At 70.7% G+C, this 57202-nt stretch carries 51 protein-coding genes and 1 pseudogene (2 of these 52 running past the window's edge); 29 read left to right on the top strand and 23 right to left on the bottom strand.

The window, feature by feature from the left end; genetic code table 11:
- Nucleotides 1-449: the 3' portion of a hypothetical protein gene (locus O5O46_RS28055; RefSeq protein ID WP_269858399.1), read on the top strand. It extends 229 nt beyond the left edge of the window; only the last 449 of its 678 coding nucleotides appear in the window; its start codon lies off the left edge, out of view; its stop codon occupies nucleotides 447-449.
- 84 nt (nucleotides 450-533) lie between these two features.
- Here the strand turns inward: O5O46_RS28055 and O5O46_RS28050 are convergent, their stop codons facing one another.
- Both O5O46_RS28050 and O5O46_RS28045 read right to left on the bottom strand, forming a co-directional pair.
- Entirely contained in the window at nucleotides 534-2117 is a 1584-nt protein-coding gene (locus tag O5O46_RS28050; RefSeq protein WP_269858398.1) for an LCP family protein, read from the bottom strand.
- Nucleotides 2110-2664 (bottom strand): DUF6542 domain-containing protein, encoded by a 555-nt coding sequence (locus tag O5O46_RS28045; RefSeq protein ID WP_269858397.1) that lies wholly within the window; start codon nucleotides 2662-2664, stop codon nucleotides 2110-2112. Before O5O46_RS28045 ends, O5O46_RS28050 begins: the two co-directional genes overlap by 8 nt.
- Before the next feature lie 268 nt (nucleotides 2665-2932).
- Here O5O46_RS28045 and O5O46_RS28040 point away from each other — a divergent pair, with 268 nt between their 5' ends.
- A complete protein-coding gene (locus tag O5O46_RS28040) occupies nucleotides 2933-3241 on the top strand; it encodes an ArsR/SmtB family transcription factor (protein ID WP_269858396.1) in 309 nt (102 codons plus the stop codon).
- Nucleotides 3242-3256: 15 nt separating this feature from the next.
- Here O5O46_RS28040 and O5O46_RS28035 read toward each other — a convergent pair whose 3' ends face one another.
- The gene (locus tag O5O46_RS28035) at nucleotides 3257-3778 is read right to left on the bottom strand and encodes an Lrp/AsnC family transcriptional regulator (RefSeq protein ID WP_443072642.1); all 522 of its coding nucleotides are present in this window, start codon (nucleotides 3776-3778) and stop codon (nucleotides 3257-3259) included.
- Between the two features lie 160 nt (nucleotides 3779-3938).
- Between O5O46_RS28035 and O5O46_RS28030 the strand changes: the two genes are divergently transcribed.
- Nucleotides 3939-6278 (top strand): transketolase-like TK C-terminal-containing protein, encoded by a 2340-nt coding sequence (locus O5O46_RS28030; protein ID WP_443072641.1) that lies wholly within the window; start codon nucleotides 3939-3941, stop codon nucleotides 6276-6278.
- A gap of 50 nt (nucleotides 6279-6328) precedes the next feature.
- On the opposite strand, the gene O5O46_RS28025 is transcribed toward O5O46_RS28030, so the two are convergent.
- The 5 genes from O5O46_RS28025 to O5O46_RS28005 all read right to left on the bottom strand — a co-directional run bounded on the left by O5O46_RS28025 (nucleotide 6329) and on the right by O5O46_RS28005 (nucleotide 13759).
- Nucleotides 6329-8224 carry an ABC transporter ATP-binding protein gene (locus tag O5O46_RS28025; protein WP_269858393.1) on the bottom strand — a complete coding sequence of 632 codons (1896 nt, stop codon included), beginning with the start codon at nucleotides 8222-8224 and terminating at the stop codon, nucleotides 6329-6331.
- Entirely contained in the window at nucleotides 8221-10407 is a 2187-nt protein-coding gene (locus O5O46_RS28020; RefSeq protein ID WP_269858392.1) for a hypothetical protein, read from the bottom strand. The genes O5O46_RS28025 and O5O46_RS28020 overlap by 4 nt, the downstream gene beginning before the upstream one ends.
- Nucleotides 10404-11300 carry an ATP-grasp domain-containing protein gene (locus O5O46_RS28015; protein WP_269858391.1) on the bottom strand — a complete coding sequence of 299 codons (897 nt, stop codon included), beginning with the start codon at nucleotides 11298-11300 and terminating at the stop codon, nucleotides 10404-10406. The genes O5O46_RS28020 and O5O46_RS28015 overlap by 4 nt, the downstream gene beginning before the upstream one ends.
- 587 nt (nucleotides 11301-11887) lie before the next feature.
- A complete protein-coding gene (locus O5O46_RS28010) occupies nucleotides 11888-12721 on the bottom strand; it encodes a hypothetical protein (protein WP_269858390.1) in 834 nt (277 codons plus the stop codon).
- A gap of 117 nt (nucleotides 12722-12838) precedes the next feature.
- On the bottom strand, nucleotides 12839-13759 hold the full coding sequence (locus O5O46_RS28005) for a LysR family transcriptional regulator (protein WP_269858389.1): 921 nt from the start codon (nucleotides 13757-13759) through the stop codon (nucleotides 12839-12841).
- A gap of 208 nt (nucleotides 13760-13967) precedes the next feature.
- Here O5O46_RS28005 and O5O46_RS28000 point away from each other — a divergent pair, with 208 nt between their 5' ends.
- The 4 genes and pseudogenes from O5O46_RS28000 to O5O46_RS27985 all read left to right on the top strand — a co-directional run.
- Nucleotides 13968-14573, top strand: coding sequence for an ArsR/SmtB family transcription factor (locus tag O5O46_RS28000; RefSeq protein WP_269858388.1), 606 nt, complete (start codon nucleotides 13968-13970; stop codon nucleotides 14571-14573).
- Nucleotides 14570-15871: an MFS transporter gene (locus O5O46_RS27995; RefSeq protein WP_269858387.1), complete on the top strand. Its 1302-nt coding sequence runs from the start codon at nucleotides 14570-14572 to the stop codon at nucleotides 15869-15871. The genes O5O46_RS28000 and O5O46_RS27995 overlap by 4 nt, the downstream gene beginning before the upstream one ends.
- A 170-nt stretch (nucleotides 15872-16041) precedes the next feature.
- Nucleotides 16042-16668: a DUF6230 family protein gene (locus tag O5O46_RS27990; RefSeq protein ID WP_269858386.1), complete on the top strand. Its 627-nt coding sequence runs from the start codon at nucleotides 16042-16044 to the stop codon at nucleotides 16666-16668.
- Nucleotides 16655-17095 (top strand): annotated as a pseudogene (locus O5O46_RS27985) (DUF6114 domain-containing protein); the annotation flags it as partial. The gene O5O46_RS27990 and the pseudogene O5O46_RS27985, both read left to right, overlap by 14 nt.
- A gap of 10 nt (nucleotides 17096-17105) precedes the next feature.
- Here O5O46_RS27985 and O5O46_RS27980 read toward each other — a convergent pair.
- Entirely contained in the window at nucleotides 17106-17579 is a 474-nt protein-coding gene (locus O5O46_RS27980; protein WP_269858385.1) for a MarR family winged helix-turn-helix transcriptional regulator, read from the bottom strand.
- A gap of 56 nt (nucleotides 17580-17635) precedes the next feature.
- On the opposite strand from O5O46_RS27980, the gene O5O46_RS27975 reads away from it, so the two are divergent.
- Both O5O46_RS27975 and O5O46_RS27970 read left to right on the top strand, forming a co-directional pair.
- Complete coding sequence (locus tag O5O46_RS27975; protein WP_269858384.1) at nucleotides 17636-18580, top strand: amidohydrolase family protein; 945 nt, start codon at nucleotides 17636-17638, stop codon at nucleotides 18578-18580.
- A 109-nt stretch (nucleotides 18581-18689) separates the two neighbouring features.
- Nucleotides 18690-19328, top strand: coding sequence for an endonuclease (locus O5O46_RS27970; RefSeq protein WP_269858383.1), 639 nt, complete (start codon nucleotides 18690-18692; stop codon nucleotides 19326-19328).
- Nucleotides 19329-19358: 30 nt separating this feature from the next.
- On the opposite strand, the gene O5O46_RS27965 is transcribed toward O5O46_RS27970, so the two are convergent.
- Nucleotides 19359-20189, bottom strand: coding sequence for an SDR family NAD(P)-dependent oxidoreductase (locus O5O46_RS27965; RefSeq protein ID WP_269858382.1), 831 nt, complete (start codon nucleotides 20187-20189; stop codon nucleotides 19359-19361).
- A gap of 118 nt (nucleotides 20190-20307) precedes the next feature.
- Entirely contained in the window at nucleotides 20308-21408 is a 1101-nt protein-coding gene (locus tag O5O46_RS27960) for an MGDG synthase family glycosyltransferase (protein ID WP_269858381.1), read from the bottom strand.
- Nucleotides 21409-21526: 118 nt separating this feature from the next.
- Between O5O46_RS27960 and O5O46_RS27955 the strand changes: the two genes are divergently transcribed.
- The 4 genes from O5O46_RS27955 to O5O46_RS27940 all read left to right on the top strand — a co-directional run bounded on the left by O5O46_RS27955 (nucleotide 21527) and on the right by O5O46_RS27940 (nucleotide 25655).
- A complete protein-coding gene (locus tag O5O46_RS27955; protein ID WP_269858380.1) occupies nucleotides 21527-22318 on the top strand; it encodes a polysaccharide deacetylase family protein in 792 nt (263 codons plus the stop codon).
- Nucleotides 22319-22323: 5 nt separating this feature from the next.
- Nucleotides 22324-23220 (top strand): DMT family transporter, encoded by an 897-nt coding sequence (locus tag O5O46_RS27950; protein ID WP_269858379.1) that lies wholly within the window; start codon nucleotides 22324-22326, stop codon nucleotides 23218-23220.
- A gap of 140 nt (nucleotides 23221-23360) precedes the next feature.
- Nucleotides 23361-23867: a DUF6624 domain-containing protein gene (locus tag O5O46_RS27945; RefSeq protein WP_269858378.1), complete on the top strand. Its 507-nt coding sequence runs from the start codon at nucleotides 23361-23363 to the stop codon at nucleotides 23865-23867.
- 117 nt (nucleotides 23868-23984) lie between these two features.
- On the top strand, nucleotides 23985-25655 hold the full coding sequence (locus tag O5O46_RS27940) for a SpoIIE family protein phosphatase (RefSeq protein WP_269858377.1): 1671 nt from the start codon (nucleotides 23985-23987) through the stop codon (nucleotides 25653-25655).
- A gap of 37 nt (nucleotides 25656-25692) precedes the next feature.
- Here the strand turns inward: O5O46_RS27940 and O5O46_RS27935 are convergent, their stop codons facing one another.
- Nucleotides 25693-26994, bottom strand: a complete 1302-nt coding sequence (locus O5O46_RS27935; protein WP_269858376.1) for a serine hydrolase domain-containing protein — start codon at nucleotides 26992-26994, stop codon at nucleotides 25693-25695.
- A 386-nt stretch (nucleotides 26995-27380) separates the two neighbouring features.
- On the opposite strand from O5O46_RS27935, the gene O5O46_RS27930 reads away from it, so the two are divergent.
- Nucleotides 27381-27980: a TetR/AcrR family transcriptional regulator gene (locus tag O5O46_RS27930; protein ID WP_269858375.1), complete on the top strand. Its 600-nt coding sequence runs from the start codon at nucleotides 27381-27383 to the stop codon at nucleotides 27978-27980.
- Between the two features lie 3 nt (nucleotides 27981-27983).
- Here O5O46_RS27930 and O5O46_RS27925 read toward each other — a convergent pair whose 3' ends face one another.
- The 3 genes from O5O46_RS27925 to O5O46_RS27915 form a co-directional block, all read right to left on the bottom strand.
- Complete coding sequence (locus tag O5O46_RS27925; RefSeq protein ID WP_269858374.1) at nucleotides 27984-29780, bottom strand: alkaline phosphatase family protein; 1797 nt, start codon at nucleotides 29778-29780, stop codon at nucleotides 27984-27986.
- Between the two features lie 239 nt (nucleotides 29781-30019).
- Nucleotides 30020-30856, bottom strand: coding sequence for a DUF4097 family beta strand repeat-containing protein (locus O5O46_RS27920; RefSeq protein ID WP_269858373.1), 837 nt, complete (start codon nucleotides 30854-30856; stop codon nucleotides 30020-30022).
- An 89-nt stretch (nucleotides 30857-30945) separates the two neighbouring features.
- A complete protein-coding gene (locus tag O5O46_RS27915) occupies nucleotides 30946-31470 on the bottom strand; it encodes a hypothetical protein (protein ID WP_269858372.1) in 525 nt (174 codons plus the stop codon).
- An 83-nt stretch (nucleotides 31471-31553) separates the two neighbouring features.
- On the opposite strand from O5O46_RS27915, the gene O5O46_RS27910 reads away from it, so the two are divergent.
- On the top strand, nucleotides 31554-31790 hold the full coding sequence (locus tag O5O46_RS27910) for a hypothetical protein (RefSeq protein ID WP_269858371.1): 237 nt from the start codon (nucleotides 31554-31556) through the stop codon (nucleotides 31788-31790).
- 106 nt (nucleotides 31791-31896) lie between these two features.
- On the opposite strand, the gene O5O46_RS27905 is transcribed toward O5O46_RS27910, so the two are convergent.
- Together O5O46_RS27905 and O5O46_RS27900 are read right to left on the bottom strand one after the other, a co-directional pair.
- Nucleotides 31897-32469 carry a GNAT family N-acetyltransferase gene (locus tag O5O46_RS27905; protein ID WP_269858370.1) on the bottom strand — a complete coding sequence of 191 codons (573 nt, stop codon included), beginning with the start codon at nucleotides 32467-32469 and terminating at the stop codon, nucleotides 31897-31899.
- Nucleotides 32470-32557: 88 nt separating this feature from the next.
- Nucleotides 32558-33973, bottom strand: coding sequence for an FAD-dependent oxidoreductase (locus tag O5O46_RS27900; RefSeq protein ID WP_269858369.1), 1416 nt, complete (start codon nucleotides 33971-33973; stop codon nucleotides 32558-32560).
- A 396-nt stretch (nucleotides 33974-34369) separates the two neighbouring features.
- Between O5O46_RS27900 and O5O46_RS27895 the strand changes: the two genes are divergently transcribed.
- On the top strand, nucleotides 34370-35122 hold the full coding sequence (locus O5O46_RS27895) for an SDR family NAD(P)-dependent oxidoreductase (protein WP_269858368.1): 753 nt from the start codon (nucleotides 34370-34372) through the stop codon (nucleotides 35120-35122).
- A 13-nt stretch (nucleotides 35123-35135) separates the two neighbouring features.
- Here the strand turns inward: O5O46_RS27895 and O5O46_RS27890 are convergent, their stop codons facing one another.
- A complete protein-coding gene (locus tag O5O46_RS27890; protein ID WP_269858367.1) occupies nucleotides 35136-36035 on the bottom strand; it encodes a LysR family transcriptional regulator in 900 nt (299 codons plus the stop codon).
- Between the two features lie 593 nt (nucleotides 36036-36628).
- On the opposite strand from O5O46_RS27890, the gene O5O46_RS27885 reads away from it, so the two are divergent.
- The 6 genes from O5O46_RS27885 (at nucleotide 36629) to O5O46_RS27860 (ending at nucleotide 41892) form a co-directional block, all read left to right on the top strand.
- Nucleotides 36629-37291: a LysM peptidoglycan-binding domain-containing protein gene (locus O5O46_RS27885; protein ID WP_269858366.1), complete on the top strand. Its 663-nt coding sequence runs from the start codon at nucleotides 36629-36631 to the stop codon at nucleotides 37289-37291.
- Between the two features lie 109 nt (nucleotides 37292-37400).
- Entirely contained in the window at nucleotides 37401-37787 is a 387-nt protein-coding gene (locus O5O46_RS27880; protein ID WP_269858365.1) for a hypothetical protein, read from the top strand.
- Nucleotides 37788-37870: 83 nt separating this feature from the next.
- Complete coding sequence (locus O5O46_RS27875) at nucleotides 37871-38266, top strand: hypothetical protein (protein ID WP_269858364.1); 396 nt, start codon at nucleotides 37871-37873, stop codon at nucleotides 38264-38266.
- A 116-nt stretch (nucleotides 38267-38382) separates the two neighbouring features.
- On the top strand, nucleotides 38383-39345 hold the full coding sequence (locus O5O46_RS27870; protein WP_269858363.1) for an alpha/beta hydrolase: 963 nt from the start codon (nucleotides 38383-38385) through the stop codon (nucleotides 39343-39345).
- Between the two features lie 136 nt (nucleotides 39346-39481).
- Nucleotides 39482-40264 (top strand): ABC transporter ATP-binding protein, encoded by a 783-nt coding sequence (locus O5O46_RS27865; protein WP_269858362.1) that lies wholly within the window; start codon nucleotides 39482-39484, stop codon nucleotides 40262-40264.
- On the top strand, nucleotides 40261-41892 hold the full coding sequence (locus O5O46_RS27860; protein WP_269858361.1) for a transporter: 1632 nt from the start codon (nucleotides 40261-40263) through the stop codon (nucleotides 41890-41892). The genes O5O46_RS27865 and O5O46_RS27860 overlap by 4 nt, the downstream gene beginning before the upstream one ends.
- A 142-nt stretch (nucleotides 41893-42034) precedes the next feature.
- On the opposite strand, the gene O5O46_RS27855 is transcribed toward O5O46_RS27860, so the two are convergent.
- The 5 genes from O5O46_RS27855 to O5O46_RS27835 all read right to left on the bottom strand — a co-directional run bounded on the left by O5O46_RS27855 (nucleotide 42035) and on the right by O5O46_RS27835 (nucleotide 47557).
- Nucleotides 42035-42310: an HPr family phosphocarrier protein gene (locus tag O5O46_RS27855; protein ID WP_269858360.1), complete on the bottom strand. Its 276-nt coding sequence runs from the start codon at nucleotides 42308-42310 to the stop codon at nucleotides 42035-42037.
- Nucleotides 42311-42372: 62 nt separating this feature from the next.
- Nucleotides 42373-44337 (bottom strand): PTS fructose transporter subunit IIABC, encoded by a 1965-nt coding sequence (locus O5O46_RS27850; protein WP_269858359.1) that lies wholly within the window; start codon nucleotides 44335-44337, stop codon nucleotides 42373-42375.
- Between the two features lie 118 nt (nucleotides 44338-44455).
- Nucleotides 44456-45403: a 1-phosphofructokinase gene (gene pfkB, locus O5O46_RS27845; RefSeq protein ID WP_269858358.1), complete on the bottom strand. Its 948-nt coding sequence runs from the start codon at nucleotides 45401-45403 to the stop codon at nucleotides 44456-44458.
- Nucleotides 45400-46161 (bottom strand): DeoR/GlpR family DNA-binding transcription regulator, encoded by a 762-nt coding sequence (locus tag O5O46_RS27840; protein WP_269858357.1) that lies wholly within the window; start codon nucleotides 46159-46161, stop codon nucleotides 45400-45402. Before O5O46_RS27840 ends, pfkB begins: the two co-directional genes overlap by 4 nt.
- A gap of 259 nt (nucleotides 46162-46420) precedes the next feature.
- Entirely contained in the window at nucleotides 46421-47557 is a 1137-nt protein-coding gene (locus tag O5O46_RS27835; RefSeq protein WP_269858356.1) for a vanadium-dependent haloperoxidase, read from the bottom strand.
- Between the two features lie 443 nt (nucleotides 47558-48000).
- On the opposite strand from O5O46_RS27835, the gene O5O46_RS27830 reads away from it, so the two are divergent.
- The 7 genes from O5O46_RS27830 to O5O46_RS27800 all read left to right on the top strand — a co-directional run.
- Complete coding sequence (locus O5O46_RS27830) at nucleotides 48001-48534, top strand: pyridoxamine 5'-phosphate oxidase family protein (RefSeq protein WP_269858355.1); 534 nt, start codon at nucleotides 48001-48003, stop codon at nucleotides 48532-48534.
- A gap of 26 nt (nucleotides 48535-48560) precedes the next feature.
- Nucleotides 48561-51584 (top strand): amino acid adenylation domain-containing protein, encoded by a 3024-nt coding sequence (locus O5O46_RS27825; protein WP_269858354.1) that lies wholly within the window; start codon nucleotides 48561-48563, stop codon nucleotides 51582-51584.
- A 41-nt stretch (nucleotides 51585-51625) separates the two neighbouring features.
- The gene (locus O5O46_RS27820; protein WP_269858353.1) at nucleotides 51626-52837 is read left to right on the top strand and encodes a cytochrome P450; all 1212 of its coding nucleotides are present in this window, start codon (nucleotides 51626-51628) and stop codon (nucleotides 52835-52837) included.
- 30 nt (nucleotides 52838-52867) lie between these two features.
- On the top strand, nucleotides 52868-54082 hold the full coding sequence (locus tag O5O46_RS27815) for a cytochrome P450 (protein WP_269858352.1): 1215 nt from the start codon (nucleotides 52868-52870) through the stop codon (nucleotides 54080-54082).
- A gap of 132 nt (nucleotides 54083-54214) precedes the next feature.
- Nucleotides 54215-54634, top strand: a complete 420-nt coding sequence (locus O5O46_RS27810; protein WP_269858351.1) for a tautomerase family protein — start codon at nucleotides 54215-54217, stop codon at nucleotides 54632-54634.
- Nucleotides 54635-55290: 656 nt separating this feature from the next.
- Nucleotides 55291-56913, top strand: a complete 1623-nt coding sequence (locus O5O46_RS27805; protein ID WP_269858350.1) for a serine/threonine-protein kinase — start codon at nucleotides 55291-55293, stop codon at nucleotides 56911-56913.
- Nucleotides 56914-57038: 125 nt separating this feature from the next.
- On the top strand, nucleotides 57039-57202 hold the start of the coding sequence (locus O5O46_RS27800) for a CaiB/BaiF CoA transferase family protein (RefSeq protein WP_269858349.1). It continues 1045 nt past the right edge of the window; only the first 164 of its 1209 coding nucleotides appear in the window; the start codon lies at nucleotides 57039-57041; its stop codon lies off the right edge, out of view.

Here is a 57202-nt window from a genome sequence, read left to right as displayed (position 1 = left end):
ACCAGGAGTACGTACGGGTCCGTGAGGCGGCCGTCCACCCGGACGGGGCACGCTCCGAGCGGGAGGGCAGCGTCGCTCCGGACTTGGGCGGACGCGGCCAGCTTGGGGCGGCGTTGGCCGTGCTCGTTCCGGTGCTGGGCGGCATTGCCTCCGCGGTCTTCCTGCTGCTCGGCTACGGTCTGCGGCTCTCCGCCGCCTGGCCGCAGTTCGCGGGAACGCTGATCGCCACGGGCTGGGCGGCGGCCGGAATCTCCGCGGTGGTCGCGCTGTCCGACGCGGTCGGACTGTTGGCCAGCGCGGCGCGCAACGGCGCCGAGGCGGACGCCGCGCACAGCCCGGAGGTCGAGCGTGCCCGCAGCAAGTGGCGAGTGGCGCTGCTGGAACGCGGTATGTTGCCCTATCTGCTGGGCCAGTTGCCGCAGAGGCGGCACGCCGGGGTCGAGGCGTAGGACGCCGCGTTGGCCGCGTTCCGTGAACGAAACCCCGGGGCCGGCCCGGCCCCGGGGTTTCGCCTATCGCCTCGCGCCGGGGCGTCAGTTGACGCAGGGGATGCCGCCCTCCTTCACGGAGTCGCCCGCGAAGGCGCTGTCCGGCGGCGTCGACGGGGAACTCGACGGGGCAGCGGACGGGGCCGTGCCGCTGGAACCGGTCGAGGTTGCCGGGGGCGCGGTGAAGTCCGTGCCGAGGGTGACCTGGACGTGACCGGCCGGGACCGACGCGCTGGAGACGGCCGCGGCGGTGCCGAGCTTGGAGGCGAGCTGCTGGGCCGCCTGTTGTGCGCCCGCGCCGTAGACGACCGTGGTCTTCAGCTGGGTCGCGGCGTTGGACGTCCGCCCGGCCGAGTAGCCGAGCGCCGTCAGTGCCTTGAGCTCGTCGGCCGCCGCGCCGGTCTTGCCCGAGCCGTTGAACACGTCCACCGTCGCGGGCGCGGGCTTGGCCGTGTCGGACGACTTGGCGCCACCGGAACTGGGGGAGGGGGACGGGTCGTGCCCGATGGTCGCCTGCACGATGGACCTGATCTGGTCCGGGTTGACCAGATTGACGTCCTCGTTGTTGCGCATCCCGAAACCGGCGATCGGCAGGGTGTGGAAGACCACGTTGCCGCCGGTGAGGTTGGTGGCCTGCTGGGCGAAGTCCAGCACGTCGAACTTGTTGTCGATGACCAGGTCCTTCTTCACCACGCCGAACAGTCCCTGGAGCTTGCCCAGGTCGTTGAAGACCCCCTGGGTCTTCAACTTGTGGGTGACCGAGGAGATGAACGCCTGCTGGCGGTGGGTACGGTCCAGGTCTCCGCCGTCCAGGCCGTGCCGCTGCCGTACGAACGCGAGCGCCTGCTTGGGGTTGAGGTTCTGCAACCCGGCCTGGAAGTTCGCGCCGGAGTACCAGTCGTGGACCGGGTGCTTGAGGCAGACCTGGATGGGCTGGAGGACCTGCGCGATGTCGTAGAAGCCCAGCAGGTTCACCTCGGCGAAGTGGTCGATCGGTACGCCCAGGAAGTTCTGCACCGTCGCCAGCGTCGCCTCACGACCGGCCTCTCGGCTCTGCGCCTCCAGGTCGGCGCCCTTGACGCCCTGCGCGGACAGCTTGTCGTGGGCGACCGTGTAGGCGTTGGCGTACGCCTCCTTGATCTTGTAGTGCCCCTGTGACGTGCCGTCTCCGTTGAAGGTCTGGACGTAGTCGTCGCGCGGGATGGAGAACGCGGTGACCTTGCCGCCGTCCGCGGGTATGTGCATCAGGATCAACGTGTTGGTGTTGTAGTACCCGATGTCACTGGATCCGGCGTGCAACTGGTCCTGTACGAACTCCTTCGGCAGGTCGTTGCCGTTCATGTCCTTGCGTGAATCCAGGCCGATCAGCAGGAGGTTCACCGAGTTGTCGAGGTGCTTGGGCGCGTGCTGGCCCACCTTGTCCAGCGCGTCGGAGGTGTTCAGACCGCTGGTGATCCAGTGGTACGCGGCCCAGGAGACCCCGCTGGCCGCCAGCACCGCCGCCGAGGACAGGCACACGGCGACCCGCCCGGCGACCACCAGCGGCGAGCGCCGGGGTGCCTTGCTGTTGCGGCGGGCGGCCCGGCCGCCCGCTCGCCCGGACGACTCGGCACCGACTTCGTCACGCACCGCTGCTCCTCCTGTTACGCCTGGCCCGGACAAGTCGCGCCGCCAGTACGGCGATCACCGTGATCTCGGCCGCCGCCATGGCCGGGAACGCGTCAACCGCCCAGTGCACGGCTGAGGTTGTCAGCTTGGCATGAGACGTGGACGTGTTCGCCAGTTGTTCGGCGGCGATGGTGATCGCGGCCAGCACGAGCGGCGGCGCCGACAGCACCAGCCAGGTGCCCTCGCGGGTACTGTTCATCGCGGTCAGCGCCGCCGCGAGCGCCGCCGTGATCGTGAAGGTCCAGCCCAGTGCCGAGCCCAGCAGCTCGTCCATCAGGGCACCCGCCACCGGCAGTGCCACCGCCAGCAGGATGATCCTGCCGAGCGGCGCCGCACCGGGTTTGTTCCGCTTGCTCCGTGCGGTGCGGCCGGGGGCCTGCCCCGCGCCCGCTCTACGGGAGCCGCCCGCCGCTCGGCCGCGCGGGCCCGGCACACGGCGGGACTGCCGTGCCGTCTCTCGCGGCAGGTACATCGACTCGCTGGGGGCTTCGGCGCTCTGGCCTGTCATTCGCCTTCCTCGTCCGGCCCGCCGACACGTCCGTCCGGCAGTGCATTGGTCCTGCTTGCGAAGGACGCAGGAACTGATGCTTCCGGTTCTAGGGACGACTCGCGTCGACTCCTGGTTGCATTGTTGCGCAATGTAGCAAGCATGGAGGCTAAGCTGTTCGGGCGCCCGGAAGCAATCCCGGGGCGGTGCCACGGAAGCAGGGGACGCGAACCAGGTCGGGGAAGGGGCCGCGGCGATGTCGGGAGGGGTGCGGCATGGGGATCCCCCTGTGCGGGCGTTCGGTCTCGCCGCCGAGGCGTTCGCACTGCTGGCCTCCCCCCTGCGACTGCACATCATCCTGGCGCTGACCGAGCGGGAGAGCGACGTGTCGCAACTCGCACTGCGTGTCGGCGCCACGCCGCAGGCCGTCAGCCAGCACCTGGCCAAGCTGAAACTCGCCGGAGCGGTGCGGGTCCGCAGCGAAGGCCGGTACCACGTTTACCAGGCGATCGACCCGCAGCTGGGCGTGGTGGCCAGGATGATGCTCGAAAGGGTCATGGGCGAGCCGCTGGACGACGCCGCAAGCCTGCCCGCCTGATAGTGAGCGCGCCCCTCAGCCGCGGGTGCGGCCGGGCGAGGGGCGGGCGGTCCGGGGTCCGTGCTCCGCGGCTCTGCTGAGGAGTTCCGTCAGCCGGTGCGGTACGAGTTCCCGCATCGCGAGAGCCGTGTTGGTGCGTTCGATGCCGGGGCAGTCGAGGATCTTCCCGGCGACCCGGTAGAGGTCCTCGGTGTTGGCGGCGACCACCCGCACCAGCAGGTCGGTCGGACCGCTGAGGCCGAAGACCTCCACGATCTCCGGAATGTCCTTGAGCCTTTCGGCCACCTCGGCCAGGTGGTGCTGGTCGGCCTGGGCGGTGACGAACGCGGTGAGCGGATAACCGAGCGCACCCGGGTCCACTCGGCGTTCGAACGAGCCCAGCGCGCCGTTCTCGTCCAGCTTGGCCAGCCGGGCCTGCACCGTGTTCCGGGACAGCCGCAGCCGTTCGGCCAGCGCCAGAACGGTGGCGCGTGGATCGTCGGCCAGCGCGAGCAGTATCCGGGCATCCGTGGCGTCGACGACCGGTCCGCTGTTCACACTGCTCACTCAAGCCCCCTTTCGTCTTGGGCAAGTGAGCACAATGCTCACCTGAATCGAGAGACGTTGTGCAGATGGTGAGTCGTGTGTCTACTTACGGAGCATAGAGCGGAATCAACCCGAGCGACGGTGCGAATGGCACCGGAGGTGGTGGAGCGTGATCACTAGTGCCGTGCCGGCCCAACCGCGGACCCCAGGCGGTGCCGGGCAGGACGAACTCGCCGCGCTCGGCGCGGTCGAGCGCCGCGTACTGTGGCTGTCGACGGCGATCATCGACCACGCCAACCGGGTGCGCCCCAACCCCTCCGGGCTGAAGGTCGGCGGCCACCAGGCCTCCAGCGCGTCGATGACCTCGATCATGACGGCGCTGTGGTTCCACGAACTCACCGCGCACGACCGGGTTTCGGTCAAGCCGCACGCGTCGCCCGTACTGCACGCGATCAACTACCTGTTGGGGGAGTTGGACGCGTCGTACCTCACCACTCTGCGGTCCTTCGGCGGGCTGCAGAGCTACCCCAGCCGCTCCAAGGACCCCGATCCGGTGGACTACTCCACCGGATCCGTGGGCATCGGCGCCACCGCTCCGGTCTGGGGCGCGATCGCCCGGCGCTATGTCGAGGGGCGGTTCGGCGGAGCGGGGCGTGGACGGCAGTACTCGCTGCTCGGTGACGCCGAACTGGATGAGGGCGCGATCTGGGAGGCCATCCAGGACCCCATGGTCCCCGACCTCGGCGAGATCGTGTGGATCGTGGACTTCAACCGGCAGTCGCTGGACCGCGTGGTGCCGGGGATCGCCGCCGGGCGGCTGCAGGGCATGTTCGCCTCCGCGGGCTGGCAGGTGATCACCGTCAAGTACGGGCAGTTGCTTGAGGAGTTGTTCGCCCGCCCCGGCGGTGAGACGTTGCGCAAGCGGCTGGACACCATGGGCAACCCGGAGTACCAGCGGCTGCTGCGCTGCACCCCGCAGCAGCTGCGCGAGCGCCTGCCGGGCGCCGGCTCGACGGCCGCGCCCATCGCCGAGCTGATCGCGGGACTGGACGACGACACGCTGCGCGCAGCCGTGCGCAACCTCGGCGGGCATGACCTCGGCGCGCTGCTGGAGGCGTACCGCCGTATCGACGACACCCGCCCGACGGTCATCTTCGGCTACACGGTGAAGGGTTACGGCCTGTCCAGCGAAGGCCACCCGCAGAACCACTCCTCTCTGCTGACGGAAGCTCAGATGCGCGAGCTGGCACGGCGTTTGGGGACAGACCTGGACGACCCGTGGGCGGGATTCGCCGACGGCAGCCCGGAGTCGCAGCTGTGCCGTGCGGCGTCCGACCGGCTGCGGCGCCCGCAGTTCCCGCGTGCCGCGCCTCCCGAGCTGCCCACCGACATCGGCCGCACCCCCTCGGGCACCGGCAACACCCAGCAGGCCCTGGGCCGACTGCTTCTCGACCTGACCCGGCAGGCACCGCAGGCCGCCGCCCGGATCGTCACCGTCAGCCCGGACGTCAGCTCCTCCACCAACCTCGGAGGCTGGCTCAACAAGGCCGGGGTCTGGTCGCACACCGAGCGCCCCGACTGGTTCGCCGACGACGCCGAGACCATTCTGCACTGGCGGGAGAAGCCGACCGGCCAGCATCTTGAACTGGGCATCGCGGAGACCAACCTGGTAGGGCTGCTCGGCGAGTTGGGCGCCACCTGGAGCCGCTGGGGCCAACCGCTGCTGCCGATCGGCGTGGTGTACGACCCGTTCGTCAACCGGGCGCTGGAACCGTGGTCGTTCGGAATGTACGCGGGAGGCCAGTCGATCCTGGTGGGCACTCCCTCGGGCGTCACCCTCGCACCGGAGGGCGGTGCGCACCAGTCGATCACCACACCGTCGCTGGGCATCGAACAGCCGGGCTGCGTCAGCTATGAGCCCGCCTTCGCGATCGACACCGAGTGGTGTCTGCTGGCGGCGCTGGCCAACCTGGGCAAGCCCGACGGCAGTTCGGCCTACCTGCGGCTGTCCACCCGCCCGGTGGACCAGACGCTCGCCGCGGTGCCCTCCGACCGGGCCGCCCGTGAGCGCCGCCGTCGCCAGGCCGTGGCCGGTGCCTACGTGTTGCGGCGGGCGGAGCAGCCCGCGGTGACCCTGGCGGTGATGGGCGCCATGGTCCCGGAGGCGCTGGCCGCCGCGGACCGGCTGGCGGAGCTGGGCTTCCCCGCGGATGTCATCTGCGTGACCAGCCCGGACCTTGTCTTCCGTGCCGTACAGGCCCGACGCGGGTTGCAGGAGGGTTCCGGTTGGCTGCTCGACCAGGTCTTCCCCGCTGAGCGGGCGGTCCCGATGGTCACCCTGCTCGACGGCCACCCGCACACGCTGGCCTTCCTCGCCACCATCAACAACGTGCCGGCGACCACCCTGGGCGTCAGCCGCTTCGGCCAGTCCGGAGCCATCGAGGACGTCTACCGCTACCACGGCATCGACACCGACAGCGTCGTTCGGGCGGCGCTGGATCTGGTGGACTGAACGGGAGTTGGCCGGGGTGCTGGCGGCGCCGCCAGCACCCCGACGCCGAATCACCCGACGGCGTCGTCGACCGGGGCGAGAGCCGGCGGCTCCGCCGCGTAGCGGTTCTGTTCCGCGAGCAGCCGGGCGAACGGTCCACCCCGCGCCCGTAGTTGCCGGTACGTACCGCGCTCCGCGATGCGGCCCGCCTGCAGGACGACGATCTCGTCCACCTGCCCCAGAGTGCTCAGCCGGTGCGAGATGACGATCACGGTACGGCCGCGGGTGAGGTGTTCGAGGGCGCGCATCACCTCCGCCTCGGCCTCCACGTCCAGGTGCGAGGTCGGCTCGTCCAGGATCAGGATCGGGGCGTCGCGCAGCAGGGCGCGGGCGATGGCGATGCGCTGCCGCTGGCCGCGGGAGAAGTTCTTGCCCAACTCGCGTACCTGGGCCTCGTATCCGTCGGGCAACGCGGTGATCGTGTCGTGGATGTGTGCCTGCCGGGCGGCGGCGATCACCTCTTCGTCGGTCGCGCCCGGCCGGCCGATGGCGATGTTGTCGCGGACGGTCCCCTCGAACAGGATCGAGTCCTCCGGCACCACGGCGATGTTGTCGCGCAGTGTCTCCAGCGGGTAGTCGCGGACGTCGAGGCCGTCGACCGTGACGGTGCCCTGCCAGGACTCGTAGAAGCGCGGCAGCAGCCGGGTGAGGGTGGTCTTGCCGCTGCCGGACAGACCGACGAGGGCGAGCCGGGTGCCGGGTCGGATCTCCAGGTCCACGCCGCGCAGCACCGGTCGGTTCCGGTCGTAGCCGAACACCACGCCGTGGTAGGCGATGTCACCGCGCAGGCGCGAGGGGCCGGTGTAGCGGCGGGCGACGGAGCGTTCCTCCAGGGGCTGGTCGAGGATCTCCTGGATGCGTCCGGCCGCGGCTGAGGCGGTGGACGCCAGCAGCGTGAGCTTCGACAGGTCGCGCATCGGCTGGTAGAGCTGCTTGGAGTAGGCGAGGAAGACGGTCAGGGTGCCGACGGTGAGGCTGGCGGCCGGAACGGTGAGGAATCCCAGCGAGTAGCGGTGGGCGTGACCGGCGGCGATCCAGGCGCCGAAAGTGATGATCACGACGTCGCTCACCGTGATGAAGACGATCACCAGCGGGTTGAACTCGGCCTGCCGACGCCCTGCTCGCAGCCCGAAGCGCCGCTGCTGGTCGACATGGCCCGCGAAGGCCCGGGCCGCCCAGCGCTCCAGGGTGAACGCCTTCAACTCCACGATCGCGGTGATGGACGCGTTGGCCACCCGGGCGACCTGCCCGGCCGCACGGGCCGCCTCCTTCGAGGCCCGTTTGACCCAGCGGGTGTAGAGCAGGACGGTCACGAACAGCAGCGGGGCGATGCACATCGCCAGTACGGTGAACTGCCAGTTGATGACCAGCATCACGGTGAGGATCCCGGCGAGGGTGAGCACTCCGGACAGCAGGTCGACCAGTCCGTCGGTGACCAGCTTCTCGATGTCGGTGATGTTGCCGCTCACCCGTTGGACGACCTCGCCGACCTGCTGGCGGACATGCCAGTCCAGGCCCAGGTGCTCGATGTGGGTGAACAGCCGCTTGCGCAGCCTCGCTCCCAGGTCCTGGCCGACGTAGGCCGCCACGGAGAGCTGGACGAACGCCACCACCGCACTGATCAGCCCGAGGGCGAGGAACATCAGCCCTGCGAAGAGCAGCACCCCGAGTTGGGTGTGCGCCTCCGTGAGGTGCGCTCCGCTGCGGTCGCCGAAGCGGTCGAAGTAGCCGAGTAGCCAGCCGGTGCCGGGAATGTTTGGATCCCGGTGGTCGACGATCTTGTCCAGGATGATCTTGAAGGGGAAGGCCGCCAGTACATCACTGGTCACCGCGACGAAGGTCAACGCGACCGCGACGCACACCAGCAGCCGACGGCCGCGCAGTTGCCGATAGAGGAAGCGGATCATCCGTCCTGCCCTCCGCCGAACCGTTCCAGACACCGCTCGATCTCCGCCGCGACCCAGCGCAGTTCCGCTGGCCGAGGGCTGCCGAGCCGGCGAACCCGGCGCGAAGCGATCTTCAGCAGCAGCGCGGCGTCGAACAGGGCGGCGCGCTGCCGTACCGCAGCAAGACGCGCCGGGTCTGCGCCCTGGTGGGCCCGCGCGGCCAGATAGGCGTCGAGGAAGGCATCTGCGGCCGACTCGTACCAGGCATGGTTGCCGTGTTGGGCGCGTTCCAGACGCCGTGGCCGCAGATACGCGAGGAAGTACCCCACGTCCAGCGCCGGATCGCCCTGGCCCGTGCCGTCCAGATCGGTGATGACCGGATGGCCGGGCGGGCAGAAGACGAGCTGGCTCGGCTTGAACGCGCCGTGCACCAGGGCGGGTTGAGTGCTCTTAGCCCGGCGCAGCGCCTCGGCGAGAGGCTCGACCACACCGGCCAGCTCGCCCACCGTACCGGTCAGGGTCTGCGCCCAGGCCTGGACCCGGGTCGCGTAGTGGTGCCCGTCCGGCGCGCTCCGGCCGGAAACCACCGGGCTGGTGTGCAGCCAGGCCAGCGCCGCCGCGCTGGCGGCGAGCGCCTCCCACGGCGGACGCACACCGTCGCGCGCCCGCCGCGGCGGGCGCAGTAGCGCCGTACCGGGCAACTGGCCGCCGGCGTGGGCACCGCCCGCGGTCTCGGTGAGCACCAGGCCCAACTCCTCGACCAGGCCCAACGGCCTTGGCACGACCGCCGGTCGGGCCGAGTGTTCGGCCGCCGCCCACAACCGCTCGCCGAGTTGATGGGCGGCCGTCGCGTCGGCGGGGTCACGGTAGAGCTTGCCGAAGAAGACCAGTTCGTCCCCGCCGGACAGCCGCACGTGGTAGCGCAGTACGCAACGAGTCGCGGGCTTGTACCGGACCGGATGTACCCGCACCGCGCTGACCCGGGCCCGTGGATCCGCCAGGACCGTTCTGGCCGCGGCCGTCAGGGCGGTGGCCAGCCTGCCGTCCGGGGGGTCGGTGGCGCACGCGACGGGCAGAGCGGGCAACTCGGCGTCATGCGGGAAGGACTGCAGCGTCAGGCCGATCCGCGGACAGTGCAGTACGCCGGGCCAGCGGCCGTGGAAGTCGGCCGGGTCGACGGATGAAAGCGGCGCCCCGGCAACGGAGTTGGCCAGCGCCGACTCGGCCAGCCGCACGGTCACCAAAGGCCCGGCGGCGCTGCGGTAGCTCGCGGTCAGCCCCCGTCCGGGCTTGCGGCGCACCGAGGCCACCCGCAGCGCACCGGCGTCACGGTCGAGCGCCCCGACCAGGTCGCGTACCGTCCCGTGGAGCACCGCCACCGGCGATGCCACGGCCTGCCGCAGCGGTGGGCCGCCCCGGGGCACCGCCTGCCGTACCAAAGCGGCGAGCGCCAGGGGCGCGCCCGGGGCGCCACGGCATCCGGGGAACGGATTGACGTCGACCACCATCGGCCCGGCGCCGGTGTCGAGGATGTCGACGCCGTAGATCCGCAGGTCGAACACCTCGCCCACGGCCCGGGCCAGGTCGAGCCACCCCGGCGGCAGCCGCAGCGGATCGAGCGACCGGGTGGCCTTCCGTGCGGCGCCGTCCAACGGGCTGCCCCGAAGCCCGACGAAGACCCGCTCGCCGACCACCCAGAGCTTGTGGTCCAGGCCGTCGTTGGCGATGAACTCCTGGACGACCACGGGCTCATCGGCCCAGTCACCCTGCAACGTCCCCAGCCGCTCCGGCCGGTCGAGGCGCGCCACGAGATCCCCGCGGCGACTGGTGCGGCTCTTGACGATGAGCGGGAAGCCCGGTGCCGTCGCGTCCACGAGGTCCGAAAGCCGGGCGAGATGACGGGTGTCGGGGAACGGCAGCCCCGACCGCCGGGCGAGGTCGGCCATGTGGACCCGGTCCAGGCAGCGCTCGGTCGCGTCGGCGCCGTTCACCACATGGCCGCCCAGACGCTCCAGCCGGCGGGCGAGCGCCACGGCGCGCGGTGAGTGGGCCTTGAGCAGGTACAGGTCCGCGGTCGGACCGAGGTCCCCGGCAGTCGGGTCGTCGGCGTCGAACACCGTGACGCGGTGCCGCCCACCCAGCAGATCGGGCAGCGGGGCCAGCAGCGGATGGTCCGGGTGGCCGGTCAGTAGGCAGACTCTCATGGCAGCCCCGCCCCCATGGGCTCGTCGGCCGTTGGAACACCGGGGCTCCTACCCGCCAACGCGCCGCCCCTGTCGTCCTCTGCCAGCCGGGTGCTCAACAGCGCCGCCCGCTCCTCGCGTTCCGTACGGCCGACGGCGGCCAGCCGAAGGATCCTGCGGGCCACCCGTTCGACCGCGTCGGGGACGCAACGGAAGCTGGGGAAGTCGTTGACGTCCACCACCACCCAACCGTCCGGCCCCTCCACCAGGTCCACCCCGTACAGGTCGAGACCGAACACCTCACCCACGGCCGTGGTCACCCGCGCCAACTCGGCCGTCAGCGCGGTTTGGTGGCCGCGCACCGGAACGCCCGGGTGCAGCGGTGAGCGGTGGATGGTGGCGTGCATATCCCCGCCGATGTTGTAGACCTTGACGTCCACGCCGGAGTTGACGACGTACGGCTGGGCCAGCAGGAAGCCCTCACCGGCCAGCGATTCGGCGATGTCGCTCAGTTCGGCGGGCCTGGTCACCAGATGCACGGCGCGGCCCGAGTTGCCGCCGGTCGGTTTGACGACCAGCGGATAGTGCTCGTCCGGTATCTGGTTCAGCAGCGTCGGCGCGGCCGCGAAGTACGTCAGGGGGAAGGACAGTCCGGCCCGGCGGGCAATGGCCGCCGCCACCGCCTTGTCGCGTACGAGTCGGATGGCCCGGGCGTCGTTTATCGTGGTCAGCCCACTGGCCGCGACCGCCTCCAGCACGCTCAACCCGGGTCCGCCGGAGACGGTCTTGAGTACCCAGGCGTCGTGCGGGGCTTGGCGCGCCAGATCCGAGACCCTGGCTATGGACCGTCCCGGCTCGAACACATCGATGTGATGGTTCCACTCCGCCAGTCGGCGGGCCACGGACAGGGGCATGCTGTCGCGACGGTAGCAATCCTCGACGATGAAACACAGCCTCATCGGACCGCACCCTCTCCTCGTCGGCATAACACCGCGGAGCTTTGTTATGCCGGGGCCTGAACGGCGGTATGCCGGCTAGCTTCCGAGGCAACCAGTCGGACGAGCCAGCCGCCCGCTCAAGTAGGCCATTCGGTTAACGGGTGGCGAGTTTGGTGAATCCATCACATAACGTGGAAGTGAACTAGTGCCCCTCCAGGGCGCCGGTCCCCGGCCGAGTGAGCCGACCGGGGACCGGCTGCGGGTGCGTCATGCACGGTCGTACGCGAATTCCCCCGAATGGCGTAGTCGTCACGTGGCGCCATACCCGTTGCCGTCGGGCTGGGCCCGGATGGGAGTCGAACCTCCCGTGCTCGGCGAGCATGCTGATCGCCGCTCAACGGGCCGAGCGGTCTGCGGTCTCGCCGTACGTTGAATGTGCGGCGGGGTTCGTCCCGCGAGCGTTCACGGAGCGGTTGAGTTCCGCAGGCAGCTGGGAGGGAAGCGCTGCAGCACTTCGTTCGCCCTGGAGGGGCTCCGCCGGTCGCCGTGGTCGGACGAGCAGGTCACTGGCTACCGTCGAGCCGTGCCCGCCACCGGGTGAATTCCGCGGCGAGATCGGGATTGACCGGGGTGAGGCTGGTGAGTTGGCGGTCTATGTAGTGCAGATACAGCGGAACCAGATGGGCGTTGAGCAGTGCGGTCGCCTGTTCCCGGTCGAAGGGATGGCCATGCCGCCACCGCATGGTGGTGCGCACGAGTTCGGCGGCGACGGGTTTCCGCTCCGCCAGATAACGGTCCGCCGCCTCGTCGGTGGAGCCGACCCGCCCGGTCGCCGAGGTGTACAGGAATCGCACCGGAAGCAGCACGATCTTGGTGAGCCGGACGAACTCGTCCAGCAGTACGGCGGGTTGGTGGAAGGCGTCGACGGCGAGGTCGGTGGCGAATACGGACAGCGCGAAACGGGCGCTGTCCTCAAGGAGCCGGGCGCGATCGGGGTGTGGTAGTCCGGCCTTCACGTCCCTGCCGTACAGCACTCTGCCGTGCTCCACGAGGTCCAGTCGGTCGATCGCTGGGAACCGGCCGTCGGCGCGGTCTTCGCGTAACGCGGCCAGCGAACTCCAGAACACCGACAGCCGCTGGTGCAACGGGCTGCCGCTCGCGCGTAGCTCCTGCCAGGTCCCGTCAATCGTGGCCTGATCGCCGGGGAGGTGGTTGTCGAGGATCAGGGCGAGGTCCACATCGCTGACCGCGGAGGCGAATCCGCCGTGCGCCAGGCTGCCCAACGCGTAGGCACTCACCAGTCGTTCGCCCAGGGCCTGTCGATACACGGCGGTGGCCGCGTCCAGCACGGTCTGGCCGCGCTCGTCGGCTGTGACATCGGAGGTTGCGTAGGTCATGGCGGCACACTTCCGTCACCGCGGCGCCCGGCGCAAGAGGGGCGATCAAGCGGTCCACGCGCTTCGCGCAAGTGGGCGGACGCCGACAGGCTGCCGACTCGTTCCTGACGAAGACGTTCAGCCCACCGGAAGGTGTTCCGCCGCCTCACGCAGGCAGTCAGCCAACTCGGCCACCGCGTCGGTCTGCGCCCCCGGAGGCCGCGCGAGCAGCACGCGGCGGGAGACCGGCGCACCCTCGCGGACGCGCACCACCCGCACGTTGTCGGGCAGCAGTCCGACAAGGTATGGCGGCAGCGTGGTAACCCCACATCCCGCGGCGACCAGGGCGAACTTCGAGAGCCAGTCCTGCGCCTGATGCCCGACCACCGGCCGTTGCGGGAGCGCGGGCCAGACCCCCAACTCCGGCTCGCCGCGTGCCGCTTGCGTGCTGGAGATCCATGTCACGTCCCGCAACTCGGCCAGCGTCACCGACCCGTCGCGCCCGAGCTCCCCGCGTGCCGGGACTGCTACCAGCAGATCGCCTTCGAGAAGGACATCCAGCCGTAGTGGCGGGCTCTGGTCGTCGGGAGCCGGGTGAGGAGGCCGGGACGAGATCACCGCGAGGTCCAGCGTGGTGGCGCGCAGACCGCGCACCAGGGAGGGGGTCGAGCCCTCCCTGGTCACCACCTGGACGTCCGGACGGCGCCCTCGCATCAATGCCAGAGTCTCCGGGACGATCGCCGCGCCCACGCTCTTGAAGACGCCGAGGCGCACCGATCCGCCGCCCGGCTCGGCCCCGTGCATGATGCGTTCGGCCCGGTCGACCTCGTCAAGCGCGGCCGAGGCGTGCCATAGCAAGGTCACTCCCGCCGCGGTGAGCCGGACCCCGGCTCCGCCGGGCCGCCGTTCGAAGAGGCGCGCGTCCGCGGCGCGTTCCAACGCGGCCATCTGCCGTGACACGGCGGACTGCGAGTAACCGAGCGCCGCCGCGGCCGCGGTGAAGGACCCGCGCTCGGCGATCGCGCGCAACACCCGCAGCGCGGTCGAGGACCACTCCATGACGAAACAACATATCCCACGGTCCCAGCCCGGCGCCTTCGGCATGGGCTGGCCAGGAGAACCACGCCCCACCAGGCGCGAGCGACGCCGACCGGTTCGGTCGACAGCCACGTAGTCGCCGGTAAGTGGCCGCCCGGGAGCGGAAGTTGCCGATGAGTGTCTGCAGAGGACTCTTTGCAGAGAGTTCTCTGCAAGATACGCTGTCCGCATGCCAGGGGAAGTCGAGCGCACACCACGACCCAGCAGGCCCACCCGGCGCATAGACGCGCGCAGTCTGCGGGGGCTGGCGCATCCGCTGCGGATGCGGATCTTCGAGTTGCTCAGTCTTGACGGTCCCGCCACCGCCACCAGGCTCTCCGAACGGCTCGGGGAGAACACCGGAACCGTCAGCTGGCATCTGCGTCAGCTCGCCGAGCACGGTTTCATCGAGGAGGAGACGGGGCGGGGTACCAGGCGCGAGCGCTGGTGGCGGAGGGTCGCCGTCCCGAACGAGCTGAACACCGCTGACTTCCGCGACGATCCGGACAGCCGGGGCGCGCTCTCGGTCTACCTCCACGAACTGGTCCAGCTGCACTTCAACCGGGTCATCACCTACGTCAACGAGGACTGGGAAGACGCGTGGCGGGCTGCGGGCACCCTTGCCGACTGGAGCGACCTGCGGCTGACGGCACCCCAACTGGCAGCGCTCAACGCCGAGTTGGCGGCCGTCATCGCCCGCCACACTCCCGCCCCGGACGCCGAGCCCGCCCCTGACGCGCTGCCGGTGGTCGTACAGCTGCAGTCGTTCCCCCGCGGCCAGCGGGGCGGGGCATGAGCCAACTGCTGCGGCGCCACCGTGACTTCCGGCTGCTGTGGTGCGGCGAGATCGCAGGCAAGTTCGGCGCGTCCGTCACCGGGGTGGCGATGCCGCTGATCGCCGTGTCCGAGTTGCGGGCCAGCACGTTCGACGTCGGCCTGCTGACCGCCGCCGCCTGGGCTCCGTGGCTGCTCATCGGGCTTCCGGTCGGTGCCTGGGTGGACCGGCTGCCGCGTAGGCCGATCATGCTGACCGCCGCCGCGGTCTCGCTCGTGGTGTTCGCCTGCGTCCCGGTCGCCGCCTCGTGCGGTTGGCTGAGCACCGGCCTGCTGCTGGCCGCCGCGCTCCTCACCGGCACCGCGGCGGTGTTCTTCCAGACCGCCTACAGCGCCTATCTGCCCAGCGTCGTGGCGCCCGCCGACCAGGCCGAAGGCAACGCCAAGCTCCAGGGCAGCGCGTCCGCGGCACAGATCGCCGGGCAGGGATCCGGCGGTCTCATCGCGCAGTTGGCGGGCGCGGTGAACGGCATGTACGTCAACGCCGCCACGTTCCTGCTCAGTCTGCTCTGTCTGGCGGGCATCCGGTACCGCGAGCCGCCCACCGCCAGGGCCGTACGCCGCCCCAACGCACTGCTCGGCGAGGTCGGCGAAGGGCTGCGACTGATCGGCGCCGACCCCTGGTTCCGTACGCTGGCGCTGTTCGCGGCGGCCTCCAACCTCGCCCTGATGGGGTACCAGTCGATCCGGGTGGTCTTCCTGGTCCGGAGCGTGGGTCTGGCCTCCGGGGTGGTCGGCGCGCTCATCGCGGCGGCCAGCACAGGGGGCGTCGCCGGGGCGTTCGTCGCCCGTCGGGTCGCCGATCGGATCGGTACGGCTCGGGCGACGCTGCTGTTCGAACTCGGGCTCACCACCTTCGCCCTGCTCATCCCACTGACCTTCGGCGGCGCCGGAACCGTTGCCTTCGTGGTCGGCGGCTTCTGCGTCTCCGCGGGCGTCGTGGCCGGAAACGTGATCAAGGCGGGCTTCCAGCAGTGCTACTGCCCGCCTGAGCTGCTGGGCCGCCTCACCGCGAGCACGGCGTTCCTCAGCTACGGCACGATCCCGCTCGGAGCGCTTCTCGGCGGTGCGCTCGGCACCGGGGTCGGTCTGCGCGCGGCGATGTGGATCACCACGGCGGGGATCCCACTCGCCGCACTGGTGCTGTTCTTCTCTCCCGTCCGGCGCGTGCGGGACCTGCCGAGTTCCCGCCCGGACCGAGGCGGACCAGCGCGGTGCGAACCCGTGGCCACCGGACGGGAATCCGCCGGAGCGGACTAACCGCCTCACTCGTCTGCCCGGGCCGGCGTGCCGAAAGCCGCCGTGCCGAACAGGCTGTAGTACGTCACCGGCCGCGGAGGGCCGTCCTGACCGGACCCTCCGCGACGGTGAAGTCTGCTTTCCCGGGCGCGTGGCGCGCTGCGGCAGGCTGTTCCGGAGGGAGGAAGGGTATGTCGCGCAGCCTCGGCAGAACGCGCTGGAAGCGCTTCGCCGTCATCATGGTGCCGGGCCTGATGGTGGCCACGGCCCTCGGCGTCGGCATGGCACAAGGCGCGCTGGCCGCGTCGTTCTTCGTCTCCGGACGGCGGTTCCAGCTCTCCGTCGACTCCCTGGTCGGACACGGCATGAGCGCCTACAGCACGATCGACGTGACCAGGACCGGTGCGCGCATTCCGGTGGAGGTGACCGGGCTGCGGTCCGCGGTGATCCGCGGGCTGTGCGAGTCGGTGGTGACTCCGATTCCCTTCCTCGGCCCGTACACCCTGCGGCTCACCGGGGCGGACCGGGTGCGCCGGGCCGAGGCCCGGGACATCTTCATCGACGCGACGTCCATCATGGTCCGGCAACAGACCAACCACGGCCTGAACATCGGTGTGGCGGCCGGTGCCTTGACCAAGGGACCGGTCAATCCAGGCGACCGGCACTCACGGTTCTTCGACCCCAACGGCGTTGCCCAGCAGTCCTCGACCGTCTTCCTGGCCGACGCACGCTGGGAGGCGGTCGCGGTCACGGCGGTCACCCTCGATGTGCCCGATGTCAGGGTGCGGCTCAGGGCGGGACACCATGAGTGCTTCTGACCTCGCCGAGTGCGGTGCCGGTGAGCGGCTCAAGGGGGCAGGGCCACGCGCCGCGATCGGCAACGTCCGTCTGGCATTCCGGCGTTGGCGCGGTACCCGGCCCTTCTGGGCCGGACTGTTCACCATGTCGGCGGGCGTGCCGGTCATCTACTTCCCGTACGCCAGCCTCAGCCTGGGCGGGATCCCTCTCGCGCTGTCGACCACCGCCGGGGCCGGATCGCTGGTGATCGGGGTCCTGCTCATCGTCCTGGGGTTCACCCTGTGGTTCCAGCAGCAGGCGCGGATCTTCGCGGGGGTCGCGGCCATGCTGCTCGCGCTGGTCTCGCTGCCGCTGGCCAACTTCGGCGGCTTCCTGCTCGGGCTGTGTGGCAGCCTCGTCGGCGGCGCGCTGGCATGCTCCTGGGCGCCGCCGAGCGGGAACGAGCCCTGATCCGCGGTCAGTTGTGGCCGTCGATGATCTCGGCGAGGCGGTGGAGTTGTGCCGCGAGTTCCGTCCGTTCGGCGGGGGTGAACGAGGCATATCCGCGGCGCTGGGCCTCACGGCGCTCGTCGCGCAGCCGGGTGAGCTGATCGGCACCTGCCTGGGTGAGGCGGACGAGGACGCGGCGTTCGTCGTCGGGGCAGCGGCGCCGGAGCACCACACCCCTGCCTTCGAGTTGCTGGAGCATGCGGGTGGCGGTGGGCACGCTGACCCCCGCGGTGGTCGCGAGCCGGCTCACGGGCAGCTCGTCGCCCGAGGCCAGCGGATCGAGCAGCGCCAACTGGGACAGCGACAGGCCCCCCGCGGCGGCGGCCCGGCCGCGGGCCTTGCGCATGGCCAGGAACAGGGCGTCGGCGGCCTGCGCGAGTTCCTCCACGGCGGTGTCCGTTCCTGACTGCGGGCTTGTCGAGTCCTTGCGGTCGTGCTGCATGGCTGTTAGCTTACTCAACATTCACTTAGCGAGCTAAAGATTGGGGAGCTAAGGAAATGGCATCCGCCGCACGCGTCGACGTACACGAGCATGTGCTCCCGCCCGCCTACCGGCGGCTGCTGGTCGAGCGAGGTCTGGACGCCGGGGGCTGGGCGCTTCCGGAGTGGGACAAGGACAGCGCGATCGCGATGATGGACACCCAGGGCATCGCCACCGGTGTGGTCTCGGTCAGCGCGCCCGGCGTGCACCTCGGCGACGACCGCGAAGCTCGTACGCTGGCGCGCTCGGTCAACGAGTACGTTGCCGAGTTGGTCAAGGACCGCCCCGACCGGTTCGGCCAGTTCGCAAGCATCCCGCTGCCGGACGTGGACGGCTCGGTCGCCGAGGCCGTCCACGCGCTGGACGAGCTGCGCGCCGACGGGGTGGTGCTGATGTCCAACGCGGGCGGTCGCTATCTGGGCGACCCCGCCTTCGAACCGCTGTGGGCGGAGCTCAACGCCCGCGCGGCGGTGGTCTTCGTCCACCCCACCGAGGTGCCCGCCCCGACGCTGCCCGGCGTCCCCGCGCCCGTCATCGACTTCCCCTTCGACACCACCCGTACCGCGGTGCAGTTGACGCTGAACGGCGTGATGAGCCGCTACCCCGACGTGAAGGTGATCCTCTCGCACGCGGGCGGCTTCCTGCCCTACGTCGCCCACCGGGTCGCCGTCGCCAGCACGATCGTCAACCCGGAACTGACCGTCGACGGCATCCTGGCCGATCTTCGCCGCTTCTACTTCGACACGGCGCTGTCCGGCAGCCCCACCGCGCTGCCGTCACTGCTGGCCTTCGCCGCGCCCGGCCATGTCCTGTACGGCAGCGACTGGCCGTTCGCGCCGGTTGCCGCCGGCGCCTACTTCAACGGGCACCTGGACGGTTACCAGGACTGGCAGCCTGGTCAACTGCGCGCCGTTCAGCGGGGCAATGCGGAAGCGCTCTTTCCGCGCCTTGCCCGCGACTGACGGGGCCCCTTCGCACGCTGGACCCGTTCGACGTGCTGCGGATCGCGGTGATCCGCGGGATAGTCGGGATGAGTGGATCGATCGGACACCCACGTGTAGGTGATCACTCATGGGCTCGAAGAACGAAGCCGTCGTACGGGCGCTGCTTGAGCGGCAGAAGAAGACCTACGCCGCGGAGGCGGGCATCACGGTGAGGAACGCCCCCGCCGCGCTGTACCAGATGCTGGTGCTCTCGATGTTGCTCAGCGCCCGCATCAAGGCGGACATCGCGGTGGCGTCGGCGCGTGCGCTGTTCGACGCGGGAATGCGCGACGCCCGCAAGATGGCGGACGCCACCTGGCAGCAGCGCGTGGACGCGCTGGGTAAGGGCGGTTACCGGCGTTACGACGAGCGGACCTCCACCCAACTCGGCCGAGCCGCCGAGCTGGTGCTCGACCGCTACGCCGGTGACCTGCGCCGACTGCGTGAGGAGGCGGACCCCAAGAAGGCGTTACGCGACATCCCCGGCATCGGGCCGGTGGGCGTCGACATCTTCCTGCGGGAAGTCCAGGCGGTCTGGCCCGAGTTCGCACCGTATGTGGACCGCAAGGCCATGGAAGGCGCCGAGCGGCTCGGACTGCCCACCTCCGCCGAGAAGTTGGCCGGACTCGTCAAGAAGTCCGAGGTGCCTCGGCTGACGGACGGCCTGGTGCACGCCGCGATCGACAAGCACCTGGCCCAGGAGGTACGGGAAGCGGCCACCGTCTGAACTCCCCCTCCGCGCGGACGGGTTGACGGGTCAGCCGAACCGGGCCGCCAGCTGCCGGAACAGTGACGGCGCCGCGCCGTTGAGGCGGGCGGGGAAGCGCAGCCAGCCGGGAACGAACGCCTCGCTGCGGTCGTGCGCCACGGCGTCCCAGACCGCGTCGGCGACCCGCCCGGGGGTGACGGGCCGGGGCCGGGACCGCTGGTACAGGGCGCCGCGGCGGGCGAAGAACGGGGTCTGCACGACGCCGGGCAGCACGGTGGAGATCCGCACCCGGCTGCCCAGTAGCTCGTACCGCAGACTGTCGGCGAACGTGGTCAACGCGGCCTTGGCGGCCGAGTACACCGCCTCCTGCCGTACCCCGACCGCCCCCGCGATGGACCCCACCAGCACCAGGTGCCCGGCGTCCCGCCGCAGCATCTGCGGCAGCACCAGACGGACCAGGTGCACCACGGCGGCCAGGTCGACGGCGAGCACCTCGTCGATCGCGGCGGCGGGCATGTCGGTGAACGGTCCCGCCCAGCCGATGCCCGCCGCGGCGACCAGCAGGTCCACCCGGCCGCCCAGTTCGACCGCGCTCTCCACCAGCCGCCGGCATCCGTCGCGGTCACCGAGGTCACCGGGTACCGCGATGCCACCGGTGGCCGTGGCCACCTGGTCCAGCCGGGTGCGGTCCCGTCCGTTGAGCACCACGCGCCACGCCCCGCCCTCGGCGAACCGGGCGGCGACCGCCGCGCCGATACCCGACGACGCGCCGGTGATCAGGGCCACCGGGGCATCGGTGGGGACGGCCGGGGTCCGGCGGGCCACCACGTGTCCACCGTGCGGCAGCGGACTGCCCGCAGACGCTCGCGCGGCTTCCATCAGGAGCCCTCCTCCGGTGGCGCATCACGGTCATTCTTCCCCAGTCATCCCATAACGGATAGTTGAACCAGCCGTCAGCGCTCGGCCGTTGACACCCGCCTGGCGCAGTACGGGCGGCTCAGCGCGGCGCCCCCGTGCGGGCCGCGGTGGCCAGGACGTCGGCGGCGTCGGCGGTGAACAGCGCCCGGCCCGCGTCGATCCGCGCCTGCCGAACCGGCCCGTCGAAGGCCAGCTCACGCAACGTCCGCAGCAGGTCCTGCGGGGAACGCGCGGGAACGCACAGCCCGGACTCGGCCATACGGCGGACGCTGTGCACGCCGTGCCCCGCGATCGGCCGGTAACCGACCACCGGTACCCCGGCCGCCAGGGCCTGCGCCGCGGTCTGCCCGGCGGCGTTCATCACCAGCACGTCCACCGCCGCCATCAGCGCCGGTACATCGTCCACCCAGCCCAGCGCGACCGTGCCCGGCACCCGGTCCAGCCGCCACCGCAGCGCCCGACGCCGCCCGCACAGCACGACCGGCAGCCAGCCGTCCCCGCTGAGCAGGGCGGCCGTCTCCGCCAGCTGCGACCCCACCCCCCACGCGCCCGTCGACAGCAGCACCGGGCGACCCGGGGCGGCCCGCGCGAACGCGTCGACACCTGCCGGGTCCGCCGAGTCGTGGAAGGCGTCCGCCACGACCGGTCCGACCGCCAGCGCGCCTTGGCCGCCCATCCGCCGGACGTCCTGTGCGGTCTGCGGGGTCGGGCACAGATGCAGGTCATTGCCGGGATGGACCCACTGCCGGTGCACCGCGAAGTCGGTGATCACCACGGCGCTGGGCACCCGCAGCACCCCCTCCTCGCGCAGCCGCCCGCAGATCTGCGCGCCCAGGTGGAACGTGGACACCACCGCGTCCGGCGGATCGGCCGCCAGCCGCCGTCGCAGCGCCCGGGCCGCGGGCAGCACGATCGGCGTGGTGTCCCTGACCTGGCGGTTCCCGTCCGGCGGCGGGACGAAGTACGCCCGGTAGATCGCGTCGTAGACGACCGGAACGTGCCGGATCACCGTGGCGTAGAAGGCGCGCAGCGCGACGCCCAGTCGGGCCGGCAGCAGGTCGAGAACGTCGATGGTCTCCGTACGGTGCCCGCGCCGGGCCAGCCGCCGGGCCAACTCGGCGGCCACCGTGTCATGTCCCGCCCCCATGCGGGCGCTCAGGATGACGAACCGTAGGGCCACACCAAGACCTTTCACGCCCCGGCCGACTTCCGCCAGCGCTGCGCCGTTCCGCCGGTCGGGTGACGTGTCCCCGCCGCTCCGGTCGCAGGCCGCCGAGGGAGCGCGGGAGACTGGCCACGTGCGTGCCGTTCGCCCACCAAGCGCGCCCCCGGTATGGCGCGCGCTGTCGGTGTGCGCGCTCGCCGGGGCGGCGGCGCACATCGGCCCGGCCGGTACCTGGCTGCCGCCGGTGCGCCGGTCGCTGTTCCCGGCCCTGGACGGCCGAGGCCGCCCGTGGCACATCGCGCTCACCTTCGACGACGGGCCCGCCCGGCACAGCACGCCGTACTTCCTGGACACCCTGGACCGGCTCGCGGTGCGGGCCACGTTCTTCGTGCTCGGCCGCGCCCTGCTGGAGGCGCCCGAGACCGGCCGGGAACTGGTCGCGCGAGGGCACGAGGTCGCCGTACACGGCTGGGACCACCGCCGTCCGTGGTGGCCCACGCCGCTGCGCGACCTGAGTGAACTGCGGCGCACCGTGGCGGCCGTCGGCGCCGTCTGCGGCGTCCGCCCCCGGTGGTACCGGCCGCCGTACGGCGTGCTCACCGGCGGCCGGTGGGCCGCGGCGCGCCGGGTGGGGCTGCGCCCGGTGCTGTGGTCCGCGTGGGGGCGGGAGTGGGTTTCGGGCGCCACCGCGCGGAGCGTCGCCGACCGCGTGGGCCGCGGGCTGCACGGTGGCGGCACGGTCCTGCTGCATGACACCGATCGGGCGTCCGGCGCCGACTCCTGGCGCGTCGCCCTCCAGGCGCTTCCCGAACTGGTGGAATGCTGCCGTCGACAGGGCTTCACGATCGGGCCGCTACGCGATCACGGCATCGGCGTGGAGAACGCCCGCCCCGGCGGGCAGGAGCAAACGGGACGCTTGTGCTGACATATGTGTTGGCCGTACTCGCTGCCTGCGCCAACGCGGCATCGTCGGTACTCCAGCGTCGCGCCAACCTCGGCCTGCCCGCCGAGGACAGCCTCAGTCTGCGGCTCATCAGGGCGTTGCTGCGGCGCCCTGTGTGGTACGCGGGGGTGCTCGGCATCACGGTGGGCTTTCTGCTCCAGGCCACGGCGCTCTCGGTGGGCGAGCTGTCGGTCGTGGAGCCGATCCTGGTGTTCGAGCTTCCGCTGACCCTGATCCTCGCCTCGCGGGTGTTCCACGCCCGGCTGCACCGCCGTGAATGGCTCTCGGTCGTGGGAATGACCGTGGGCCTGGCGGTGATGCTGTTCTGCCTGGCGCCGTCCGGGGGCAACGCGCAGGCGGTGGACGGGATGGTCTGGCCGATCGGCATCGGCCTGAACCTGGCGGTGGTGGCGGCCGCGGTGCTGTGGGGCCGTACCGCGAAGGTGGCGGAGCGGCCGGAGCTCGGCGGGCGGCGCGCGGCGTGCCTTGGAGTGGCGGCGGGCTGCCAGTTCGGGCTGACGGCCGCGTTGATGAAGGGAGCGGTGTCGCAAGGCGGTCAGGGCGTCGCCGCCGTCTGTACGGCCTGGCAGCTGTATGCCATGGTCGCCTCCGGCGTCACGGGGATGTTCTTCCTCCAGTCGGCGATGCACGCGGGGCGGCTGCTCGCCGCACAGCCCGGCCTGACGCTGTCCGACCCGCTGGTCTCCGTGCTGTGGGGCGTGGTCGCCTTCCACGAACAGGTGCGGCAGGGATGGTGGCTGCTGCCGGCGATCGCCGGTGCCGCCGCCATCACCATCTGCGTTGCCGTACTGGCCCGTTCACCCCTGCTCGGCACGGAGGAGCGGCGCCCGGTGCGCGCTCGACACTCCATCGTCCGGCGCTGAACCACCCGGGGGTAGATCCAGTATCCCCGCTCGGAGCCGCTCCTGTCACCGTGCTTGGGGACGATCTGGGCGGTGATCGGCGCGTCTACCGTTACGGGTGACCGGACAACGCACCCCAACCGCCCCCTGGAGCAGGAACAATGGCGTACGACACCGCGGCACTGGCGGCGGAACTGATCAGCATGGCGAAGGCCGACCACGAGACCTCGCCGAGCGCCAACAGCGAGGATCCCGCTGACCAGTTGACCTGGCGGCGACTGACCGCACAGCACGGTGACCGGCTCAACGAGATCATGGACGAGTACGGTTGGCCGACGGCCGAACTCGTCGGTGAGGATGCCGCGCGCGCCGCATGGCTGATCGCCCAGCACGCCGACCGGCAACTCGATGTGCAACGGCGCGCGCTGCGGCTGCTGGAACAGGCGGTGGCCGAAGGCGCGGCCAGCCGTCGCGAGCTGGCGTTCCTCCGCGACCGGGTGCTGGTCAACGACGGGCGGGAGCAGATCTACGGCACACAGATCGCCGGGATCAGGGAAGGCTCGCCCGTCCCCTGGCCCTGCCAGGACCCCGAGCGGATGGACGCCCTGCGGGCGGACGTGGGCATCGAGCCGTTCGCGCAGTACGTCGCCAAGTTCCCAGCGGCCTGAGCCTCACGGCCTCGCACACGCAAGGCGCGTACAGGGCGAACGGTAGAATATGGGGCAACGTGCGGGGAGCCCCCCGGCGTCCAGCGCTTCGCGCCCGCGGCTGTGGCGGTGACCGACATGAAACGGCACAGCATCTCGTACCGGGGTGAGGGCCGGACCGTGCCGCGCACCGCCACGCCGGCGAACGTCCAGTCCACCCTCGCCCTGAACGGCATGGGCAGCTTCCTGTGGGACGTGGAGGCCGGCAGCTTCTTTCTGGACGCCGGAGGACTCGCCGTGATGGGACTGCGTGCCGGTGAGTACGACGGGCGCGCCCGCACCCTCGGGCGCCGGATCGTCCCCGACGACCTGCCGGGCCTGCAGGTCGTCGTGGCGCGGGCGCTGGCGTCCCACCCGAGTTACGGCGCCTACTTCCGGGTACGCCACCCGGACGGCAGCGTCCGCTGGACCCACATCCAGGGACGGGTGCTGCGCGATGCCACCGGCCGGGCCCGGCGGGTGGTGGGCATCGTCCGTGACGCCAGCGACGAACTCCAGCACTTCGCGGAGCAGACCGCCCTCAAGGTCGACCGGCAGCGGCAGACGGACGTCGTACAGGCGCTCACCTACGCGCTGTCCCAGGCGCTCAGCGTCGAGGATGTCACCACGGCCGTGACCAGCGAGGAGACCCGAAAGCGCATCGGCGCCACGGCCGTCGCCCTCGGCCTCGTGGAACAGGGCCACACCCGGCTGGTCGGGGCGGCGGGGCTGCCCGAGGGGCTGATCCGCGACCTGTCGGTCTCCCGGGTGAGCGCCGCGATGCCCTTCGCCGAGGCGGTCCGCACCGGTACCCCGCGGTTCCTCAGCCGCCATGAGCTGCGCGACCGCTATCCCAGAATGTGGCCCTATCTAAAGGCGACCGCCTTCACCAGGGCCGCCATCCTGCCGCTGGTCGCACAGGCACAGCCGATCGGCGCCCTGGCGATCGCCTTCCAGGATCGGCCGGGATTCACCTCCGGCGAACGCAACCTGCTGCTCGCACTGGGCTCCACCATCGCCCAGTCCCTCCAGCGTTCGGTGCTCTACGACCACGAACACGAACTCGCCGTCGGCCTTCAGCACGCCATGCTGCCGTCCCGCATCCCGGACTGTCTGGGCGCCCGGATCGCCGTACGGTACCGGCCATCACAGGGTGGCCGGGAGATCGGCGGTGACTGGTACGACGTCATCTCGCTGCCACTCGGCCGGATCGGCATCGTGGTCGGCGATGTCGAAGGCCATGACGTCCACGCGGCCGCGATCATGGGCCAGTTGCGGATCGCCCTGCGCGCCTACGCCGCCGAGGGGCACTCGCCGTCCACCGTGATCACCCGTGCGTCGGAGTTCCTGCGCGACCTGGACACCGAGCGCTTCGCCACCTGCATCTACGCGGACCTCGATCCCACCACCGGCCGTGCCGGCGTCGTACGGGCCGGGCACCTGGGGCCGCTGGTCAGACGCTCGGACGGCAGCTGCAGCCGCCCGAGCGTGCCCGGCGGGCCGCCGCTCGGCCTGCTCGACAGGGCGGACGCGTCCCCGTACCCGGCCGCGCCACTCCAACTGCACGCCGCCGACACGCTGTTGATGTGCACCGACGGCCTGGTGGAGTTCCACGGCATGGACCTGGACGAGGGCATGAGCCAGCTCGAAACCGTGATGATCGACGGTCCGGCGCCGCTGGAGGACCTCGCCGACCACATCATCGACACCATCGAGGCCCGCTCAGAGCTGTTGGACGACGCCGCCCTGCTGCTCGCCACGCTCGGTTGAGGTCCGGGCCGAGCCCGGACCTCAACCGGCCTTCACATCACTGGTTGGCCAGCAGGTCCGACGTTCCGGAGGTCCGGGCGCGCGCGCTGGGCATCTCCTGTTGCGCTATGCGCTGGGTGTCCACGGTCTGGCTGCGCTGCTGGGCGGTGGGGGCGGGCTTGCCGCAGAACACCGGGTCCAGGGCGCGCCGTTCGGCGGCGAAGACATCGGAGTTGTTGGAGGCGTTCGCGGAGATGGTGACCTGCCGCGAGCCGTCCTTGGTGGTGTAGGTGTAGGTCTGGTAGCCCTCGATGATGCCGTCGTGGCCGATGACCTTGGTGCCGCAGGACAGGTCGTACTGGCGAAGGCCGAGGCCGTACTGGGAGGTCGGCGTCACCGCCTCCATGGTTTCCATTTCCGCCAGTTGTGCGCGCGGCAGCAGATGTCCGGTCGTCAGCGCCTGCAGGAAGCGGTTGAGGTCCGAGGTGCTGGAGATCAGGGCACCGGCGGACCAGAGCCATGAGGCGGTCTGGTTGGTCGCGTCGAACAACGGCTTGGTGCGGTCGTCCTGGGTGAGGTAGCCGATCGCGTGCGGCCCGTCGATCGTGGTGCGGGGCACCACGAACTCGGTGTGGGTCAGCTTGAGCGGTGCGAGGATGCGCTGCGTGAGCACCTGCGCGTACGGCTTGCCGGTGATGTGCTCGACCAACATGCCCAGCACGACGAAGTTGGTGTTTGAGTAGCTGTACTGGCTGCCCGGCTTGAACTGCTGGCCGTGCTTGAGGGCGTCGGCGACCAGGGCCTGCGGCTGGTAGGTCTTGTAGCGGAACTTCTGGTAGCCGGTGACGGTGTCTCCGGTCAGCAGGTCGTTGGTGTAGTCGTACAGACCGCTGGTGTGGTTCAGCAGCTGGCGTACCGTGATGGTGGAGTCGGCGGGCAGTACGCCGTGCGGCAGGTAGTGGGTGGCCGCGGTGTCCAGGCCGACCTTGTGCTGTGCGACCAGTTGCAGGACCAGCACCGAGGTGAAGGTCTTGGTGACGCTGCCGACGCGGAAGTCCCCGCTGGGGTTGACCGGCGAGTGCGTGGCGATGTCGCCGGTGCCCACGCTGACCGTGCCGGAGTGTCCGCTGGTGTCGTTCACCCGGGCGAAGACACCAGGCGCCCCCGCGGTGACGACTCCCTGCAGTGCCTGCTTCAGGGCAGCCATGTCGGGGGCGGGGCTGGTCTGCTGGGCCGCCGCGGCGGCTCTATTGGGAGCGGCGCTGGCCGGCATCGCGGCGGCCAGCATCGAGCCCAGCGTTCCCACGACCACGGCGCCGGTCACGGCGCGCCGGGTGGAGCGGGCGAGGAATCGAGTCATGAAGTCTTCGATGTCCTTTTCTGTTGTGCACTGCCCGTGTCGTCGACGGTGCGCGGTCGATACCGCGGTGATGCCAACGTGCGGGCGGTGGAACGGCGATGGGGCACCGGTGCACCCATGACGTGGGACACGCGTGCTGCCCGGATAATTGTGCTCGTACGGGTACACACGGAGCCGACGATGGTTCTACCACAGTGCCCAACGGCCGCCAATGACACGGGCGGTGGCCCGGCGCGCGGCGGGACTTCCTGGGCGCACGGGCGGCCACGATGGCGGCGCGGATGACGGCCATGGTCTGTGCTCGGCGCCTCCGGAGAGCACACTCGGTTAGAAAGTGCAACGAGTGAACATTCGAATCGGGGCAATCAAACGTTAGGGTGGTGTCCATGAGCGAGACGATGGGGCGCCGGGAACGCAAGAAGGCCGCCACCCGCCAGGCGCTGGCGGACGCGGCTCTGAGGCTGTTCCTTGAACGCGGTTACGACCAGGTCAGCATCAAGGACGTGGCCGACGCCGCAGATGTGTCCACCACGACACTGTTCAAGCACTTCCCGGGCAAGGAGGCCCTTGTCTTCGACGAGGACGCCGATCTGGAGGCCGCGCTGGTCGCAGCGGTACGCGAACGCCCGCAGGGCCAGTCCATCCCGGCCGCCCTACGCGCACACGTCATCCACGCGAAGCTGGGCTCCGCGACCCCCGACCCGGGGTTCGCCCGGTTCGTCCAACTCACTGAGGAGACACCCGCGTTGCGGGAGTACGCCCACCGCATGTGGATGCGCCATGAAACCGCTCTGGCGCGCGCCATCGCCGAGGACATCGGCGCCCCCGAGGACGACATCGCCTGCGCGGCGCTGGCCCACTTCGCCCTGGAGGCGGCCAGCCTGGCCCGCGGCCGGGCCAATCCGCGGCAGGCGGTGGAGCGCGCCTTCGACCTGCTCGAACACGGTTGGCAGGCGGCTGCCCGATCCGGTGCCCCCAAGGGGTAGCCGTCAGCTGACGGTCAGGGTGAGCGGGCCCGCCAGTGCCGTGTAGCCGTTGTTGTAGAGGTACCAGACGTCGTAGTCGCCCGGTCCTGGCAGACCACTGGTGCCGAACGTCAGACTGCCGCCGCCGTTCGGTGCGTACTGCCAGCTCAGCGAGTTCTGCCGGCCGGGTGCCACGCCCTGCGGATAGATGCCGATCCAGTTGGTGGAGCTGGTGGTGGCCGGGGGTGTGGAGTAGCGGAAGGTGACGCTTGCCCCGCTGGCGACGCTCGGGGTGTCGGTGGTCAGCGTACTGCTGGGCGCCGGGCTGGAGTTGGGCGTGAAGGCGTCGTTCAGCGGTGTCGCATAGGTGTCGTTGGCGGTGATGCCGGGCAGGCCCAGCGCGGCCTCGATGGTGCGGGCGGTGCTGTAGTGGTCGTAGCGGGTGGCGCTGGTGGTGCCCGCCGGGACGGTGCCCTGGGAGCCGTCCACGATCGCGGCTACGTGGTTGTCCGGGTCGCTGCCGTCCTCGTCCCAGGTGACGATCAGCAGGGACTTCTGGGTGGTCCAGGCGGGTGACTGCATGATCGGCGCCAGCGTCTGCCGCAGCCAACCATCCTGTGCCTTCAGGCTGGTGGAGTTGCCGTTGCCGGAGGCTTCGCCGTCGTAGTAGTCATCGGCCGCGATCCAGGAGAAGCCGGGGGTGGTGGCCGCGCTTGCCAGATCGGTGGTCAGCTGGCTGGTGTCGAAGAGGTGGGCGGCGCAGCGGCTCTGGTTGCCGCTGATGTCGGTGTAGTTGATGAACGGCGCGTCATCCGGCTCGTAGTACGAGTCGTGCCCGTTGGTGGTGTTGCAGGGGGTGCCCATGCCCTGCTCGTATGCCTTCCATGACCTGCCCGCGGCATCGAGTTCGTCGCCCAGGTTGGTGTGTGGATCGTTGATGTTCGGCCAGTAGGTCGCGCCCTTGACGTAGGTGTCGCCGCCCGCGACGGCCAGGTAGTTCTCGTCGCTGGGGTGGTAGACCGCGTGGTAGTCGGCCATCGTCGCACCCTGTGTCATCAGGCTGTGCAGGTACGGGGTGTCCGTCGGGTCACCCATCACCGCCGAGTAGTCGGTGTTCTCCATCATGACCATGAAGACGTGGTCGAAGCCGGGCACCGTGGACGCCGGGGGAGTGAGCGTGGCCGCGTGGACCGGGGTGGACAGTGTCAGCGACAGGTTGTCCAGATAGCCGGACTCGCCGGAGGACTGCAGGAACGCCACCTCGACCAGGATCGAGCGGGTACCCGCCGGAACCGTGCCACCGCTGCTGCGGGCCAGGAACGAAGTGGTGTCGGCGCGGTCGGCGGCCGACACGGTGGGCAGGTCGACGGTGGAACCCAGCGGCTGGCCAGAGCCGTCCTGGAACCGCAGCGAGACCTGTACGTACCCCGCGTAGTTGGTCCAACCCCCAAGCCACCCGGCCAGGTTGTAGCTGACCCCGCCACCGTCGATCGCCGTCGCCGCCGAGGACACATCAACCGTCTGCCGCATCGTGCCGTCGCCCTGGTCGCCGGGGGCGAAGAAGGCACTGCCCGGCGCGGGACTCGCGGGGTGGCCGAAGCTCCCCGCCGAGTAGCAGATGACATCCGGGCTGCCCGACACCACCGTCCAGCCCGGGATGGTGGTCGCCGCGGTCCAGTCGGTGGTGCAGTAACCGGCCTCCGCGTCCCCGTTCACGATCAGGTTGGCGCTGGTGGTGGCCGCGTGCGCGGGTACCACCGCCACCAGCAGCGCGCCCAGCAGGGTGAGGACGCCGCCGAGCGCTCGCCACAGAAGTCTCATGTCCGGTACCTCGCCGCATGGGGAACAACAGCCGGTGAACGGCACATTGGTAGCGACCCCGGCTGTCGGTACCGGTAACTCCGGGTCAACTAGTCATGTACGCAGCAAGGCTGCGGCGGGGGCCCGGGTCAGCCGATGTCGAGCAGCTCCTCGTGGAAGCCGCCGAACCCCCGCTCGCGTGAGTCGCTGATGTCTCGCGTGCGGCGGCCGTGCTTCCGGCGGTGTGCAGCCGTGGGTGGTCAGGCGCGGCGGATGATGATGTCGCCAAGCCCGGTGCGGGCGCGCACCTCGACGGTCGCGTCGGATGTCTCGGGGCCTTCGGCCGGACCGAGCGAGTTGCGTACGCTGCCGAAGCGGGAGTTCAGATCGAGCCAGGCCGCGGTGGACTCGCGGATGCCGACTTCCAGATCACCGGTGGCGGTCTGGAGGGAGACCGAGCCGTGCGCCACCTCGCCGACCCGGATGCCGCCGTAGGCGGACCTGGCATCGACCCCGGCGTGTGCGGTGCCGATGGAGATACGGCCGTTGGACGAGTTCGCCCGCACGTCGCCGGTCACCTTGCCGATGGTGATCTCGCCGTTGGCGTTCTTGACGGTCGCCTCGCCCGCGATCTCGCCGATGTCGATCCGGCCCGCTCCGGTGACCTCGGCGTTCCCCGCCGCCCGGTGCACAACGATGTCGCCATGGCTGGTCTTGAGGTTCACGGTGCCCGCCTCGGCGATCTGGATGTCGCCCGCCGAGGTCTTGAACCGGCAGTCACCGAGGCGGCCTTCGCAGATGAAGTCGGCCATGGGCGAGTCGGCGTGCACCTGCGAACCGCTCGGCAACTCGATGCTGATGTCCAGCGAACCGGCAGTACCGAACAGCGACCGCTTCTTGGGCCCCTTCACCAGCAACTCGCCGTTGGAGTAGCTGACTTTGGTCTGTGCGGCGGCGCGTACGTCGTTGTCGTCGGCACCGTTGCCGGGCAGCACCTCGACCACCGTGTCGGTGCGCTCGCTCGCGGTGATCCGGGCGGTGCCGATGTCGAATTGGAGAGAGACGGAGACCGGCTCTGGGGTGGCGAAATCAGGCATGGCTGTACCGTCCTCCTGGCTTGGGTCTGCGGTCCCGCTGGTGCAGCGGTGTCGATGGAGAAGTGGTGCGGTGCGCGGCGCGGGAAGGTCTAGCGGACCCAGCCGGTGTAACTCTGGCCGCCGCGCTGGCGGCTGCGGCCCGACGTCCGGCCGCGCTCGCCCGGTTCCAGTGCGATGGCGACGGCCCGTACCAGCCAGGCGTTGACCGAAAGTCCCTCCTGCCCGGCGGCGTCCTCCACCCGGGCCTTGAGGTGGGCGGGCAACCGGAAGTTGATCCGTGCCGTGCCGCCCTCGTCGCCGTCCGACGCGAGCGGCGGCACGGGCACGGGGGCGGCGCCGGTGGTGCGGTCGTCCTCGTACGTCTCCTGGCCCGGTGGCGCCGTCACCACGAACTCCGGGTCGAGCCCGCGCAGCCGGACGTCGACCGAGCCCGGCGCCATGTCCCGGGTGACCTCGTCCATGGCGGCGGACAGCGCGTTCAGCAGGGTGAGCCGGGCGGCCGACTCCAGGGGCGCGGTGAGGCGTTCGGCCAGGCTGCGGGCTTCGTCTCCGCCCGCCTGCGCGGCGACCGCGAGCTCGCGGCGGAGGTTGTCGACGTAGGGCGTGAGGTCCATGACGCCAGTATGGCGCCGATGTGGTGCCATTGCAAAGCCATGTGATGCCACAATCTGGTGATGGCGTCAGACCGCATAGGACCGTGGCAGCCGCCGCGGTCCTGCGCTGTGGTGTGGCGCATGCGGGGCAGAAGGACTGGGAGCGCCAACGGGCCAGCCCTGCCCCCGCGAACCCCGGCCACTCCGCCGAAGTTCACAACGTCGCGGTGCGTTCACCCGCCGAGATCGGCACACTCAGCAGTCCGGTGGTGCGCCACGAGGCGGCCGCGTTGCCTGATGCCGAAGCGCTCCAGTTCGGGCAGCCATGTCAGACCGGCTGACGCACGCCGAACGGGGCGGTGCTGTTCCGAGTCTCTCGCGACTCCGCCTCGCCGTACCGCTGGAGCGCACCACGCAGGGCGAGCCGAGAGGCGGGCGCATGGTCACCTATGCATGATGCCTGGGCAGTTGTTCGGTGGCCCGCCACTCCGGTGCCAGCACCGACCAGATCTCGATGTCGTGTCGCTTCCCCCGGTACAGGTAGCTCTCCCGCAGCACGCCGTCCTTCGTCATGCCGAGCCGCCGGGCCACCGCGATGCTGGCCTCGTTCGCCGCTGCGGCGCGCCACTCCACGCGGTGGATGCCCAACTCCTCGACGGCCCAATCGATGATCACGCGGGCGGCCCTGGTGACCAGGCCCTTGCCCACCGCCGAAGGTTCCAGCCAGCAGCCCGCCTCGGCGGTGCCCTGCTCGACGTCCATCGTCCGGAAGAGGACTCCGCCGACCAGCTTGCCGCCGGTCCAAATGCCGTAGATCCGCCCGGCGTTGGCCGCTGCCTTCTCCGCGTACGCCATGAGGTACGCCCGGCTGGACTCCAGGTCCGTGACCACGTCCGGCAGTGCTATGTAGCGCCCGACGAACTCCCGTCCCCGGTCGATGTTGGCCAGGAGCTCCTCCGCCCGCGATGGTTCGAGCGGGCGCAGTTCGGCGCCGTCGTCACCCAGGGATATCGGGTACATCACTGCCTTTCGCGGTCCGAACCGGTGCACGGTGAGGAGATCCTCGCACGGGCGCGTCGCGCGCTACAAAGTTGTATGCCTTCGTCGGTCACGCCCGAGCGGCCTGCGGCTCGTCGGCGCGCACGATGGTGGCGAGCACGTCGTTGAAGGCCTCGGTCGAGGTGGGGTGGGTGTAGACGGCATCGCGGAGTTCGGACGCCTTGATGCCGTACCGCATGGCGAGGGCGACGGTGTTGATGAGTTCCTGCGCGTCGACGCTCAGCAGCGCGGCGCCGAGGATCTCGTCGGTGTCCGTGTCGATCACGAACTTCATGACTCCGCGGGTGTCCTCGACGATGTACGCACGCGGCATCGCGACGATCTCGGCGACGGGCTGGCTCGCGATCTTCACCCGGTGACCGGCCGCACGCGCCTCCTCCTCGGTGAGCCCCACGGTGGCCAGCGGCGGAGTGATGAACAGGGTGTGCGGGATCGCCACCCGGTCCGCCGCCGAGCGCTTGCCCTCGCCGACCAACTGGTCGAGGACGATGCGGCTGTCGTCCAGCGAGATGTAGGTGAACTGCGGGCCGCCGTTGACGTCACCGAGGGCGTAGATGTGCGGCTGGCTCGTCCGTAGGAACTCGTCCACCTCGACCGCCCCCCGCTCGGTGGTACGCACGCCCGCGGCGTCCAGCGCCAGGCCGCGGGTCACCGGTGCGCGGCCGGTGGCGGCCAGGATGGCGTCGGCTTCCAGGGTGTGCCGCCCGCCGTCCTTGTCGTAGGTGATGGACGCGCCGTTCTCACCGTCGCGGACCTCCGTGACGTGGGCGCCCGCGATGATCTCGATGCCTTCGTCGGCCAGGATGCCTTCCGCGACGGCGGCGACGTCGTCGTCCAGCCGCCCCAGGATCTTCGGCGCGGTCTCCAGTACGGTCACCTGCGAGCCGAACTGGCGGTAGATGGACGCGAATTCAAGCCCGAGGTACCCACCGCCGATGATCGCGAGCCGTTGCGGCAGGACCGTTGACTCGATCAGATCGGTACTGGTCATGGTGTACTGACTGGTGCGTAGGCCGGGGATATCAAGGATGATCGGTTCCGAGCCCGTGTTGATCAGGACGGTCTCGGCGGTGACCGTCAGATGGCCGTCGCCGGTCTTGACGTCCACGGTGTGCGGGTCGGTGAAGGCGGCCTCGCCCGTGATGACGGTGACGGTGTCCATGCTGTTCAGCCCGTCGTAGTTGTCGCCGCGGAACAGCTTGGTGAGTGCCTGCACCTCTTCGACGGACCGCTCGTACCAGTCCTGCGCCGGGTCCTCCGGCCGGCGCTTGCGCGAGTGGTGGACGAGCGCCTTCGTCGGCACGCAGCCCACGTTGGGGCAGGTTCCCCCGTACATCCGGTCTGACCGCTCGACCAGCACCACCTGCTTGCCCAGCTTGCCCATCGTCGCGGCCACCGTCTTGCCGCCCTTGCCGAAGCCGATGACCAGGACGTCGGCCTGGAGACCGTCACTCGTGGTGCCCATGTTCCGCTCCCGTTCTCGAAAGTGGGTCTCGACCGTGGGCGGGGAGATGGCTCAGCCGCTCGCTCGGCGCGCACGCGGCACCTCATTTCCACGGCAACACCAACACCTCCGAGCCGCAAGCCGCGCCGGTGGGCTCGGGGTACCACCAACAGTGCCACCATGGCGTCGGCCTGGTGGCGGCCATGAGGAGAAGGCGGTCTGCTTGGTTATGGCGGCCATTGGGATCGGCTATGACCGCCACGGAATCCGCCCGGAGGTATCGGCGCTGTGAGGGCTGGTCACCTCGTGAGGTGATGCGGAGTTCCGGACCGCGACGCGGTAGCTGCGCGCTTTCCCTGACCGGTCCGAGGTGTTGCTCCGTACATGGAGTTCGTCCAGGCAACGAAGGGTTTGATCGTGACTTCTACGGATCTGGCGGGAAGGGTCGCTCTGGTGACCGGTGCGACCAGTGGCATCGGCGCGGCCACCGCGGCAACGCTCGCGACGCGCGGTGCGCATGTGCTGGTCGCGGGCCGGGACCAGGCTCGGGGCGAGGCGGTCGTCGGCGGCATCCGGGGGCGCGGCGGCAAGGCGGACTTCGTCGCCGCCGATCTGCGGAGCGCCCAGTCGGTCCGGCAACTGGCGCGGCAAGCCGTGGAACTGGGCGGTGGTCGCGTCGACATCCTGGTCAACAACGCGGGCGTCTACCCGTTCGGGCCGACGGAGCAGACCCCGGAGAGCGAGTTCGACGCCGTGTACGCGCTGAATGTGAAGGCGCCGTTCTACCTGGTGGCGGAGCTCGCACCGGGCATGGCCGAACGGGGCGGCGGCGCGATCGTCAACCTGAGCACGATGGTGGCCGAGTACGGCGCACCCGGCATGGCGCTGTACGGGTCGAGCAAGGCGGCGCTGAACCTGCTGACCAAGGCGTGGGCCGCCGAGTACGGTCCGCGCGGGGTCCGGGTCAACGCCGTGGAACCCGGCCCGACCCGCACGGAGACAACCGCCGGAATGGGCGAGGACCTGGCGGCCCTGGCCGCCCAGGCGCCGGCCGGGCGAGCGGCTGCCCCGGAGGAGATCGCCGAGGCGATCGCCTACCTGGCCAGCGACGCGGCGAGCTTCGTGCAGGGCGCTGTGCTGCCCGTCGACGGCGGGCGCACTGCCGTGTGACGCGGCGGGCGGGTCAGCCGCCGGTCGGCTGCTCGAAGGCGGCGACAAGACGTCCCAGGTCCCGCCGCCGTGAGGCGGCGGGCCACACCGCCCAGGTACGGCGGACGAGGGGGTGGCCGGTCAGTGGGCGCCAGGTGATGGTGTCGGGGATGGGTTGCGACCAGTCGGGCGGCGCGAGGGCGAAGGCCCCGCCCGCGGCCACCGCGGCAAGCTTGACCTCGGCGATCAGCGACTGGCCCGCAGGCGCCGGAAGACCAAGATCAAGGCCGTGACTGCGCAGCACGGCGGTGAGCTCGTCGTACCAGGCGGGGCTGCCGGAGCGGGGAAAGCCGACCCAGTCCAGCCCGGCGAGGGCCTCCAGCCGGACGCCCTCGGGACCGGCGATCCCCGCTGCCAGCTCGGCGGCGAGCAGTACGCCCAACCGCTCCTCCGCGACGAGCACGGCGTCCAGCTCATCGCCGACAGGACGCTCCCGCAGCAGGCCGACGTCGAGCTCGTCCGCGAGCAGTGCGGCCTGTTGTTGCGCCGTGGACAGATGACGGGCCTGGACTCTGGTCTCCGGATAGGCGGCGGCCAGTTCCGCGAGGGGGCGGGAGAGCAGGTTCGACGGCAGCTCAAGTGGGATCCCGAGCCGCAGCACGCTTCCCCCGGCGGCGGTGTGCCGTGCCATGGCCGCCAGCGCCTGGTCGTGCCGGGCCAGTACGGCACGTGCCTCGGCGAGCAGCGTCATACCCGCCTCCGTGGCCTGAACCCCGGTGCTGCTGCGCACGAGCAGCTGCACCCCCAACTGCCGCTCCAGCGCACTGACGGTCTGCGACAGCGCCGGTTGACTCACGTGCAACCGCCGCGCGGCGGCGGACAGCCCGCCTTCCTCGACCACAGCGACGAACGCCCGCATCTCGCGCAACTCCACACGCCCATCGCATCACGCGGCAGGGGCGATGTGCCAGGCCATGGCGTCTCCCCGATCCGCACGGGGTCTCAGTTCACCCGCCCTCCGCAGGACCGGGAGCCGTGCCCGTCCCGTCCCGCGGCGGACGCGGCGGCGCTCGGACTGTCGGAGCTCTCGCCGGACCCGTGGGACAAGGCCCTAGATCAATCCCCTTGTGTTGTCCAAGACGCGGATCATGGCGCGGCCGATGCCGGTGTGCGCCTCCTGGCCCGTTCGTCGCACAGCCCGGTACTGCGACGGTGCTACCCCGGCAGCCGTATCCGGGGGGAGAGCCCCGCGCCCCCGCCGTAGGCGTGCGCCGCCCCGCCCGCCTGTCCTCGGCGGGCTGGTGCGCATCCGGGCCGGGCGGCCCAACTTCCGTGCGCCTGTGCCCACTTGTGCGCCCGAACCCCCACGAAACTGATGAGGCGTCATGTAATCGAGCGGTGGCACGTAGCGGCGCACGGCGATCTGTGAACTCTTCGCGCCTTGTGAGTGACAGGGCCGCACTGACGTACTGCCTACAGCCCGCCGGGACCGCCGGCGGGTGGGAACCGCAGTGGAGAGGAAGGCCCATGTCCGCACGACCGCGGCACCGCCGCACCGCACCCCCACGGCTCCTGTCGTCGCTCCGCACCGCACTCACCGTCGGTGGCTTCGGTATCGTCCTGCCGCTCCTCGGCCCCGGCACCAGCGACGCGGCCTCCGACACCACCTGGGACCGGGTCGCCGGATGCGAGAGCGGCGGCAACTGGAGCATCAACACCGGCAACGGCAACTACGGAGGGTTGCAGTTCACCCAGCAGACCTGGGCGGCGTTCGGCGGAACCGCGTACGCGCCCCGGGCCGACCTGGCGAGCAAGGCGGAACAGATCATCGTGGCGGAAGCGGTGCTCGCCCGGCAGGGGCCCGGCGCATGGCCGGTGTGCTCGGTACGGGCGCATCTCACGCGGGGCGGGCACCCCGCGCAGGTGAAGCGGAGCAGCGGTCCCCGGCACGCCGCCCCCAAGTCCCGTTCGCACGGCGGCACCGGCCACCGCCCCGACACCGGCGGCCCGGCCGCCGCGCCCACCACGTCGTACACCGTGCACGACGGCGACACCCTGTCCGGTGTCGCGGTGCAGGCCACCGTCCCCGGCGGCTGGCAGCGGCTGTACGACGCCAACCGGAACGTGATCGGACCCGACCCTGATGTGATCTACCCGGGGCAGCGGCTCACCCTGCCCTCCGGGCACTAGCACGTCAGGCAGCGGGCTGCTGACCGCTGATGCCGTGGCCGTGGGACTCGCCGCACGGTCACGGAAGCGGAAGCCGCTGCCCGCGCAGTGCGGGATCTATGGTGTGGGTATGGATGAGGAACGCGCCAACCGGCTGGTGGCGGCGCTGCGCGCTCGTGGCGTGATGGCGCACCTGGCCGAGGTGGGAGTCTACGAGTTCGGGATCCGGGTCGTCCTCGACGAGAGCATCGAGGCGCTGTGGGACACCGACGGCGCGGCGGGACTGGACGCGGAGGTCGTCAGCGACGGCGTGCTCGTCGGCTTCGTGCCGCACATCGCCGGATCGGAGAGCTTCACCGAACAGCAACTCGTGGACGCCATCGCGGGGGCGAACTACTCCGTGGAAGGCCTCCATCCGCCAGCGGACGCCCAGGGCCCTGATGAACGGCCGCCAACCGCTCCGTCCGCCAAGCCGCCGGTCGCCCGGCGGCACAAGGCGCACTGGTGGCGCCACTGAGCCCCACGCACAGGGTCACCACTTGGTTGCCGTTTCAACCGGACCCTATGCCCGGGAGGGGGGCGACGGCATACTGCGGAGCCATGACGCTGTTGGCTGAAAACATCACCCTCGAACGGCTGGAAGAACTCCTCGCCGACGAATCCATCGCCACCGTGCACCGGGCCCTGTGGCTGTTGCTGTGGGAAGGCGAGTTGCCGGTCGTGGACCTGTTGTCGCTCGATGTCTGCGATGTCCAACTTGGCGGGGCGGGCACGGATGCCGTGTTGGGGAAGGACGGACCGGCGGGCCGGATGGTGTTGAGCGAGCGCGCGGTCCGGCTGCTGCGTGAGTTGACGGGGGAGCGAGAGGCCGGGCCGTTGTTCGCTGTCGACGGCCGGGTGCTGACCTGGGAGCAGGCAACGCTGGCCGCGCAGCAGCAGGGCCACGGCATCCACGCGTTCCGCACGGGCGGCAAACGTCACCGGCAGTCGGAGTAGCGCCCAACGCGGACGCGCACGAAGGCAGTTGTCGCCCGCAGGACGAGCGGGCAGTGACCAAGCCCACGGTCCCGCCACGCTGCCGCCTTCGGGCCGGACCCACTAAAGTCAGCGCCGTGGACTTCCGTACCGACATCCTGGGCGAGCCCTACCAAGCCGTTGACCTGCCGCTCACCCCCGATGACGAGGGCGAGGTCACGGCGACCCTCGTGCGCCGCAGGGCGCACCCCAACGGTGCGGCCGAAGGCACCCGGCGGGCCGTGCTCTATGTCCACGGATACACCGACTACTTCTTCCAGACGCATCTCGCGGACTTCTACGTCGACCGCGGTTTTGACTTCTACGCCCTCGACCTGCGCAAGTACGGCCGCTCCCTGCGCCCGCACCATTCGCCGAACTTCGTGCGCGACCTCGACGCCTACGCCGAGGAACTGGACGAGGCCGTCCGCGTCATCCGTGACGTCGACGGTCATGACACCCTGCTCGTCAACGGCCACTCCACCGGCGGACTGGTCAGCGCCCTGTACGCGGACCGGCGGGCCGGGCGGGGAACCATCGACGGACTGTTCCTCAACAGCCCGTTCCTGTCGATGCCCGCCCCGTACGCGGTACGCACCTTCGGCGCCCCGCTGCTCGACGTGCTCGGCCGGTTCGCGGGCACCCGCAAGCTGCCCACGCCGCTCAACCCCCACTACGTGCACAGCCTGCACCGTGAGTTCCGGGGCAGTTGGGACTTCGACCTGAAGCTCAAGCCCGCCGAGGGCTTCCCCTTGTTCGCCGGATGGCTGGCCGCGATCCAACAGGGACAGCGCCGGGTGCGCCGCGGGCTGCGGATCGACTGCCCGGTCCTGGTGATGGCATCCACCGCCAGCACGGTCACACTCAAATGGGACGACGCGCTGCACCACACCGACGGGGTGCTGCGCGCCGACGACATCGCCGCGCTCGCTCCCCGACTGGGCCGGCATGTCGTCACCGTGCGCATCCACGGCGGTGTGCACGATCTGGTGCTCTCCGGCCCCGAGGCGCGTGAGCAGCTCTTCGCTGAACTGGACCGCTGGCTGACCGCCTATCTGTGACGTTTCGCCTCCAACACACCCAGAGGCGAACCGGCCCGGGGCCGCCGATTTCCCCACCGCCGGGCGAAGTCTAGGGTGGTCGCCCGGGGGCACGACCAGCCCCTCGTGATACGCCGATGGGGAACGAGGAACAGCAGTGGAACAAGGCAGCACGCCCGCCGTACGCATCGAGGGGTTGTGGAAGCAGTTCGGTGAGCAGGTGGCGGTCGCCGGAGTCGATCTGGAGCTTCCCGCCGGGCAGTTCATCGGCCTCGTCGGGCCCAACGGGGCCGGTAAGACCACCACCTTGTCGATGGTCACCGGACTGCTGCGTCCCGACTCGGGTCGGGTGGAGATCGGCGGCCACGACGTGTGGAGCGATCCGGTCGCCGTCAAGTCACGGATCGGCGTACTGCCCGAGGGACTGCGGTTGTTCGAGCGGCTGTCGGGGCGCGAACTGCTCTCCTACACAGGGCGGTTGCGGGGTCTGCCTGGCGACGAGGTGGACCGGCGGGCCACCCAACTGCTCGACGTTCTCGACCTCGCGGTGGCGCAGAACAAGCTGGTGGTCGACTACTCCACCGGTATGCGCAAGAAGATAGGTCTGGCCGCGGCGCTGCTGCACAACCCCGAAGTCCTCTTCCTCGACGAGCCGTTCGAGGGCGTGGACCCCGTCTCGGCGCAGACAATCCGTGGTGTGCTGGAGCGCTACACCGCTTCCGGGGCGACCGTCGTCTTCTCCAGTCATGTGATGGAGTTGGTGGAATCCCTGTGCTCCTGGGTCGCGGTGATGGCCGCGGGCCGCATACGGGCGCAGGGTGCGCTCGCGGAGGTACGGGGCGACGCCCCCAGCCTCCAGGCGGCGTTCCTGGAACTGGTCGGTGCCCAGCGCACCGCCTCCGGTGACAGCCTCGACTGGCTGGGCGGCGACGCCCGATGAACAGCACCCCCCAGCCGGAGGCCGCGCGCCCCGGCACCACCTCCCTGATCCCGGTCTTCGTCCAGCTCAAGCTTTCGCTGCTGCGCAACGGGCTGCAGCAGTCCTCCCGCCGCAAGGCCGTCTACGTCACCTCGATCGTCCTCGTCGGGCTTTTCACCGCGCTGGAACTGCTCGGTCTGATCGCGCTCCGCGGCACCGCACACATGGCCGCCCTCACCACGCTGCTCGTCGTGGTGCTCGCGCTCGGCTGGGCGGTCATGCCGCTGTTCTTCGCCAGCGGCGACGAGACCCTCGACCCGACCCGGCTGGTGATGCTCCCGCTGCGGCCCGTCCCGTTGGTGGTGGCGCTGCTGACCGCGTCCCTGATCGGCATCGGGCCGGTGTTCACCTTGGCGATCGTCGTCGGCTCGGTGATCGCCACGGCGAACGGCGCGGCGGCCACCGTCGTCGGGGTCCTCGCCGCGGTGCTGGTGCTGCTCGTCTGCCTGGCACTGGCCCGTGCCGTCGCGACCGCCAACATCCGCCTGCTGACCAGCCGCAGGGGCCGCGACCTGGCGGTGCTCAGCGGCCTGATCATCGGCGTCGGCATGCAGTTCGTGAACATCGGCGTACAGCGGCTCGGTGCGGCCGGGGGCCTGCGGGCCCTGGCGCCGGTCGCCGACGTCCTGCGCTGGGTGCCGCCGGGTTCCGCGATGGACGCCGTACGGGCCGCCGGCGAGGGATCGTACGGCGTGGCCGCGGCCGAACTCGCGCTCACCGCCGCGGCATTGGCCCTGCTGCTGTGGTGGTGGCAGCGGTCCCTGACCCGGCTGATGACCGCACCGGACTCCTCCACCCTGCAGGCCTCCACCGAGCCGGACAAGGCGCGTGCGCAGCGGCCGGGGCTCGCGAGTGTGCTGCCCACGGGCCGTACGGGCGCGGTGATGGTGCGGTCACTGCGCTACATCTGGCGGGATCCGAAGACGAAGACCGCGTGGATGTCCTCGCTGACCCTCGGCCTGCTGGTGCCGATGCTCAACGCGGCACAGGGCCACGGCTCCCTGTACTTCGCCTTCTTCGCGCCGGCACTGCTCGGCATGCAGATGTACAACCAGTTCGGCCAGGACACCTCCGCGTTCTGGATGGTGCTGCAAACCATCGCCTCACCACGTGACGCCTACGTCGAACTGCGCGCCCGCGCCCTCGCGTTGTCCCTCATCGCGGTCCCGTACGTAATTCTCGCCGTCACCGGCGTGGCCGCGGTCACCCGCGCGTGGCGGTCACTGCCGGAGGTGTTGGGCATGTCCTTCGCCATGCTCGGCGCGCTGCTCGGAACGGGCGGTATGACCTCGGCGCTGTTCCCGTACTCGATCCCGCAGGACGGTGGCTTCAAGAACGTCGCCCCGGGGCAGGCCGGAATCGCCTGGCTCTCGCTCTTCGGCGGACTGCTCGCGGGCACGGTGGTGTGTTCGCCGCTGATCGCCCTGACGATCTGGCTGCACGTCTCGGCCAACCTCGGCCTGATGTGGATCCTGCTGCCACTCGGGGTGGCCTACGGCTTCTGCGCGGCCTGGCTCGGGCTGCGCCTCGCCGGCCCGCGGGTCGTCGCACGACTCCCCGAGATCCTGCTGGCGGTCAGCAAGGGCTGAGCCCTGCCTTCCGCATGGAAACGGCGCCCGCCGATGGCTATCGGCGGGCGCCGTTCTGCGTCCTCGCGGCGGCTGACCGCAAGGCCACGACGTTCCCGGCTACCCACTGCCGGAACGTCCTCGCCGGGGCCCGGACTTCGGGTCAAGACTCCTGGGAGTCGAGGTCGCGGGCTATGAGGGTGGCCAGTTCCTCGATCGCCGCCTCCGCACCGTCGCCTTCTGCGGTCAGCACCAGTGGTTCGCCGTGCTGGGCGCCCATCGCGAGGACGGAGAGCAGGCTGCGGGCGTCCACCGGGGACCGACCCTCGCGAGTGACCGTCACCCTGACCGGTTGGCGGGCGGCGGCCTGAACGAACAGCGACGCGGGGCGGGCGTGCAGACCGCTGCGGGAGCCTACGACAACAGTGCGCTGGGGCATGAGAACTGAGCACTCCTTCGAAATGACGGGAAACGGGGCGTGAGCGGTTCGGCACACAGGGTTCAAGCGGGCATCGGTGCCTTGGCGTTGGCGTCCTGCGGGGCGGAGGCCGCCTCCCGCACCGTGGCCGCTGCGCGGCCGCCTTTGAGCAGGACCACCAGAGTGGTGGTGAGCACCGTACCGACGGCGACGGCCACCAGGTACAGCAGCGGCTGGCCGATCAGCGGTACGACGAAGATGCCGCCGTGCGGAGCCCGCAGGGTGCAGCCGAACGCCATGGACAGCGCACCGGTGAGCGCACCGCCCGCCATCGTGGAAGGGATGACCCGCAGCGGGTCGGCGGCGGCGAACGGGATCGCGCCCTCGCTGATGAACGATGCGCCCAGGACCCATGCGGCCTTGCCGTTGTCGCGCTCCGCCTTGGTGAACAGCGCTCCCCGGACGGTGGTGGCCAACGCCATCCCCAGTGGGGGGACCATCCCGGCGGCCATGACCGCGGCCATGACCTTCAGGCTACCGGCCGTCGGACTGGCCAGGCCGCCGACCGCGAAGGCATAGGCCACCTTGTTGACCGGGCCGCCCAGATCGAAGCACATCATCAGACCCAGAAGGACACCCAGGATGATCGCGTTGCTTCCGGACAGTCCGCTCAGCCAGTCGGTCATGGCCCTTTGGAAGGCGGCGATCGGCTTGCCGACCACGACGAAGACTAGGAGGCCGACAATGAGGGAGGAGACCAACGGAATCACAACCACCGGCATGATGCCGCGCAACACGGGTGGGACGCGCAGGAGTTGTACGGCCATCACCACCGCGCCCGCGAGCAGGCCGGCGACCAGGCCGCCGAGGAAACCGGCGTTGATGGTGACCGCGATGGCGCCGCCGACGATGCCGGGTACGAGACCGGGCCGGTCCACCATGCCGTAGGCGATGTATCCGGCGAGGACCGGGATGAGGAACCCGAAGGCGGCGGAGCCGATCTGGAACAGCAGGGCGGCCCAGCTGGAGGTCTCGGTCCACACGAAGTGCTGGGCGACCGAGGGTGCCTTGTTGATCTGGTAGCCGCCGATGGCGAAGGCGAGTGCGATCAGCAGTCCGCCCGCGGCGACGAACGGCACCATGTAACTGACGCCGGTCATCAGCCACTTGCGCAGCCGCGTGCCGAAGTGGTCTCCGGCTGAGTCCGTCGGGGGCGGGGCGGTGGCGTGGCCGGTGACCTCGCCGCGGTCGGCCTTGGCCCGCACCTCGCTGATGAGTTCCGCGGGGCGGTTGATGGCGGCCTTCACCCCGACGTCCACGGTGGGCTTGCCGAAGAAGCGGGACCTGTCGCGGACCTCGATGTCATGGGCGAGTACCACGCCGTCGGCGGCGGCGATTGCGGCGGGGTCCAGCGGGGTGAATCCCGCCGATCCCTGTGTCTCCACGGCGAGTTCGACACCCGCGGCCTCGGCCGCCTTCGTCAGGGACTCCGCCGCCATGTACGTGTGGGCGATGCCGGTGGGGCACGACGTGACGGCGACGATACGGAAGGGCACCGGTCCGCTGTCGGACGCGGCGGTGTCGTGCGCCGCATCCGGCGGAGCGCTGTCCGCACCGCGGATCAGGGCACAGGCGGCGGCCGGGCTCGTCTGCGCGCGCAGGGCGGAGGTGAAGTCCGGGTCCATCAGCCGCCGGGCCAGACTGGACAGGATCGTCAGATGGGCGTCGTCCGCACCGGTCGGGGCGGCTATCAGGAAGATCAGGTCGGCCGGGCCGTCAACGGCCCCGAAGGCGATGCCTTGTTCGCTGCGCCCGAAGGCCAATGTCGGGACGGTGACGTGCGCGCTACGGCAGTGTGGAACGGCGATGCCGCCCTCCAGGCCGGTCGGCATCTCGGCCTCGCGGGCCGCCACGTCCGCGAGGAAGCCGTCGAGATCGGTCACGCGGCCGGTGGTGACCATCCGCTCGGCGAGTCGGCGGACGGCGGCTTCCTTACTCTCGACCGACAGGTCGAGGTCGACCAGTTCGGCGTTGATCAACTCACTCATCACGCGGCTCCTTGCTCGCGAAACCGCCCGGCGGGCGGCAGGGGGACGCGGGGGACCGGCCGGACGCGGCGCGCGGTCGGCGATCGGTGACCGGCCGGGGGAGCGGACCCTGGGCCGCTCATGGCGTTGGCTCCGTGAGCGCGCGGTCCAGGGGGACCCGCGCCGTCGTCGTCACCGCCGCCGGAACGAGGTCGGTCGGCCTGGGCATGGCGCTGCCAGGCAGTTGAACGGCGGCCGCCCCGTGGGCGACGGCCGCGGCCAGGGCGGCCGGGCCCGTGCCGCCCGCCGCGAGGAATCCCGCCAGCGACGCGTCGCCCGCTCCGACGTTGCTGCGCACGGCGGTGACCCGCGCGCTGCCGAAGTACGTCCCGCTGGCGTCGACCAGCAGTTGGCCGTCGGCTCCCAGGCTCGCCAGGACGGCCCTGGCACCTCGGTCCCGAAGGTCCTGCGCCGCCTTGACCGCGTCGCCGATCGTGGCCAGAGGACGGCCGACGACCTCTGCCAGTTCCTCGGAGTTCGGCTTCACCACCTCCGGGCGCTGCCGTAGCGCGGCGTCCAGGGCGGCGCCGGAGGTGTCGACGGCGATCCGGGCGCCCGCCCGGTGGGCCTGCGCCACCAACTCGGCGTACCACTCGGGGGGCAGCCCCCGAGGCAGGCTGCCGCAACACGCGACCCACCGGGTGCCCGCCGCCCGCGCCCGCACGGTCGCCAGCAGTGCGTCCGCCTCTGCTGCCGTGATCTCGGGCCCGGCCGCGTTCACCTTCGTCAGCGTGCCGTCGGGCTCGACCAGGGTGATGTTGACGCGAGTTGATCCGTGGACCGGCACCCCGGCCGCCTCGATGCCGTGGTCGCCGAGGAGTTGGGCGAGCAGCGCACCCTCGGGACCGCCCAGCGGGGCGACGGCGACCGTCGCGTGGCCGGCGGCCGCCACGGCGAGGGAGACGTTCACGCCCTTGCCGCCGGGCTCGACCCGGTCAGCGGTGGCCCGCAACACGGAACCGCGGTCCAGCGAGGGCAGTTCGTAGGTGCGGTCCAGACTGGGGTTCGGGGTGACGGTGAGGATCATGCGCGCACCACTTCGGTGCCCTGCCGCTCGATGGCCGCGGCGTCGTCAGGGCTGAGGCCCGTGTCCGTGATGAGCAGATCGATCTGGGAGAGGTCGCCGAAGCGGGCGAAGTACTCCTTGCCGAACTTGCTGGAGTCCGCCAGCAGTACGACCCGGCGGGCGGCCGAGACGATCGCGCGCTTCACGGCGGCCTCGGCCAGGTCAGGGGTGGTCAGCCCGTCCTCGGGCGAGAACCCGTTGGCTGCGAGGAAGGCGACATCGGCCTTGACTTCTCCGTAGGCCCGCAGCGCCCATGCGTCGACCGCCGCCCGGGTGCGGTGCCGCACCCGGCCGCCGACCAGGTGCAGGCAGACCCCGGGATGGTCCGCGAGGCGGGCGGCGATCGGCAGGGCGTGCGTGACGATCGTCAGGGTCGACTCCACGGGGAGGGCGGCGGCGAGCCGAGCCGATGTCGTGCCCGCGTCGAGGATCACGCTGCCCTCCGTGGGGAGCAGGGCCAGGGCGGCCTGCGCGATCCGGTCCTTCTCCGTGGCGGCGACGGCGTCCCGCTCGACGAGATCGGGCTCGAAGTCGAGGCGGCCGACGGGGACGGCGCCTCCGTGCACGCGCTGGACAAGCCCGGCCCGGTCCAGCGCCTTCAGATCGCGTCGCACGGTCTCAGCCGTGACCTCGAAGTCCCTGGCCAGCGAGAGCACGTCGACCCGGCCGCTCTCCCGGGCCAGGCGCAGGATCTCCTGCTGTCGCTCAGCTGCGAACATGTGGGTTTCTATCCGTTTCATGACCGGACCAGTGGTTCTGCCGCAGGTTACGCCCAGCAGCACGGCAAAGTAAACAGGTTCGGACATTGAAACGGGCGCGAACAGACTTTGCGTGCACCCTTCGACTTACGTGGGGCGAAGAAGCACGGCGCCGACGCGCTGGGCGCGGCGGCGCGGACGAGCGGGGCGCGTGCGGCTTCCGTACGCGCCCCGCTCCGTCGGTCGGCCGGGGCGGCGGACATCGGCCGCCCCGCCCCGCTCAGAGGTGCCGACCGACGAACTCGGCCACCTGCGAACCCAGTTGCAGCCCCGAGCTGTTGTCGATGGCGGTGTGCTGCCCGGCCCAGAGACGGCTGAGCGTGGCGTCGTTGGCGGCGGCCGGGATGCTGTCGAAGGTACGGGTGGTGCCCTTCGCGGTGAGTGCCAGCCGGTGCTGTCCTCCGAAGAAGGCGGTGAGCACGGTCTGCGCCACCTGACTCAGGGCGGCGTGCGCTCCCGGGAAGGACGGGTCCGGCGCGGTCGGCAGCAGGGGCGTCCAGCGCGGGTCGCCGACCACGCGCGGGTTGTAGTGCGTGCCACCGAGCCGGATGGCGGTGACCGGACGCCAGACCCGGTAGTGGTACTTGGCGTCGTACAGCGCGATCACGGTGTCGGCGAGCGACAGGTCGAGGTCGGCGAAGGCTTTCACCGTCTTTTCCAGGCCCGAGTTCTGAGTGGTCGCCAGGTCCTGGGCGGCCTCGTTCCAGAGGTTCCAGATGGGCGCCGCCGCCCAGAACTTGCCGGACGCGGTCTGGTCGGGCGTGCGGGTGGTACTGGTGTCCCGGCCCAGGCTCTTGACCTGGTTCAGTGCCGTCGCGTACGCGGCACTGCTCACGGGCGGTGGCGCCGCGGGCCGGAACTGGCTTCCGCTGGCCAACACGAACGGCTTGACCGAGCCCCAGTTGGTGTACACGGGTGCGGGGGAGCCGGGCGTCGGCCGGTACGCGCCCGGGCCGACCCCGGGGGCGAAGCGCGTGGGCGTGGCCGACGAGCCGTCGTGCGAGCGCAACGCGAGCAGCCGCCTGGCCACCGCGCCACCGACCCGGATCCCGTCGCGCTTGCCGCGGCCGTCGGCTATCGCGGCCAGTTGGGCGGCGAGCCGCTGGTCCACCCCGGCCCGCTTGGCCGGGTAGAGGGCGGCCAGCACGTCGTGGGCCGCCTGGTCCGCCGCCGCGTCCGCGCGGGCGCCGCGCGGCGCGGCCACAGAGATCAGATAGGAGGGGTCCGTCCGGGTGATCGACACCACCGCGTCGTACTCGGCGGCCTGCAGGATCGCGAAGCTGCGCGTGGGGTGGACGGTGGCCGGTTGCGCCTTCGGATCGCTCAGGATCGAGATGAGCTCACGGTTCCACTCCACCACCGACCTCCCTGACCCCGAGGCGGCGGGGCGGGCGACGGTCGGGTGAGCGGCTGCGGTTGTTCCATAGGCCGGTGCGGTCAGTCCTGCCGCCAGCGCGGCTCCGGTCAGTATGGCGAGGGTCCTGCTTTTTCCACCCATGGTGTGTGGCTTCCTTTCGCTGACGGCGGGTTGTGGAAACCGTTGGCCGTAGGCCTTGTCGAAAGGCCGACGGGCAGTGCGAGGTCGGCGCCCGTCTGGCGGATTCCGCAACACGGTCAGCCGTGCACGAACGGCGGCGCCGTTCACCGATATGGCCGGTGGCCAGATACACATTGCTGGCCCCGGAGCCACCCCGCAACTTCGGCCGTACGCCCGGACCGGTCCACCCCCGGTCGGCCTAACGGCGCGCCGTGCGTCCTACATCCCGGCGATTGGTGCGGCATGTTGGTGGTGATGGCGTTGTGTCGGGCGCCGAACATGCGACTCTCGGCTTGTCACGCTCCCTTTTCATCAGCCCACCCGCACTGAAAGGCATATCGACAGTGGATTTGGCGATGTCCGTCGAAAACCGGGAGAAGTTCCTCGCCGACGTGCACGTGGGGATGCTGGGAGTGCACGATCCGCGCGGTGCGAGCGCGCCGCTGCTGGTTCCGGTCTGGTACGCCTACGAACCCGGTGGTGAAGTACTGGTGCAGACCGCACGGGAATCGGTGAAGGCCCAACTGGTACGTGCGTCAGGGCGTTTCAGCCTGTGCGCACAGAAGGAAACCGCCCCCTACCAGTACGTCAGCGTGGAAGGCCCGGTCGTGGCCGTTGACGATCCGGTGCCGGCCGCCCAACACGAGGCACTGGCACACCGCTATCTGGATCCGAAAGCCGCCTCGGCGTATCTGAAGGCCAATGAGCGTCAGCTCAGTGAGGACGTCCTTTTCCATATGCGTCCGCAGCGCTGGCGCACTGCCGACTTCTCCGCCTTCGCCGCGGAATTCAGTTAGCCGGCGAGGGGCGAAGGGATGTCTCCATGACGCTCGGTGGCGCGACCGGATCCGCTGCGGCCCGGAATGTCGACAGCGCGCGGGACAGCTGTCTTCATGAGCTGTTCGACGCGCAGGCGGCACTCCGTCCGCGTGCGCACGTCGGCGTGCACCACGGCCGCGCCCTGACCTACGGCGAACTCCAGGCACGTTCCGACCAGTTGGCCGCCCGGCTGTTCGGCGCCGGAGTACGGCACGGCGACGCGGTCGGCGTCTTCGGCAACCGGTCACTGGAAGCGCTGATCGCGTTCGTGGGCATCCTCAAGACGGGCGCCGCCTACGTCCCCCTGGAGGACACCACGCCGCCCCACCGCCTCCAGGCGATGGCCGACGAGTCCGGGGCGCAGACCGTCGTGACGCTGCCCGGCAGTGCCTGCCGCCTCCGTCGGGTACGGACCCATGTCGACCTGACCGCCCCGGCGCCCGCCAGCCCCGCCGAGGCACCGCGGCCGCGGACCACCCCGACGGACTGCGCCTACGTGATGTTCACCTCCGGATCGACCGGCCGGCCCAAACCGGTGGCCGTTCCCCACCGGGGCGTCGTGCGGTTGGCCATGTCGGACCTGGTCGCACAGCGACCGCGCCCGGGCGATCGGGTGCTGCACGCATACGGACTGTCCTCGGACGCCTCCACCATCGAGATCTGGTCGGCCCTGCTGGGCGGCGGCTGCCTCGTCCTGGTCGACCGGGAGGAACTGCTCTCGCCCGCCGCGCTGGAGGAGCGGCTGGTCGCGGAACGGGTGGCGATCGCCTATCTGACGACGGGCGTATTCCACCATGTCGCGCGCACCCGGCCGCAGGCGCTGCGGACCCTGCGGTTCGCCTCCGCGGGCGGCGAGGCGATGGACCCGGACCTGACCCGCGCCGTGCTGGCAGCCTGTCCGGACACCACCCTCGTCAACTTCTACGGCCCGACCGAGAACAGTGTGGTGTCCACCGCCTACGCGGTGCGCGACCTGCCCGGCGGGCAGCAGACCGTGCCGATCGGCCGCCCCCTGGAACACTGCGTCTGCCATGTCCTACGGGAGGACGGCACCCCCGCACGAGCGGAGGAGGAGGGCGAACTGTTCGTCGGTGGCGACGGCCTGGCCCTGGGCTACCTCGGTGACCCGGAGCTGACCGCCGCCCGCTTCGTGGAGCGCCCGGTCGCCCCCGGCACCCTGCTGTACCGCACCGGCGACCGCGCCGTCTGGCGCGAGGACGGCGAGCTGGAGTACCGCGGCCGGGCGGACCGCCAGATCAAGCTGCGCGGCCACCGCATCGAGCTGGACGAGATCGAGGCGCGGCTACGGGCGGACGACGCGGTCGGCGAGGCTGTCGTGGAACTGGACGGCGACGTCCTGACCGGCTACGTCACCGCGGCCCACCGGGGAGAGGCGGTGCCCCTCGACCGGGTGCGCGAGGAACTGGCCGCATGGCTGCCGCTGGCGGCGGTCCCGGCGCGGCTGGTGGAGGTCGCGCGGTTCCCGGTCACCGCGGCGGGCAAGGTCGACCGGCGCCGACTGCTTGAGATGGTGGGGCAGGCGGCCGACCGGCCGGTGCCGAGCGAGGACGGGAGCACGCACGGCCCGCTGGCCGACGTGTGGCAGACGGTGCTGCGCGCCCAACCCGGCGACGACGACGACTTCTTCGACCTGGGCGGTGACTCACTACTGGCCGCCGAGGTCGTCAACCGCACCCTCACCGCACTGGACATCGACGCGCGGCACGGCAGCACACTGGTGCACAGCCTGCTCCGGTACCCCACCCTGCGCGGCTACACCGCCGCCGTCACCGCCGTCCAGGACAGCAAGCCACCGCACGCGTCGTCCCCGGTGGACTACCGGGCCGAAGCCCGGCTCGGCTTCACACTGACGACGCCCCGGCAGCCCGCCCCCGACTGGCGGCGGCCCCGGAACGTACTGCTCACCGGCGCTTCCGGATTCGTAGGCGCCTTCCTCCTCGACCGACTGCTGCGCGGCACCGGCGCCCGGATCCACTGCCCGGTGCGCAGCCGGGACCGTACGCACGCCGAGCACCGCGTGACGGCCAACCTGGCCCGCTACGGCCTCGCCCCACCAGCGGCCGACCGGCTTGACTGCTTCCCCGCCGACCTCGTCGAAGAAGGCCTGGGCCTGTCGACCGGCCATGCCGACGAACTCGCCGACCTCCTCGATCTCGTGGTGCACGCCGCGGCACAGGTCAACTTCCTCTATCCCTATGACGCGTTGCGCCGGGCCAATGTGGATGCCACCAAACAACTGGTGCGGCTGGCGGGTGAACGCGGTGTGCCCGTGCACTTCCTGTCCACCATCGCGGTGGTGGCGGGCTTCGGCACCGCTGGCGTACGCCAGGTGCCGGAGGACCTGCCGCTGGACCACGCCGACCGGCTCACCATGGGCTACGCCGAGAGCAAGTGGGTGGCGGAACAGTCACTTCAGGAGGCAGCACGGCAGGGCCTGCCGGTGGCTGTCTACCGCCCGTACGAGATCACCGGTGACCGCTACACCGGTGCCTGCAACACCGAAACCGCCATCTGCTCACTGTTCAAGACCATCGCCGAGACCGGCCTCGCCCCCGACATCCCCCTGCCGTTGGACTTCGTACCCGCCGACTACCTCGCCGAAGCCGTCGTCCGCATCGCCACCGAGCGGCCCGCGACCAACCTGACGTACCACCTCACCAACCCCCACCCGGCGACCCTGCACGCCATGCTCGACCGAATGCGCGCCGCGGGCCACCAGATCCGTCAACTCCCGTACCGGGAATGGGTCGACGAGCTGGTCCGGCACGTCGCAGGCAATCCCACCAGCCCCACAGCGCCTTTCGTGTCGCTGTGCGTGGACCGCAGCCACAAGGCGGACATGTCCGTCAAGGAGATGTACTTCGAAGGCACCTTCCCGACCCTGGGACGCACCAACGTCGAGCGCGCGGTCGGCGACCTGCCGTGCCCGCCGGTCGACGCGGACCTGCTGGACCGCTACCTGGAGTACTTCTACGCGACCGGCTACATCGAACGCCCCACGAAATAGCGGCACTTCCCCAGGAAGACAACCCGGAAGGCCACCGAGCAATGACCGCACCGCCACCCCAAGCGCCCGACCGCGACCCCGAGGTGCTGGACTTCCCGCTCCCGCCGCCGGGCACCATGGGCCCACCCGAGGAGTACGCCAGGCTGCGTGCCGACTGCCCGCTGGCCAGGGTCGGCATGCCGCTTGGCGCCACCGCCTGGTACGTCACCCGCTACGACGACGTGCGCGAACTAATCGCCGACCCCCGGCTGATCAGACCCACCATCAACGAATGGCCGACCCGCCCCGACGAACCCGCCGACCAGGGCCCCACGCTGACCACGATGGCCGAACTGGACGGTCCACGGCACGCCGCACTGCGCAGGGCCGTCGGCCCGGCGTTCAGCGCCAGGGCCATCCGGGACCGCGTGCCGCGGCTGCGGGAGCTTGCCGAAGGGCTGTTGGCCGACTTCCAGGACGGCGGAAGCCCCGGTGACCTGGTCGCCGGATTCACCCAGCCGTTCCCACTGCTGGCGATGTGCGACCTGGTGGGCATCCCCTATGAGGAACGCGACCGGTTTCTGCCCGTACTGGACGACGGGTTCAGCGGGATGGTGAACGCGGCGGAGAGCCGCCGGGTCACCGATCTGCTGCGCGAGTACACGGCGGAACTGATCGCGCGCAAACGGCGATCGCCCGGCGACGATGTACTGACCCAGCTCATCCGCCAGTGCGACGCCGAGGAGTTGACCGATGAGGACGTCCTCGTGTTCGGGCTCTCCATGCTCACCGTGGGATTCGGCATCAGCGGCATCTTCCTGGGCAACTCGGTGCACACACTGCTGCGACGGCCCGACCGGTACACCAGACTGCGCGACGCCCGGCACCTCATGCCCGACACGGTCGAGGAACTGCTGCGCTACATGCCGGTGATGAACGGCGTCGTCATCCTGCTCGCCACCGAGGACCTTGAGGTGCACGGGCAGACGATCCGTAAGGGCGAAGCCCTGCTGCCGGTACTGGCCGCCGCCAACCGCGACGAGAGCGTGTTCCCCGACGCCGACCGGCTCGACCTGTGCCGGACCGCAAACAACCACCTCGCCTTCGGACGGGGAGTCCACTACTGCCTCGGTTCCCATCTGGCGCGCGCCGAACTCACCGTGGGGCTTGAGGCGTTGTTCGACCGCTTCCCGCGGCTGCGCCTGGCCGACGCACCCACCTGGGACGACCAGTCCCTGACGAAGTCACCACTGACACTGCCGGTCAGCTGGTGACGGCCGCCGACGAGCTAGGGAGGACCACCCGTGAGCGGCACACCACAGGCGGCACCACCAGTACCCGACATCGACATGCCCATCCCACCGCCCGGCACCATGGGGCCGCCCACGGAATACCCGCGACTGCGCAGGGAATGCCCACTGGCCAGGGTACGGCTGCCGATCGGTGCCACCGCCTGGTACGTCACCCGCTACGACGACGTACGCGATCTCATCGCGGATCCCCGGCTGGTCAGGCCGACCATCAACGACTGGCCGCCCAGCGCGGGGCAGGCCGTCGCCGACGACGAGCCGGGTCTGATCACCATGATGGAACTGAACGGCCCACGGCACGCCGCACTGCGCAGGGCACTGGCCGAACCGTTCAGCGTGCGTGCCATCCGGCGCCGACTGCCCCGCGTCCAGCGCTGCGCCGACCGTCTGCTGGACGAGTTCGCCGAGCGCGGCCGGCCCGGCGACCTGGTCGCGGGGTTCCTCGAACCGTTCCCGCTGATGGTGATGTGCGAGCTGGTGGGCATCCCGTACGAGGACAGCGAGTACTTCCTGCCCATGGCGGACGCCGCCCTCGGCGCACTGGTCACCCTGGACGAGGGCCGCGAAGTCACCCGCCTGCTGCGCGAGTACATCCACACGCTGCTGGACCGCAAGCGGCACGAGCCGGCGGACGACATGCTCACCGAACTCGTTCGTGACTGCGCACGCTGCACCCTCGACGAGGAGAGCGCGCTGAACTTCGGGCTCTCCATGCTCATCGCGGGATACCGCACCAGCACCATGTTCCTGGGCAACGCGGTTCTGGCCCTGCTCACCGAACCCGCCCAGTACGCCCGACTGCGTGACGACCGCGGCCTGATGCCCGGAGCGGTCGAGGAACTCCTGCGCTACGTACCGGTGATGAACGGCGTAGTCGTCCTCCAGGCAGTGGAGGACATCGTGTTGCACGGTCGCACCATCCACGCGGGGGACGCCGTCCTGCCCGTACTCGCCGCCGCCAACCGCGACGAGAGCGTGTTCCCCGACGCGGACCGACTCGACCTGTGCCGGGCGGACAACCCCCACATCGTCTTCGGCCGTGGCCCGCACAACTGCATTGGCTCCCACCTTGCCCGCACCGAACTCGTCGTAGGACTCGGCGCGTTGCTGGACCGATTCCCGAACCTACGCATCGCCGAAGGCCAACTCCCCACCTGGGACGACGAATCCCCCAGCAAGTCACCACTGCTCCTGCCGGTCGACTGGTAGCCGCCCGGCCTGGCCCCGGGGGTGAGGCACGTATGCCACGGTGCGCATGGAGTCCTCGACGTCTGTACCTACTAGTATGTACGATCATGCCCCTGGGAGCGCCCGGCGTCGTTCTGAGAGGAAACCGCTGACATGCCATTGGTTCGTATCGACGTGTTGGGAGCCGACGGCGATCGGCTCGACGCACTCGGCCGCGCCGTACACGAGGCCCTGGTCGAGACGATCGGTTTTCCACCGGACGACCGTTTCCAGATCCTGGTCGGCCATGACGGCACCAACAGCACGCTTCGCTACGACGATTACCTCGGGGTGCCCCGCGACGAGGGCATCGTGTACGTCGCGATCACGATGCGCTCGGGCCGCACGCCCGCGCAGAAGCGGGCGCTGTACCGGCGGATCGCCGAACTCGCCGAGGAGTACGCGGGAACCGAGCCGCGGAACATGTTCGTCACCGTGACCGAGAACGAGTCGATCGACTGGTCGTTGGGTTACGGGCTGGCACAGTACGACGACTGCGTCGAGGCGCCCAGTTCGCGGTCAACGGCCGATTAGGCATTGCAGGCCGGAAATTGAGGGGCCTGCAAGCGGTGATGTCCGCCATGCCGAGGGGCGAGTAGGATTCGCGGGCCGCGCCTGGGCTTTCATTCATCGTCCGGCTGTACGTGCGTTCCGGAAGCGTTCTGTCCGCCGCGTGCCTGCACGCCACCACCAACGTCTGCGGCGCACTCACAACCGCAGTGCGAACTCGTCCGCACGACGTGGCCCAAAGCTGGACTGACCGCTGTGGTGGTCGTCGGTTCCGCCGCGTTCGCCTCGCACGGCGGTGACCTGCCCCCGCTTCCGAGCCGACTGCCGTGACCACCGCCGTTGCGGCGCCCACACCCGATCGGGAGCATGAGCCCACGGCTTGGGCGCCGTCCCGCCGACCGGCGTGGCCGTGCAGACCGACGACGGGTAGAAGCGGAATGCAAACCGGAACCGTCGGGTTGGTGATCAGCCGACCGTGTCGCGGGTCGGACGCCACGACGATGACCACGCCGCACGTCCGCCCGCCGGGGCCGTCGCGTCGGTGATCGGCGCCCGCGCCCGGTCCGCGTCGGGGCCCGGACCCGCCCCTGGGCCGCCCGCATCGTGGGCGCGGAATCCTCCCGCGACGGCAGTGACTAGTGTGGTGCGTCAAAGCGGAATGAAAGCTGGAGGACAGGGCGGTGTCGGATTCGGTGGCGGAACCGGAGGTGGACATAGGTCGGCTGGTCGCCGGACGGTACCGGCTGCTCGAACGGATCGGCCGCGGCGGCATGGGCACGGTCTGGCGCGCCGAGGACGAACTTCTCGGTCGGCAGGTAGCCGTGAAGCGCGTACACGCCCCGCTGCACCTGTCCGACGAGGAGATCGCGACGCTGCACGAGCGCACCCGGCGCGAGGCGCGCAGCGCGGCCCGGATCACCCACCCTGACGTCGTCACCATCCACGATGTCGTTGAGGACGCCGGTGCGCCGTGCATCGTCATGGAGTACGTGCCCTCGTCCACCCTCGGCGAACTGGTCAAGCGGAACGGCAGCATCGAGCCCGGCGAGGCGGCCTGGATAGGCTGCCGCATGATCGCCGCGCTGCGCGCGGCCCACGCGGCCGGAGTGCTGCACCGCGACGTCAAGCCCGCCAACGTCCTGCTGGGCGCAGACGGCCGGGTCGTCCTCACCGACTTCGGTGTCGCCCAGGCCGTCGGTACCTCCACGCTGACCAGGACCGGAGAGCTGATCGGCTCCATCGACTACCTGCCGCCCGAGCGGGTCAGGGGCGGCAGCCCCAGCCCGGCATCGGATCTGTGGGCGCTGGGCGCCACCCTCTACCAAGTCCTCGAAGGGCGGCCTCCGTTCCGCAAGGACACACCGGTCGAGACGGCGTACGCCATCGCCGTGGACCCGCTCGAACTACCGCGAAAGGCCGGCCCGCTGACCGACCTCATCGAGAGGCTGCTGGCCAAGGAGCCGGAGGACCGGCCCTCGGCCGAGGCAGTCGAGCGGACCTTGCGCGAGCTGGCGGCGCAGGCACCGACGGACGAAGCGGCGGAACCGCACACCACGCCGCAGTCGCCGCCCTCCTCGGCGACCCGCACGACCAAGGCCGTGCCCGCGGGCACGCCGGAGGCTCCGGAGCGGACCGGGAGGCGTCGCGCGGACGCCAAGAAGGGCGGCCGCCGTACCTTGCTGCTGACCGGGGTCACCCTCGCCATCGCGGTGGCGGCGGGCTGCGGCTACTACTTCCTGGCGGGCCCCGGGGCCGGTGGGGCCACCCAGCACAGCGCCGGCCCCAGCCCATCCGACTCCGGCCCCGAGCCGACGCGGTCCGCACCGACCACCGGGCAGGGCACACCCGCGCCGCCGCCGGTGCCGCGCGGCTACCACCTGGTCAAGGAGGACCAGCTCGGCGCCTCGTTCCCGATACCCGACGGCTGGCAGCGCCAGGTCAAGTCCGGCACCGAGATCCAGTACCTCGATCCGACCGGCCTCGTCGGTCTGACCATCGACGTCATCGACTCCACCAGCTCCACCCCGCTTCAGCACTGGCAGCAGATAGAGCCGCAGGTCAAGGCCAAGGTCTCCGACTACCAGCGGCTCAGCATGCAGAACACCAGCTACCTGGGGCAGCCCGCCGCTCTGTGGGAGTTCACCTTCCAGGGCCGGGCCCGCCAGTTCCAGGCCATCGACCTCGGCTTCGGCCGCAAGGGCGGCTCCGAGCACGCCATCTACCTCTCGGCCCCCAGCGCCGACTGGAACCGGTACCGCCCTGTCTTCGACACCGTACGGGAGGGCTTCCGCACGACGAACTAGCCGGTCGGCACCGATGTTTTCCGGGACGTGGATCCTGGCGAGAATATGGCCACCCGCTTGATCATCTCGCCGGGTCAGACCAAAAGCTCGCCGACCGATGATTCGTCAACCGAAAGCAGGGCCAGATGACCGCACCAGGCGCGAACCCACTTGAGGGAATTCGGGTTGTCGACCTCTCCAAGATCCTCGCCGGACCGTACGTGACCATGTCGCTGGCCGACCTGGGCGCTGATGTGATCAAGGTCGAGCACCCCGACGGCGGCGACCCGACCCGCCGCTGGGGACCGCC

This window comes from Streptomyces sp. RPT161 (genome assembly GCF_027533845.1).
Classification (GTDB): Bacteria; Actinomycetota; Actinomycetes; order Streptomycetales; family Streptomycetaceae; genus Streptantibioticus_A; species Streptantibioticus_A silvisoli_A.
Note: the sequence above shows the minus strand (reverse complement) of the source record. Positions and strands in the feature narration are given on the sequence as shown.

Coding starts and splice junctions, on each gene's coding strand:
- O5O46_RS27860 (WP_269858361.1), top strand. CDS start 40,261: ATGAACAGCACCCCCCAGCCGGAGGCCGCGCGCCCCGGCACCACCTCC.
- O5O46_RS27820 (WP_269858353.1), top strand. CDS start 51,626: ATGACCGCACCGCCACCCCAAGCGCCCGACCGCGACCCCGAGGTGCTG.
- O5O46_RS28045 (WP_269858397.1), bottom strand. CDS start 2,664: ATGACAGGCCAGAGCGCCGAAGCCCCCAGCGAGTCGATGTACCTGCCG.
- O5O46_RS27855 (WP_269858360.1), bottom strand. CDS start 42,310: ATGCCCCAGCGCACTGTTGTCGTAGGCTCCCGCAGCGGTCTGCACGCC.
- O5O46_RS28020 (WP_269858392.1), bottom strand. CDS start 10,407: ATGAGAGTCTGCCTACTGACCGGCCACCCGGACCATCCGCTGCTGGCC.
- O5O46_RS27975 (WP_269858384.1), top strand. CDS start 17,636: ATGGCATCCGCCGCACGCGTCGACGTACACGAGCATGTGCTCCCGCCC.
- O5O46_RS27965 (WP_269858382.1), bottom strand. CDS start 20,189: ATGGAAGCCGCGCGAGCGTCTGCGGGCAGTCCGCTGCCGCACGGTGGA.
- O5O46_RS27880 (WP_269858365.1), top strand. CDS start 37,401: ATGGATGAGGAACGCGCCAACCGGCTGGTGGCGGCGCTGCGCGCTCGT.
- O5O46_RS27850 (WP_269858359.1), bottom strand. CDS start 44,337: ATGAGTGAGTTGATCAACGCCGAACTGGTCGACCTCGACCTGTCGGTC.
- O5O46_RS27940 (WP_269858377.1), top strand. CDS start 23,985: ATGAAACGGCACAGCATCTCGTACCGGGGTGAGGGCCGGACCGTGCCG.
- O5O46_RS27925 (WP_269858374.1), bottom strand. CDS start 29,780: ATGAGACTTCTGTGGCGAGCGCTCGGCGGCGTCCTCACCCTGCTGGGC.
- pfkB (WP_269858358.1), bottom strand. CDS start 45,403: ATGATCCTCACCGTCACCCCGAACCCCAGTCTGGACCGCACCTACGAA.
- O5O46_RS27900 (WP_269858369.1), bottom strand. CDS start 33,973: ATGGGCACCACGAGTGACGGTCTCCAGGCCGACGTCCTGGTCATCGGC.
- O5O46_RS27885 (WP_269858366.1), top strand. CDS start 36,629: ATGTCCGCACGACCGCGGCACCGCCGCACCGCACCCCCACGGCTCCTG.
- O5O46_RS27810 (WP_269858351.1), top strand. CDS start 54,215: ATGCCATTGGTTCGTATCGACGTGTTGGGAGCCGACGGCGATCGGCTC.
- O5O46_RS27840 (WP_269858357.1), bottom strand. CDS start 46,161: ATGTTCGCAGCTGAGCGACAGCAGGAGATCCTGCGCCTGGCCCGGGAG.
- O5O46_RS28015 (WP_269858391.1), bottom strand. CDS start 11,300: ATGCCCCTGTCCGTGGCCCGCCGACTGGCGGAGTGGAACCATCACATC.
- O5O46_RS27980 (WP_269858385.1), bottom strand. CDS start 17,579: ATGCAGCACGACCGCAAGGACTCGACAAGCCCGCAGTCAGGAACGGAC.
- O5O46_RS28005 (WP_269858389.1), bottom strand. CDS start 13,759: ATGGAGTGGTCCTCGACCGCGCTGCGGGTGTTGCGCGCGATCGCCGAG.
- O5O46_RS28000 (WP_269858388.1), top strand. CDS start 13,968: ATGCCAGGGGAAGTCGAGCGCACACCACGACCCAGCAGGCCCACCCGG.
- O5O46_RS27915 (WP_269858372.1), bottom strand. CDS start 31,470: ATGGACCTCACGCCCTACGTCGACAACCTCCGCCGCGAGCTCGCGGTC.
- O5O46_RS27935 (WP_269858376.1), bottom strand. CDS start 26,994: ATGACTCGATTCCTCGCCCGCTCCACCCGGCGCGCCGTGACCGGCGCC.
- O5O46_RS27905 (WP_269858370.1), bottom strand. CDS start 32,469: ATGTACCCGATATCCCTGGGTGACGACGGCGCCGAACTGCGCCCGCTC.
- O5O46_RS27995 (WP_269858387.1), top strand. CDS start 14,570: ATGAGCCAACTGCTGCGGCGCCACCGTGACTTCCGGCTGCTGTGGTGC.
- O5O46_RS28010 (WP_269858390.1), bottom strand. CDS start 12,721: ATGACCTACGCAACCTCCGATGTCACAGCCGACGAGCGCGGCCAGACC.
- O5O46_RS27990 (WP_269858386.1), top strand. CDS start 16,042: ATGTCGCGCAGCCTCGGCAGAACGCGCTGGAAGCGCTTCGCCGTCATC.
- O5O46_RS27875 (WP_269858364.1), top strand. CDS start 37,871: ATGACGCTGTTGGCTGAAAACATCACCCTCGAACGGCTGGAAGAACTC.
- O5O46_RS28025 (WP_269858393.1), bottom strand. CDS start 8,224: ATGATCCGCTTCCTCTATCGGCAACTGCGCGGCCGTCGGCTGCTGGTG.
- O5O46_RS27825 (WP_269858354.1), top strand. CDS start 48,561: ATGACGCTCGGTGGCGCGACCGGATCCGCTGCGGCCCGGAATGTCGAC.
- O5O46_RS27920 (WP_269858373.1), bottom strand. CDS start 30,856: ATGCCTGATTTCGCCACCCCAGAGCCGGTCTCCGTCTCTCTCCAATTC.
- O5O46_RS27945 (WP_269858378.1), top strand. CDS start 23,361: ATGGCGTACGACACCGCGGCACTGGCGGCGGAACTGATCAGCATGGCG.
- O5O46_RS27970 (WP_269858383.1), top strand. CDS start 18,690: ATGGGCTCGAAGAACGAAGCCGTCGTACGGGCGCTGCTTGAGCGGCAG.
- O5O46_RS27930 (WP_269858375.1), top strand. CDS start 27,381: ATGAGCGAGACGATGGGGCGCCGGGAACGCAAGAAGGCCGCCACCCGC.